The sequence below is a fragment of the Candidatus Nitrosopumilus koreensis AR1 genome (genome assembly GCF_000299365.1).
Classification (GTDB): domain Archaea; phylum Thermoproteota; class Nitrososphaeria; order Nitrososphaerales; family Nitrosopumilaceae; genus Nitrosopumilus; species Nitrosopumilus koreensis.
In genome coordinates, this window is sequence record NC_018655.1 from 396,955 (window position 1) to 454,257 (window position 57,303).

66 protein-coding genes, 2 tRNA genes and 1 pseudogene (1 of these 69 only partly in view) are annotated in these 57,303 nt (G+C 34.3%); 47 read left to right on the forward strand and 22 right to left on the reverse strand.

The annotated features are described in order from the left end of the window. From NKOR_RS02295 to NKOR_RS02305, 4 genes are all read left to right on the forward strand, one after another. A protein-coding gene (locus NKOR_RS02295; protein WP_014962747.1) for a polysaccharide deacetylase family protein crosses the window boundary here: on the forward strand, positions 1-22 show its end. It extends 2,405 nt beyond the left edge of the window; only the last 22 of its 2,427 coding nucleotides appear in the window; its start codon lies off the left edge, out of view; its stop codon occupies positions 20-22. Between the two features lie 362 nt (positions 23-384). Beyond that, a complete protein-coding gene (locus NKOR_RS10495; protein WP_255348573.1) occupies positions 385-507 on the forward strand; it encodes a hypothetical protein in 123 nt (40 codons plus the stop codon). Between the two features lie 73 nt (positions 508-580). Then, positions 581-1,393, forward strand: a complete 813-nt coding sequence (locus tag NKOR_RS02300) for a PEFG-CTERM sorting domain-containing protein (protein WP_232203028.1) — start codon at positions 581-583, stop codon at positions 1,391-1,393. 139 nt (positions 1,394-1,532) lie between these two features. Then, the gene (locus tag NKOR_RS02305; protein ID WP_014962749.1) at positions 1,533-2,336 is read left to right on the forward strand and encodes a CFI-box-CTERM domain-containing protein; all 804 of its coding nucleotides are present in this window, start codon (positions 1,533-1,535) and stop codon (positions 2,334-2,336) included. Positions 2,337-2,521: 185 nt separating this feature from the next. Here the strand turns inward: NKOR_RS02305 and NKOR_RS02310 are convergent, their stop codons facing one another. The 3 genes from NKOR_RS02310 to NKOR_RS02320 all read right to left on the reverse strand — a co-directional run bounded on the left by NKOR_RS02310 (position 2,522) and on the right by NKOR_RS02320 (position 5,866). Next, a complete protein-coding gene (locus NKOR_RS02310; RefSeq protein WP_014962750.1) occupies positions 2,522-2,908 on the reverse strand; it encodes a DUF302 domain-containing protein in 387 nt (128 codons plus the stop codon). Between the two features lie 153 nt (positions 2,909-3,061). After that, a complete protein-coding gene (locus NKOR_RS02315; RefSeq protein ID WP_014962751.1) occupies positions 3,062-4,600 on the reverse strand; it encodes a galactose oxidase-like domain-containing protein in 1,539 nt (512 codons plus the stop codon). An 18-nt stretch (positions 4,601-4,618) separates the two neighbouring features. Then, complete coding sequence (locus NKOR_RS02320) at positions 4,619-5,866, reverse strand: tyrosinase family protein (protein ID WP_014962752.1); 1,248 nt, start codon at positions 5,864-5,866, stop codon at positions 4,619-4,621. 224 nt (positions 5,867-6,090) lie between these two features. Here NKOR_RS02320 and NKOR_RS09880 point away from each other — a divergent pair, with 224 nt between their 5' ends. Continuing rightward, positions 6,091-6,264: a hypothetical protein gene (locus NKOR_RS09880; RefSeq protein WP_016939592.1), complete on the forward strand. Its 174-nt coding sequence runs from the start codon at positions 6,091-6,093 to the stop codon at positions 6,262-6,264. A gap of 98 nt (positions 6,265-6,362) precedes the next feature. Here NKOR_RS09880 and NKOR_RS09885 read toward each other — a convergent pair whose 3' ends face one another. The 3 genes from NKOR_RS09885 to NKOR_RS02330 form a co-directional block, all read right to left on the reverse strand. After that, the gene (locus NKOR_RS09885) at positions 6,363-6,518 is read right to left on the reverse strand and encodes a hypothetical protein (protein ID WP_014962753.1); all 156 of its coding nucleotides are present in this window, start codon (positions 6,516-6,518) and stop codon (positions 6,363-6,365) included. Between the two features lie 253 nt (positions 6,519-6,771). Further along, positions 6,772-7,086, reverse strand: coding sequence for an exonuclease/endonuclease/phosphatase family protein (locus NKOR_RS02325; protein ID WP_016939889.1), 315 nt, complete (start codon positions 7,084-7,086; stop codon positions 6,772-6,774). 230 nt (positions 7,087-7,316) lie between these two features. After that, positions 7,317-8,249 carry a hypothetical protein gene (locus tag NKOR_RS02330; protein WP_014962754.1) on the reverse strand — a complete coding sequence of 311 codons (933 nt, stop codon included), beginning with the start codon at positions 8,247-8,249 and terminating at the stop codon, positions 7,317-7,319. Between the two features lie 46 nt (positions 8,250-8,295). Between NKOR_RS02330 and NKOR_RS02335 the strand changes: the two genes are divergently transcribed. Together NKOR_RS02335 and NKOR_RS10500 are read left to right on the forward strand one after the other, a co-directional pair. Next, positions 8,296-9,414 (forward strand): hypothetical protein, encoded by a 1,119-nt coding sequence (locus NKOR_RS02335; protein WP_014962755.1) that lies wholly within the window; start codon positions 8,296-8,298, stop codon positions 9,412-9,414. Further along, on the forward strand, positions 9,411-9,533 hold the full coding sequence (locus NKOR_RS10500; protein WP_016939595.1) for a hypothetical protein: 123 nt from the start codon (positions 9,411-9,413) through the stop codon (positions 9,531-9,533). The genes NKOR_RS02335 and NKOR_RS10500 overlap by 4 nt, the downstream gene beginning before the upstream one ends. 699 nt (positions 9,534-10,232) lie before the next feature. Here the strand turns inward: NKOR_RS10500 and NKOR_RS02345 are convergent. From NKOR_RS02345 to NKOR_RS02355, 4 genes are all read right to left on the reverse strand, one after another. After that, positions 10,233-12,692, reverse strand: coding sequence for a CHAT domain-containing protein (locus tag NKOR_RS02345; RefSeq protein ID WP_014962757.1), 2,460 nt, complete (start codon positions 12,690-12,692; stop codon positions 10,233-10,235). Then, positions 12,689-13,576, reverse strand: a complete 888-nt coding sequence (locus NKOR_RS02350; RefSeq protein WP_014962758.1) for a hypothetical protein — start codon at positions 13,574-13,576, stop codon at positions 12,689-12,691. The genes NKOR_RS02345 and NKOR_RS02350 overlap by 4 nt, the downstream gene beginning before the upstream one ends. Before the next feature lie 199 nt (positions 13,577-13,775). Next, complete coding sequence (locus NKOR_RS09890) at positions 13,776-13,919, reverse strand: hypothetical protein (protein ID WP_187146199.1); 144 nt, start codon at positions 13,917-13,919, stop codon at positions 13,776-13,778. A gap of 53 nt (positions 13,920-13,972) precedes the next feature. After that, entirely contained in the window at positions 13,973-14,254 is a 282-nt protein-coding gene (locus tag NKOR_RS02355; protein WP_014962759.1) for a hypothetical protein, read from the reverse strand. 71 nt (positions 14,255-14,325) lie between these two features. Here NKOR_RS02355 and NKOR_RS02360 point away from each other — a divergent pair, with 71 nt between their 5' ends. The 5 genes from NKOR_RS02360 to NKOR_RS02380 all read left to right on the forward strand — a co-directional run bounded on the left by NKOR_RS02360 (position 14,326) and on the right by NKOR_RS02380 (position 21,026). Further along, the gene (locus NKOR_RS02360; protein ID WP_014962760.1) at positions 14,326-15,117 is read left to right on the forward strand and encodes a helix-turn-helix transcriptional regulator; all 792 of its coding nucleotides are present in this window, start codon (positions 14,326-14,328) and stop codon (positions 15,115-15,117) included. A 1-nt stretch (position 15,118) separates the two neighbouring features. Beyond that, positions 15,119-15,712 (forward strand): transcriptional regulator-like protein, encoded by a 594-nt coding sequence (locus NKOR_RS02365; RefSeq protein WP_232203029.1) that lies wholly within the window; start codon positions 15,119-15,121, stop codon positions 15,710-15,712. A gap of 177 nt (positions 15,713-15,889) precedes the next feature. Then, entirely contained in the window at positions 15,890-19,186 is a 3,297-nt protein-coding gene (locus NKOR_RS02370; protein ID WP_014962762.1) for an OmpA domain-containing protein, read from the forward strand. 211 nt (positions 19,187-19,397) lie between these two features. After that, the gene (locus tag NKOR_RS02375) at positions 19,398-19,538 is read left to right on the forward strand and encodes a hypothetical protein (protein ID WP_232203030.1); all 141 of its coding nucleotides are present in this window, start codon (positions 19,398-19,400) and stop codon (positions 19,536-19,538) included. Between the two features lie 75 nt (positions 19,539-19,613). Further along, positions 19,614-21,026, forward strand: coding sequence for a thrombospondin type 3 repeat-containing protein (locus tag NKOR_RS02380; protein WP_238535973.1), 1,413 nt, complete (start codon positions 19,614-19,616; stop codon positions 21,024-21,026). 290 nt (positions 21,027-21,316) lie between these two features. Here the strand turns inward: NKOR_RS02380 and NKOR_RS02385 are convergent, their stop codons facing one another. Continuing rightward, positions 21,317-21,643, reverse strand: a complete 327-nt coding sequence (locus NKOR_RS02385) for a hypothetical protein (protein ID WP_014962764.1) — start codon at positions 21,641-21,643, stop codon at positions 21,317-21,319. Between the two features lie 319 nt (positions 21,644-21,962). Between NKOR_RS02385 and NKOR_RS02390 the strand changes: the two genes are divergently transcribed. The 4 genes from NKOR_RS02390 (at position 21,963) to NKOR_RS09895 (ending at position 24,271) form a co-directional block, all read left to right on the forward strand. Next, positions 21,963-22,565 carry a hypothetical protein gene (locus NKOR_RS02390; RefSeq protein ID WP_014962765.1) on the forward strand — a complete coding sequence of 201 codons (603 nt, stop codon included), beginning with the start codon at positions 21,963-21,965 and terminating at the stop codon, positions 22,563-22,565. A 346-nt stretch (positions 22,566-22,911) separates the two neighbouring features. Continuing rightward, positions 22,912-23,505: a hypothetical protein gene (locus tag NKOR_RS02395; RefSeq protein WP_014962766.1), complete on the forward strand. Its 594-nt coding sequence runs from the start codon at positions 22,912-22,914 to the stop codon at positions 23,503-23,505. A 2-nt stretch (positions 23,506-23,507) separates the two neighbouring features. Next, positions 23,508-24,011, forward strand: coding sequence for a hypothetical protein (locus NKOR_RS02400; protein WP_014962767.1), 504 nt, complete (start codon positions 23,508-23,510; stop codon positions 24,009-24,011). Positions 24,012-24,103: 92 nt separating this feature from the next. Continuing rightward, on the forward strand, positions 24,104-24,271 hold the full coding sequence (locus NKOR_RS09895; RefSeq protein WP_016939891.1) for a hypothetical protein: 168 nt from the start codon (positions 24,104-24,106) through the stop codon (positions 24,269-24,271). A gap of 662 nt (positions 24,272-24,933) precedes the next feature. Here the strand turns inward: NKOR_RS09895 and NKOR_RS02405 are convergent. Together NKOR_RS02405 and NKOR_RS02410 are read right to left on the reverse strand one after the other, a co-directional pair. Next, positions 24,934-26,274, reverse strand: a complete 1,341-nt coding sequence (locus NKOR_RS02405) for a tyrosine-type recombinase/integrase (protein ID WP_014962768.1) — start codon at positions 26,272-26,274, stop codon at positions 24,934-24,936. Between the two features lie 44 nt (positions 26,275-26,318). Continuing rightward, positions 26,319-26,393, reverse strand: a tRNA-Glu gene (locus tag NKOR_RS02410). A 113-nt stretch (positions 26,394-26,506) separates the two neighbouring features. Here NKOR_RS02410 and NKOR_RS10275 point away from each other — a divergent pair. The 3 genes from NKOR_RS10275 to NKOR_RS09900 all read left to right on the forward strand — a co-directional run bounded on the left by NKOR_RS10275 (position 26,507) and on the right by NKOR_RS09900 (position 27,587). After that, entirely contained in the window at positions 26,507-27,022 is a 516-nt protein-coding gene (locus NKOR_RS10275) for a hypothetical protein (protein ID WP_014962769.1), read from the forward strand. Between the two features lie 67 nt (positions 27,023-27,089). After that, positions 27,090-27,392: a hypothetical protein gene (locus tag NKOR_RS10280; protein ID WP_014962770.1), complete on the forward strand. Its 303-nt coding sequence runs from the start codon at positions 27,090-27,092 to the stop codon at positions 27,390-27,392. 51 nt (positions 27,393-27,443) lie between these two features. Beyond that, positions 27,444-27,587 (forward strand): hypothetical protein, encoded by a 144-nt coding sequence (locus tag NKOR_RS09900; protein WP_014962771.1) that lies wholly within the window; start codon positions 27,444-27,446, stop codon positions 27,585-27,587. Positions 27,588-27,622: 35 nt separating this feature from the next. Here the strand turns inward: NKOR_RS09900 and NKOR_RS09905 are convergent, their stop codons facing one another. Then, entirely contained in the window at positions 27,623-27,790 is a 168-nt protein-coding gene (locus tag NKOR_RS09905) for a hypothetical protein (protein ID WP_016939603.1), read from the reverse strand. A gap of 126 nt (positions 27,791-27,916) precedes the next feature. Here NKOR_RS09905 and NKOR_RS02420 point away from each other — a divergent pair, with 126 nt between their 5' ends. After that, positions 27,917-29,353: a hypothetical protein gene (locus NKOR_RS02420; RefSeq protein ID WP_014962772.1), complete on the forward strand. Its 1,437-nt coding sequence runs from the start codon at positions 27,917-27,919 to the stop codon at positions 29,351-29,353. Positions 29,354-29,399: 46 nt separating this feature from the next. Then, positions 29,400-29,759 (forward strand): tetratricopeptide repeat protein, encoded by a 360-nt coding sequence (locus NKOR_RS02425; protein WP_014962773.1) that lies wholly within the window; start codon positions 29,400-29,402, stop codon positions 29,757-29,759. A gap of 1 nt (position 29,760) precedes the next feature. Here the strand turns inward: NKOR_RS02425 and NKOR_RS02430 are convergent, their stop codons facing one another. Next, positions 29,761-30,237 (reverse strand): hypothetical protein, encoded by a 477-nt coding sequence (locus NKOR_RS02430; RefSeq protein WP_014962774.1) that lies wholly within the window; start codon positions 30,235-30,237, stop codon positions 29,761-29,763. Between the two features lie 81 nt (positions 30,238-30,318). On the opposite strand from NKOR_RS02430, the gene NKOR_RS02435 reads away from it, so the two are divergent. Then, on the forward strand, positions 30,319-30,960 hold the full coding sequence (locus NKOR_RS02435) for a hypothetical protein (RefSeq protein WP_014962775.1): 642 nt from the start codon (positions 30,319-30,321) through the stop codon (positions 30,958-30,960). Positions 30,961-30,970: 10 nt separating this feature from the next. Here the strand turns inward: NKOR_RS02435 and NKOR_RS02440 are convergent. Further along, positions 30,971-33,234 (reverse strand): annotated as a pseudogene (locus NKOR_RS02440) (beta-propeller domain-containing protein). 119 nt (positions 33,235-33,353) lie between these two features. Here NKOR_RS02440 and NKOR_RS02445 point away from each other — a divergent pair. Further along, entirely contained in the window at positions 33,354-34,067 is a 714-nt protein-coding gene (locus tag NKOR_RS02445) for an ArsR/SmtB family transcription factor (RefSeq protein ID WP_014962778.1), read from the forward strand. Here the strand turns inward: NKOR_RS02445 and NKOR_RS02450 are convergent. Beyond that, a complete protein-coding gene (locus NKOR_RS02450; RefSeq protein WP_014962779.1) occupies positions 34,064-34,381 on the reverse strand; it encodes a nitroreductase/quinone reductase family protein in 318 nt (105 codons plus the stop codon). The genes NKOR_RS02445 and NKOR_RS02450 overlap by 4 nt on opposite strands. An 88-nt stretch (positions 34,382-34,469) precedes the next feature. Here NKOR_RS02450 and NKOR_RS02455 point away from each other — a divergent pair, with 88 nt between their 5' ends. The 8 genes from NKOR_RS02455 (at position 34,470) to NKOR_RS02490 (ending at position 41,961) form a co-directional block, all read left to right on the forward strand. Further along, positions 34,470-34,922, forward strand: a complete 453-nt coding sequence (locus NKOR_RS02455; protein WP_014962780.1) for a PRC-barrel domain-containing protein — start codon at positions 34,470-34,472, stop codon at positions 34,920-34,922. Between the two features lie 216 nt (positions 34,923-35,138). After that, on the forward strand, positions 35,139-36,137 hold the full coding sequence (locus tag NKOR_RS02460) for a daunorubicin resistance protein DrrA family ABC transporter ATP-binding protein (RefSeq protein ID WP_016939605.1): 999 nt from the start codon (positions 35,139-35,141) through the stop codon (positions 36,135-36,137). Beyond that, positions 36,134-36,919 carry an ABC transporter permease gene (locus NKOR_RS02465; RefSeq protein WP_014962782.1) on the forward strand — a complete coding sequence of 262 codons (786 nt, stop codon included), beginning with the start codon at positions 36,134-36,136 and terminating at the stop codon, positions 36,917-36,919. The genes NKOR_RS02460 and NKOR_RS02465 overlap by 4 nt, the downstream gene beginning before the upstream one ends. 212 nt (positions 36,920-37,131) lie before the next feature. Next, positions 37,132-38,763: a hypothetical protein gene (locus NKOR_RS02470; RefSeq protein WP_014962783.1), complete on the forward strand. Its 1,632-nt coding sequence runs from the start codon at positions 37,132-37,134 to the stop codon at positions 38,761-38,763. Positions 38,764-38,901: 138 nt separating this feature from the next. Further along, positions 38,902-39,531, forward strand: coding sequence for a DUF47 domain-containing protein (locus NKOR_RS02475; protein WP_014962784.1), 630 nt, complete (start codon positions 38,902-38,904; stop codon positions 39,529-39,531). Positions 39,532-39,539: 8 nt separating this feature from the next. Then, a complete protein-coding gene (locus NKOR_RS02480) occupies positions 39,540-40,532 on the forward strand; it encodes an inorganic phosphate transporter (RefSeq protein ID WP_014962785.1) in 993 nt (330 codons plus the stop codon). 44 nt (positions 40,533-40,576) lie between these two features. Then, positions 40,577-41,662, forward strand: coding sequence for a sodium-dependent bicarbonate transport family permease (locus tag NKOR_RS02485; RefSeq protein ID WP_026089947.1), 1,086 nt, complete (start codon positions 40,577-40,579; stop codon positions 41,660-41,662). Continuing rightward, on the forward strand, positions 41,659-41,961 hold the full coding sequence (locus tag NKOR_RS02490) for a P-II family nitrogen regulator (protein WP_014962787.1): 303 nt from the start codon (positions 41,659-41,661) through the stop codon (positions 41,959-41,961). Before NKOR_RS02485 ends, NKOR_RS02490 begins: the two co-directional genes overlap by 4 nt. Here NKOR_RS02490 and NKOR_RS02495 read toward each other — a convergent pair. Next, the gene (locus NKOR_RS02495) at positions 41,958-42,257 is read right to left on the reverse strand and encodes an ArsR/SmtB family transcription factor (RefSeq protein WP_014962788.1); all 300 of its coding nucleotides are present in this window, start codon (positions 42,255-42,257) and stop codon (positions 41,958-41,960) included. The two genes, NKOR_RS02490 and NKOR_RS02495, sit on opposite strands and share 4 nt — an antisense overlap. Before the next feature lie 40 nt (positions 42,258-42,297). Between NKOR_RS02495 and NKOR_RS02500 the strand changes: the two genes are divergently transcribed. From NKOR_RS02500 to NKOR_RS02555, 12 genes are all read left to right on the forward strand, one after another. After that, positions 42,298-42,696, forward strand: a complete 399-nt coding sequence (locus NKOR_RS02500; protein ID WP_014962789.1) for an arsenate reductase ArsC — start codon at positions 42,298-42,300, stop codon at positions 42,694-42,696. A 3-nt stretch (positions 42,697-42,699) separates the two neighbouring features. Then, entirely contained in the window at positions 42,700-43,383 is a 684-nt protein-coding gene (locus tag NKOR_RS02505) for an MIP/aquaporin family protein (RefSeq protein ID WP_016939606.1), read from the forward strand. A gap of 22 nt (positions 43,384-43,405) precedes the next feature. Then, positions 43,406-44,683: a glutamate-1-semialdehyde 2,1-aminomutase gene (gene hemL / locus NKOR_RS02510; protein ID WP_014962791.1), complete on the forward strand. Its 1,278-nt coding sequence runs from the start codon at positions 43,406-43,408 to the stop codon at positions 44,681-44,683. Next, positions 44,680-45,615: a hydroxymethylbilane synthase gene (hemC, locus tag NKOR_RS02515; protein WP_014962792.1), complete on the forward strand. Its 936-nt coding sequence runs from the start codon at positions 44,680-44,682 to the stop codon at positions 45,613-45,615. The genes hemL and hemC overlap by 4 nt, the downstream gene beginning before the upstream one ends. Then, positions 45,612-46,352, forward strand: coding sequence for a uroporphyrinogen-III C-methyltransferase (gene cobA / locus NKOR_RS02520; protein ID WP_014962793.1), 741 nt, complete (start codon positions 45,612-45,614; stop codon positions 46,350-46,352). The genes hemC and cobA overlap by 4 nt, the downstream gene beginning before the upstream one ends. Beyond that, on the forward strand, positions 46,352-47,155 hold the full coding sequence (locus tag NKOR_RS02525; RefSeq protein ID WP_016939607.1) for a uroporphyrinogen-III synthase: 804 nt from the start codon (positions 46,352-46,354) through the stop codon (positions 47,153-47,155). The genes cobA and NKOR_RS02525 overlap by 1 nt, the downstream gene beginning before the upstream one ends. A gap of 286 nt (positions 47,156-47,441) precedes the next feature. Continuing rightward, positions 47,442-48,842, forward strand: coding sequence for a Fe-S cluster assembly protein SufB (gene sufB / locus NKOR_RS02530; protein WP_014962795.1), 1,401 nt, complete (start codon positions 47,442-47,444; stop codon positions 48,840-48,842). Between the two features lie 25 nt (positions 48,843-48,867). Next, the gene (gene sufD / locus NKOR_RS02535) at positions 48,868-50,265 is read left to right on the forward strand and encodes a Fe-S cluster assembly protein SufD (RefSeq protein ID WP_014962796.1); all 1,398 of its coding nucleotides are present in this window, start codon (positions 48,868-48,870) and stop codon (positions 50,263-50,265) included. A 5-nt stretch (positions 50,266-50,270) separates the two neighbouring features. Next, positions 50,271-50,579, forward strand: a complete 309-nt coding sequence (locus NKOR_RS02540) for a Rieske (2Fe-2S) protein (protein ID WP_014962797.1) — start codon at positions 50,271-50,273, stop codon at positions 50,577-50,579. 3 nt (positions 50,580-50,582) lie between these two features. Beyond that, positions 50,583-51,827: a cysteine desulfurase gene (locus NKOR_RS02545; protein ID WP_014962798.1), complete on the forward strand. Its 1,245-nt coding sequence runs from the start codon at positions 50,583-50,585 to the stop codon at positions 51,825-51,827. After that, complete coding sequence (locus NKOR_RS02550; RefSeq protein ID WP_014962799.1) at positions 51,824-52,267, forward strand: iron-sulfur cluster assembly scaffold protein; 444 nt, start codon at positions 51,824-51,826, stop codon at positions 52,265-52,267. The genes NKOR_RS02545 and NKOR_RS02550 overlap by 4 nt, the downstream gene beginning before the upstream one ends. A gap of 1 nt (position 52,268) precedes the next feature. After that, a complete protein-coding gene (locus NKOR_RS02555) occupies positions 52,269-52,613 on the forward strand; it encodes a hypothetical protein (RefSeq protein ID WP_014962800.1) in 345 nt (114 codons plus the stop codon). On the opposite strand, the gene NKOR_RS02560 is transcribed toward NKOR_RS02555, so the two are convergent. Then, positions 52,606-53,832, reverse strand: a complete 1,227-nt coding sequence (locus tag NKOR_RS02560; protein WP_016939894.1) for a phosphoglycerate kinase — start codon at positions 53,830-53,832, stop codon at positions 52,606-52,608. The two genes, NKOR_RS02555 and NKOR_RS02560, sit on opposite strands and share 8 nt — an antisense overlap. Positions 53,833-53,949: 117 nt before the next feature. Here NKOR_RS02560 and NKOR_RS02565 point away from each other — a divergent pair, with 117 nt between their 5' ends. Beyond that, positions 53,950-54,618 carry a phosphatase PAP2 family protein gene (locus NKOR_RS02565; protein ID WP_014962802.1) on the forward strand — a complete coding sequence of 223 codons (669 nt, stop codon included), beginning with the start codon at positions 53,950-53,952 and terminating at the stop codon, positions 54,616-54,618. Here NKOR_RS02565 and NKOR_RS02570 read toward each other — a convergent pair. After that, a complete protein-coding gene (locus NKOR_RS02570; RefSeq protein WP_014962803.1) occupies positions 54,607-54,918 on the reverse strand; it encodes a hypothetical protein in 312 nt (103 codons plus the stop codon). The genes NKOR_RS02565 and NKOR_RS02570 overlap by 12 nt on opposite strands. A 137-nt stretch (positions 54,919-55,055) precedes the next feature. Between NKOR_RS02570 and NKOR_RS02575 the strand changes: the two genes are divergently transcribed. Both NKOR_RS02575 and NKOR_RS02580 read left to right on the forward strand, forming a co-directional pair. Continuing rightward, positions 55,056-55,910 (forward strand): coiled-coil domain-containing protein, encoded by an 855-nt coding sequence (locus NKOR_RS02575; protein WP_014962804.1) that lies wholly within the window; start codon positions 55,056-55,058, stop codon positions 55,908-55,910. A gap of 33 nt (positions 55,911-55,943) precedes the next feature. Next, positions 55,944-56,549 carry a hypothetical protein gene (locus NKOR_RS02580; RefSeq protein WP_014962805.1) on the forward strand — a complete coding sequence of 202 codons (606 nt, stop codon included), beginning with the start codon at positions 55,944-55,946 and terminating at the stop codon, positions 56,547-56,549. On the opposite strand, the gene NKOR_RS02585 is transcribed toward NKOR_RS02580, so the two are convergent. Continuing rightward, positions 56,543-56,857, reverse strand: a complete 315-nt coding sequence (locus NKOR_RS02585; RefSeq protein ID WP_014962806.1) for a single stranded DNA-binding domain-containing protein — start codon at positions 56,855-56,857, stop codon at positions 56,543-56,545. The two genes, NKOR_RS02580 and NKOR_RS02585, sit on opposite strands and share 7 nt — an antisense overlap. A gap of 121 nt (positions 56,858-56,978) precedes the next feature. On the opposite strand from NKOR_RS02585, the gene NKOR_RS02590 reads away from it, so the two are divergent. Then, positions 56,979-57,079, forward strand: a tRNA-Leu gene (locus NKOR_RS02590). Between the two features lie 16 nt (positions 57,080-57,095). Here NKOR_RS02590 and NKOR_RS10505 read toward each other — a convergent pair. Continuing rightward, entirely contained in the window at positions 57,096-57,218 is a 123-nt protein-coding gene (locus NKOR_RS10505) for a hypothetical protein (RefSeq protein ID WP_016939676.1), read from the reverse strand. Between the last annotated feature and the right edge of the window lie 85 nt (positions 57,219-57,303).

The following is a 57,303-nucleotide window of genomic DNA, read 5'->3' on the forward strand; positions in this document are numbered from 1 at the left end:
AAACGGTATTATTCAAATTTGATTGAATTTTTTCAAATAAAAAATTATGGTGTTACAGGTTTTATGAAAAACACTGTAACACTACCATCATTGATCTTTACTTTTGATTTTCCAAACATGGGGTGTTTTGAAAGTTTCATTTTATGCCTCCGCAATTTGGAATCTGCTTGATATTGAAGCATCTTCTTGACACATTTCTATTTTGAAACATATCATGCATGTTCTGAACCTCTCGTCGTATTCCCATTGATGGTTATGGTTGTATTTCATTACGTGCTTTACATAAAATGAATATTTATCATTCTTTGAAAAACTGCGGGGTACCTTCATGGCACCCCGCAATTAATCCTACAATCTATTATATCTTCATACGTAATAGATAACATGCAAGTCCTACAAACAAACAAACGAATTGCCCTGACATCAAATTCATCCTCGTCTCATTCATCTAAACTAACATGGAAGGATGTACAGGGACTTTCATGGATATTTGAAGATGATTGGTGATGCTTAATAATCACTTATCATAAAAATATTCTATGAATCAAAATTTTCTAATTTTATTTTGTGGTGATGTGAATTGAAAATCATCTTCTTATTTAGCATGTTGATTATTGGTAGCTTGATTGGTACTGCACATGCTCAAAACACCTATGACATTAACATTCCTACTGGTGCCTCAGATCCTACTGCCCCCTTTTTTTGGCAAAGTGAAAAGGGTGGGGGCACAACAGGTGTAATTGAGATAATTGTTGGTGATACTGTAGTCTGGAAGAATGCTGATACCGTTGCACATACTGTGACTTCTGGAACTCCTGAAACTGGTCCTGATAACATGTTTAACAGCGGCTTGTTTGCTCCTGGAAAATCTTATCCATTACAATTCAATGAAGTTGGTAATTTTCCATATTTTTGTACTGTTCATCCTTGGGCAGTTGGAGAGGTTATAGTTACAGAAGGATTATCTGTGTTGCCTGATGTGGGTAAAAAAATAACTAATGGAGATTCCTCTTTTGATCTTGAATACAAATTTAGTCGATTACTTGATAATCCTCAAATTAACGTTGACCAAAAATCAATCACTTTTGAATTGATAGGGCAATCACAATCCTCTGATCATGATCTCTTTTTGAAGTTGCCTTCTGCACTTTTAGATGGGCCTTATGTGATCTGGGCTGATGGTGAAAAACTTGTTGATTTTGAACATGAACAAGAAAATGGACTCAATACTTTGCTGATTCCATTAACAGAGAAATCAAAAACACTTACAATTGTAGGAACATATGTCATTCCAGAATTTGGAACCTATGTGATGATAGTTTTACTAACTGCCATTGCGTCTGTCATAATGGTATCTTTCAAATTAAAATCAAACCTTATTCTACGTGTTTGATTTTAAAATTAGTCAACTCGTAAACTGGAAATTTCACATGTGCGGTTTTGACAAACTTGTTTAATAGTATCATTTATCAACAAGAAAAATCAAAAATTTCCAATTGAAATACCTGGTAATATTTTCTATATTTCTTGTAATGGGAACTGCTTTTGCACAAACCCCGTTTCGTGATACTGCAGGTTTAACACAAAATGGTATTGAATGGTGTGAGGAGAACTACCAATTATACCAAATGATGGGTAATGATTTTTTTGAGCATCATCACCATTCAATAGAATCCAGACTATGTGGGAATCTTTACAATGATGGTTTGTGGTTTTATACGGGATATGACAGATATCAAAAATTAATTGAACAAAGTAGAATGTATTACAATTTAGAGATACAAGAAAGCTTTGTGGAATCTAAAGAAGGAAAATTAGACACAAAACCTGTAGTTGTTGAAGAGATTCCGCAAGTGATATCCCAGCAACAAAAAGAATTAGAAAACATGAATAATGAATCTGAATCAAATGTGGTGGAACCTTCTACTTCAATTGAGCCAACATTAGATCAAAACAACGATTCTGACGCGGGAGGATGTCTAATTGCAACTGCTACATATGGCTCTGAACTGGCTCCTCAGGTACAACAACTAAGAGAATTTAGGGACAACAAATTATTACAAACAGATGCGGGTTCATTGTTCATGACTTCTTTTAATGAGATATACTATTCATTCTCGCCTACTGTTGCAGATTATGAAAGGAAAAATCCGGTTTTCAAGGAAATAGTAAAGGTTGCAATCACTCCGATGATTTCTAGTTTGTCTATTTTGAATAATGTTGATATGGATTCAGAAACAAAAGTACTAGGATATGGAATTTCATTGATCCTTCTAAATCTTGGAATGTATGTTGGAATTCCATCTGCATTGATTGTTGGAATTAGAAGAATTTAGAATCAAAACAATATTTTACAAATCAATTGTTCATCTAGTTTAAATTATCCATCTCAAACGTTCACTTGCCGTCATAAGGTTTGTAGGCATAACCTAGTTGGTGTATTCCATACGGAATGAAAAACCTTCAATCTTTGTTATAGATTTTATATAAGTGAATTTTTGCTCTTACAGTGAAAAATCAATCATTTCACGACATTGATAATTTCAATCAACTTTGTTTCAATTTCTTTTCCCATTAATTCTAATTCTTTATTTGATGCAACAGAAAGCAATTCAGTTGGTCTTGCTAAACTAATGTGATTTTCTCCATCTTTTTCAAATACTGCAATAGTGCATGGGAGTAATAACCCAATATTGGGATCAGAATCTAACGCTTTTTTTGCAGCTTGAGGATTACACACCTCTAGTAGTTTGTATTGATGTGGATAATCGACTCCTTTTTTAGCAAATATTTCCTTAAAATCAAGAGTCCCTAAAACTCCAAATTTTATTTCTGAAAGCTTGGTAGTAATTTCTTGAATGATTACATCGATATCTTTTTGTGTTTTTACGGTATAGTTAAAGGTCAACTATGAGGATAGAACAAACTACTGCATATAGTTTTGTGATGACTAAATGAGAACCTATTGCATATGTCTCAAATACATGGTGCTCCCACCGAGTTTTGTCAAATCGGTTAAACACCCCCTACTTTTGTTTATAACGAAATTATATTTTTTAATTCAAGTTCCTATTCTGACAGGTTTTCCAACAGAAGGAATTCCGTTATTATCAATAACAAATAGCAAATAATACCCTGGAGGGGCCCAACTTCCATTTTTTGGACTTTGAATCTTTAGAGTTGCAGAATTCTCCACAATATTTAGAAACAGACAGCGCTGGTCCATGTTATTGTTATGTGTAGTAGATGACATTCGTATTAATGAAACTTTGGTAATGTTTGTTGAATCAGTTGCTATTTCATATTGAGTATCGTATTGCATAGAATTGGGAGAGTTGGTAATTTGTGGTCGAGTGTTACTTGCCATATATGGTGGTTCTATTATTTCAATTTCCTGTTCAAAGTGCTGATCAGGTCTGAATATTGCACGAGTAAAATCGTGCCCAGTGCTTCCCGCAGCCAAAACACTGCCGTCAGATAACAAAATTGCTGTACCATGATATAACCTGGGTTTTTCCAAAGGGTTTGCTAATTCTTGCCAAGTTTCAGTTTCAGGATCAAACAATTCAATTTTCATAACTGCAATCTGATTACTATCTGCAGTTCCTTTTTCTGCACCATTAGTTACCAAAATTTTTCCATCAGGAAGAAGAACAGAGTCGCATAGAAATCTCTTCAAATGATGAGGTTTTTCTTGCCACCCTGCAGAGTTAGTTGGGTCGTTCAGAGGTATGGTAAGCATTTCGGGAATACTTGTAGCGTCATCCTCTTTTCCAGGTTTCATAACAGTACTGCCGCCAATTACCATTATTTTTGCAACTTGATCATCATGGTTCAATGGCAGCATAACACAGGTTCCCATTCCAGGATATGTTCTAGTGCCTCCGGTTGAGGTTACAAATTCGCCAGACAAAAATTGTTTTTGAGAAATATCCCAAAACTTTGTCGTTTTATCAGAATGAACAAACAGGTGATTCCCTGGAAGTACATGTAAGTAAGGATACATGTGGATGTGTTCAAACCCAAAAGATTTTGGTTCGGAAAGTATGTTTGTAGTAGAATCAAAAATCTGGTAACTTTTGTTCATAAATCCGCCAAACAATGCATGATATCCATGAGACCACGTGCCTGAAACAATTAGTGCATTACCATCAGGTAACGTTACGCATGTTGGATACCATCTAGCTTTGGACATTCCCGGAGAATGTCGCGTCCATTGAAGATTTGGGTCAGATTCATCAGGATCAAATGTATGTATGTCATGATCAGCTGCTTCTTTTCCCAAAATCTTTAACACTAAAGGCAATACTCCAATAACAGTTCCAAAAATAACATGAGGATAGTTGAAGGTCGATTGTCCGCCTACAACCAACAATCGTCCATCTGGTAAAAAACAATGTCCAGAACAAAACAAATTGCGTTTTAGGTTGGAATTCTCATGATGATCAGGATTGTTGGGATTCCATATGTTTGCCTCACCTTTAGTCCAATCCCATAATTTTTTATGAGAACCTGAAAACAATAATGCCTTTCCGTTTTTGAGTAAACCCAGATGAACTGCGACAGTGTTTAATTTATGAAGATGACTGTGATGACTCATTTGAACACTGTCTCAATACTATGGCAATGGTATTTCCTGTGTTTTTGCTAAAGTACCTGTACTTGTTCCATTAACAAAAACTTCGATGTCATCTCCACCAAGCTGTACGCCTCTGGCAGAATTAACATGGTTGTCCGTATGGCTTATCTCTAATATTACATCCACAAAGTCATTATCGCTTTCCGTTCTTCCAATCCTGTCTTCATATCCAATGGTTGTCAAAATTTGATTTAAGATTCCATTATTTGCTGCAAATTTGTCAGGTACACTCCCAATTATTTTGTATCTAGAAAGAATTTCACCTGTTGTTTGGTTTCTTATCTGAAGTGTATTTGCTAAAAATTGCCGTACAGGTATAGGAATGGTAAGATTATTGTCCAGAACATGTCTAGGGGTAACAATATCATAATCAGAAAAGGTTGGGAGTAAACCTTGTAATGAAATTCCAGTTGCAGTGCCTGTTCTGGTGGTAGTTGTGTCTTCAGAACCGTCCCAAGGCCACATTCTATCATTTAGTCTGCTTCCATAACTTCCATCATTATTTGGATTGTAATTTTCGGGTCCAGGATGAAGCTCTTGCCATTTTGACCATAATCTGTCAATATTTGCATGGTGTAAAAAGAATATTGGATCATTTGGAGATGTCATAGATGTCATGTGTCCTCCAATCCACATGTGAATACTGCCATGAGGTCCTTCAAGTCCTGGTAAAAAGGAATCAAAATCATTATCTCCGTTTACTGCATCCATGGCCAATTCTCCATAACCTGAAACTTGTGATAACTTTGAAGAAGACAATAATGTGGAATCTCTAACAAGTACACTCCCATTGTTTCCTCCATCCAACTCCGAATGAACTTCCCAATTGTTTTCAACAAAATAACCACTTGTTATTTTATTTCCATTATTTGGATCTCCTGGAGGTCCCATAAAATCATCTGTGAATATTTCTGTAGTGTCTGTATCATCTCCTGAAGACCAATTCCAATAAGGGAGGGATAAAGTAGAATCTACTGTTCTAATTGCTTTTTCAAATCTGTTAAGGTATTCACGATGCCAAGCCAAAAATCCTGGTACAAAATGGGCCCCATCTCCAATAGGAATTCCGTTTCTAAGACGTCGTGTAACGCCATAATGGATGGCTACAAATTCATCATATTTGCTTAATGTGTGTCCTGGTTCAATTGTTTGTTTTAAAGTTAACAATGCATTGCAGTACCTCTGTCTTTCATCAGGTAAGAAATCTTTTGCATTTTTTCTTGTCAAATCTTTTCCTCCAGATCGATGTGTTTTTTCAGATCCACTCTGTTCATTATGTTAATACTTTATGAACCTAATAATTAAGCGTTTATGGATAGAATTAGGTAAATACAATTTACATATAAAATTAAACTGATATCTACGTGAAATCACTGTATTTAACAAATATGTGAATCTATGATTATCTTAAAATAAGAAAGAATTATTAAATATTCCTTCTTATAAGAAATATGTCTTTGGGAGCAATAAATGCAGTTCGTGATTTGCAAAATAGCATTACTAAGATGTGCTATGACTATAGACAAGTCAACAAACTCACTGGACTGGAAAATACCACATTAAAAGATCTTGACGCCTTCTTACAAGAATTAAAAGACAAACAAACAGAGCTTGAAGAGTCTTAATTAATCCCAATCATTTATTTTTTATATTTTCATCACATGTCAAAAAACTTTCTTTATTTTGATTTTAAGTTCATATTCAGATGAGAAATGTACAAAATCTATTCAATATTCAACTGAATCCACAAAGGTAAATGATCTGATATCTGGTATGTGAATTTCTCTTTTGTCATGGAAAATTCAGGAAATGGATACAATGCATGGTGATCACCTTGATAAAAGTCAACAGAACCCGCTTTTTCTATTTTTTTTGGCATATTTCTTATGGTAAAATATCTGATCATAACGCTTATCTCGCTTGAGATTTGTTCCTTTCTTCCCTAAAATGGCCGAATGTGTATGAAGATTGTTTTTTGTGATTGCATCAAATAAACTACTGTTCTCAGATGGAATGTTGAAATCTCCTAGAACGATCATGTCTTTTCCCTTGACATGTCTAAGTTTTCGTCTTTCTTCAATCCAGTCCGCAAGTTTGCTCAATGCCTCTTCTCGAGAGTTTTCATTATCCCATCAAATATGTACTGCAAGCATCACAAATTCGAATTGTCCAGCTTTAAATGACACAAGATAAGGGCTTCTCCACCATGTCAAGATGGGAATCCATTCATCAGTTTTATTTTCTGGCTCTAATCTTATTGGATCTGCTTCAGCTGCAAGTCCCGTAAACTCTATGATTCTACCGTCATATAGATAACCAATTCTTTCACCATTTCCCTTGACATCCATATTTGTATCAGAATAGATTACTTTCCAATATGGGCCCATGATTCTCATGATTTCTTCAAGATCGTCTGTGTTGACAGTAAGTTCAGTTATTGCAATCATGTTAAAGTTTGAGAGAATCTCTGCAATGTAATGTAATGATATTTGTTTTCTGTTTCCAGCAAGTTTTCTGATGTTCCATGTTGCAATCTTTATGTTCTTGTCAAGTATCGTATTGGGAATTTCTGCATTCCTAATTCGTTCTCGGAGAATTTTTTAATCCCTTTTTTGTGACATCGTCAATTTTACCATGATCCATAATACGCTATTCATAAAGTAATACAAAAAGATGTCTAGAATCTTCGATAAAACTTTTCAGTGTCTTCTCTACTTTTTTCTGATGATTTTAGAGGTGTCTTTTCATCCCATGGAATATACTCCCATTTCCAAAAGTCATGGTTGTTGTCGTGTGGCGCCAGTGCGTGGTTTGATGTGTTAATAAATACTACTGGGTGGTTCTTGTCTGAAAAGTAATACTTTATTGGAATTATTTTTTGGTTATGGGTTGAATCATCAAACAGAGTTTTATCATTACTGTAAATATTATCAAAATAAAACTGATCTTGTCTTATCTCAAATGTTTCAATATCAATTGTCCTTCGAAATTTTAGGAATCTGTACAGTTTGTAGAAAGGATCCACTAGGAAAAATTTTCGTAACACTTCGCCTTCAAACGCTAGAGTCACTTGGTAGTTTTGCCCGTTGGCAATTATGTTGATTTCCCGTAAAAAATTTTCCCATGCATCAACTCTGGGTTGATATACCACTGGAAGAATTTTGGAGTTGGTAGGAGAATAATTGGGAAAAATTATGTTGTCTTCATTTTTAGGATTGTTAATTTTTTCCACAATTATCTGATGCAAGGAAATGATCTCCTCCTTGTTTTTAGATGATATTCTAACATCTTTGAGATCCCTGTGGTGACGGTCTTGTGATTGCAATACTGTAAACTCCAAAACAGACTCTGAATCAGTATGATTGATGGTTACTTCAGTTATGGTAAATCCCATCATCAATTTTAGCCTGTATTCAGATTTTTTGAATTTTGATTTTCCTGATCTCTCCCGTCTTATAACAATATGAGCACCATCATTTAGTCCAAACACTGTGACAGAACATTCTTTGTAGTGCCAAGTCTTCTCTTTGTTTGTCCACTTTAGATATCGTCTTCCATGCTCATTGAATTCCTCATATTTTTCTTGAATATATGAAAAGTGAAATGCCATATGTAGTTATGAATATCTTAAAATAAGACTGTTACGGTAATAATCTGTGATTACAGAACGCTCAAAAGATTTTGTAAAAGCAGAAAAAGATTCTAGTGATCCAGACCATCCAAAGATCAAATACGTTATTGATAATGAACGGGTAAACAAAGTAGTGTTATCTGAGATAAACGAGTTTAAACAATTTCGGGACGAGTTAGAAAAAGAAGGAAAACAACATGAACTGATCTTTGATAAAATAATAAAAAAATGCAAAGAAAATGAGATAATGTTTGAGGCAAAAAGTAGACAAATAAAAGAAGAGCTTGACAAGAAAAAAGTTACTGCAAATATGAAAGAGGATGGAGAAAAGCAGGCAGAAAAGACAAAATTTTCTAGTTACATGAACTACATTGCAGGAACTACTCTTGTGGTGATTGGAATGCTTATGATACTTTCAATTGGATGCGTTGAATGGACACTATGCTCAGTTGAATCTAATCCATACCTTCAGATTCTAGAGTCAAACTTTCTCATGGTTCTTGTTGGAACTGTAGTAGGGCCAATGGTTTCAAAATATCTCAAAGAAAAATATGATATTCAGATAAAATCTGAACAACTTGTTATGATTACACAGGATGCCGTAAAAACAGTATCAATGTACAATAAGGTGGCTAATGAACTAAGAGATGATAAAGGCCAACTCTCAGATGAACAAATAGAAAAGCTTCAGAATGCAGCATTAAGCTCAATTAAAAACAACTTTGGTACGGACAAATACAAAGAATTGATAACGAGTCTGAGCGGTCAGGCATTCAAAAAGGCAATAGAGTATGCAGTAGCACAAAAAAAGATTGAGAGTTTCCCATTAGAACAAGAACAAGTTGAAAAAATTGTAAGACAAAGTCTTGATGCTGTACCATACGTAATTGATTGGCAAAACAAAAAACCAGAAGTAAAGGAGACCTTTATTCGAGGATATGTAAAAAACCTTTTGCAAAACACGGGTGCTGATGGATGGGCCTACAATGCACTTGAAGGCGTATTTGATGCAGAAGTAAACAAAAGATTAACGGCTGCTGCAGTTGCAGATGCTCGAGGCTTGATAAAAACAAATGAAACAGAACCCATGAAAAAATATTCCAGTGTCATAGTTGATGCGGTTTTAGAATCAGGTGTAAAATGACATTTGCTGTTGGGATTAATCTTCCATGGGTTGGAAGAGATTATGATCATGACTTTGGTAATAACATGACACGTAAACCAGATGTTACATATGACCTTAGACCAACAAGGAGCAACTGAAAAAATAAAAGTTGGCTCAAAATAGCAATAGTGTGGTAGGAGTACTGTGACCAATACTCGGTAAACAATATTTTGCATGCAAACCAATCACTAATTATCAGATATTTTTAACTCACAAATGATTGGTTTACTCTTGATCTATTACACTTCCACAATTTTGACACTTGAAGTAAAATGGTTTTCCATCAACTACCATTGTTGGTTGGAGTGTCTGATTACAATTTTCACAAGTTTTCGTTGACATATAATGTGGGATATTAAGATAGTATTTGAATATTATGTTAATAAAAGAAAATGATATTATCACTATCCATACCTTGTATGGAAATTACATGCGTATTGTTAAAAACTACTCTAGTATGCTTCAAATTGTTTGTCCATCTGCTTTAACCATGATTTGATTTTCTTACAAACTTCTGGATTCATAGAACGTGTCTTTCTTTTGTAATTCTATTGAAAAATCAAGGGCTTGTTCTGACATTGAAATCCCCCTGTATCTGCATTAATTGTAAATCCTTTAGTTGATTATGTTCTTCCATGAAATAATGTTGCATTGTTACTATCTGAGTAACATAATTCCGTGTTTTTTCTTCTTTTTGCTCCTTTACCTTTTGGTCTGTTAAATCTCTAATTATGGCATCTGGATCACGAGTTCTCACATATTTTGTATGTTACTATGATATTTTTCCGAGTTTGAGATTAATTACTAGTATGAGATTGCCCATCACCAATCAAAATAAAACTAGTCCATGTGCGAATTGGTAATTTATCCCGAATGAAAGCTTTACACGTTTTTTGGATAGCTCTTGAAACCCCTTCTACAAGAAGATGGGAATAATACTCTTCCATAAAATATCTTCCAATTTTATCTTCTAATGGCCAAATACTTCCAATAACATTTCTTACTCCTGAAATAAAAAATGCAGGTACAAGCCCATATGGTTCATCTCCGGGCCCACAACGATAAATTCCACCATTGCAAATACTTAGTATTACTAATCCTGCTGAATTAAGTTTTAATGTACGTATTTCATCAGCATTGAGATTGCCGTCATGAGTTTTAGATGGTGTAAGCATTATTCGATGAGAATCAATTATGTCCTCTTCTGGGAATTCGCCATGAGTTGCAAAGTGAATAATACTTTTTCCTGAGGATTGTTTACGTAAAATCGATTCTGTTGCTTTTTCTTTATTATAAATAAAAGACTCTAATTTATCTACGTATTCATTAATGGACTCTAATTCCTTTGCAGATTCTTTTAATGGAGGAAGTTTAAATTTTGATAAATCTGGATTACCTAATGCAAGAAAACTAGAAAATTCTGGTATCTGTTTTTTTCTTAACTCGTAAAAAATTGTTGAACTTGGTGCAAAAATTATTTCAACATGTTCTATGAGAAAACTACCATCCTTAGATTTCAAAGCAGCAAATGGTAAATAATGAAGAACACCATGTGGAACAATAATGCATCTTTTGAAATTTTGTAATTCAAATCCACTTTCTATTATGGGTAAAATTATTAGATCATAACATTCTTCAAGTTTTTTGATTGCTTTTTTCTCCGTCCCTTCTTGAATATCCACACGTAAACCTCCAATGAAATTCCCCAAAGGACTTACATCTAGTGGTTGTTGGCCATCTATGCTCATAATGCCAATCATTCCAGGATTTTTAAGCGAGTCTAGTGGAATTTGTAAAACTTTACTTTCCTTAGATGTTATGATGATGACCCAGAGCTCAATGCTTGGATGAGTTGGATGATTAGGCATAAAAAATTCTAATAATATTTCATCACCTTTTAATGATGTTTGTATTTTGCGCATAGTTGTAACATTACTTGTTTTTTCAAACCCTGCATTATGAAGACGATATAATTCCTCTATCTCTTCTTGTTGCAAATGTCTTTCAGATCTATCAAAAGCTGTTCCAATCGATAGTCTACTCATCAATTGCCCCTCAAATTGAATAATCTCAGGCACATTAGATTTACTAGTTGGGGAATTAAATCGAAGCAATTTTTTTTCTTTATCAAAAATTATTTCACTAATTTTTTTATCCTGAAATTCTTTTGGTTTTATTTGCATATAATCAAGTAAAGTTCTTGCCTTCAATCTCTCTATGATTTCAAAAATTTGTTCATCTTTTCTTTCTCTAAGAATGCTCTGAAGAATTTCAGATAATGAAGATTCTATAAACTGAGTACACCATAGGCGACCTGCTCTGGATTTGAAACTTTTACGAAAAGATTCCATCTTATCAAATATTGAATCCTGTAATTTTTTAAGTTCTTGTAAATTGTCATTGTATTCTTTTTCTATACTGTGCCATTTACTAATGATATCTAACCAAATTCCGTCATTTTTTGCAGTTAATGCAACTTCACTGGCTATTCTGAATCGTTCTGAACCAACTTTCATATCTCCATATCTGTATGACAAGTATGCAAGATTTGTAAGAGTTTGACAAGTTTTATTCAAATCACTTGGTATTTTTTGATATACAAAATTAGTTTCAACCTGTTTTTCTATCCCTTGAGTGATTTCTTCTAAAACTTCATCTTTGAATTTTTTTTCTTGTTCAAGTAGGAAGAAATTAGAATTAACTTTTGAAATAATCGTGGATACTAAACTAACATATTGCTCTATCCATACTCTCTCATTATTTCCTTCAATTGATTTTGTAGCGTTGCTTAGATCTTGTAATACTGTTAATAGTAAATCATCCTTATCTTTTGGAGTTTTTGTCTCTTCTGATGCCCAAAAAGCAGAATCTGCCATGACAAAATAAATTCTAAAAATCAGATATTCTGCTTTTACTTCAAGGCATTTTTCTAATAAACTAGAAATCTGTTCTCGTACTGCAAGATAATCTGAAGGCTGTTTACAAAGCATATATTGTATTTGCCAAAATTGAAAGTAGCAATACAATGCTTCTTTTCGATATCCAAGTAACAAGAAAATATTAGTTGCTCCACGATAAGCTGCAGTTGCATTTCCAAGTCTATTTGAAGATGCTTCGTGATCTGCAATCTTTTTGGCGCGTTCAGCTAATTCAAAAGACACTTGATTTTGATTTTGTTTAAGAAAATTCATCAAGTTTGCAGGATCAGAGATAGCTATATCAAAAATATCATTTAGAAGTTTTTCTTCTTGATTCATCTTGGAATCAGTTCAACTTCCTGTGTAATTTCATCAGTCAGAAGTGGAAGCTCTTCATGACTTAGTCTGTGCCATTCTTTTTTGTAAGGGATCACTCCCAATTTTACTTTCATTTGAACTGATTTTGCTTCTTGAGCTACTTTCAGAATCATAATTGATTTAAAATCATTTGTTCCATGAAGTTCTGATTCCATGTTATACTTCCAAAAAATTTCAGGATCATTTAATCCAGATACTTCTATTGAAGCTTTTTTGTATTCGTACTGGAATGGTCCTAAAATAAAATTCGATTTAAGATTGCCATCAACCTTAACATCAGCAAAAGGAATAGGTTGTCCAATTACTTCTGGTACTGAAAACTCTAAATCAGCATTAATTCCAAAAGAGCCTGAAACATTTGCCTCAAAATATTTTTTGTCTTTTCTTCCCGGAAATAATTGAGTGGGGAATGTTTTCCTATTGTCTTTAACTACATCATCGCTTAATTTTACATTTAATTGTGCAGTTTTTGGAAACAGACCTTTTTTCAACATTAAGCCAAAAAAGAATTCAATTAGATAGAAATCATATTTCATAGTTTCATGTTGTGTGATTATTTTTGGAGGTATTTTTTGTTCTGCATTTTTATACATTGGAATAAGTGGCGTTGAATCTATTTGGCTTGAAATTCGTATTCCATCTTCATATGTTTTGATAATTTCATCATCAAATTGTTTTTGAATATTTAATTCTGGTACTTGAATTTGTTCTGTTATCGTACCACGTTTAACAGTTCTAATTTTACCTGGTTGACTTGCATCTCTATCAAATTCTAGTTTGCGTTCAAGAGATCTAATTTGTGTTTTATCAAAAGATACTTTTTTTACAATGGGGTTGTTTGTCATAAACGTCTGAAGATATTATAATTAATAATATTTTACTAATTCAATTTACTGAAATAATTATGAATATATGATTATAATAAATATATAAATATATGATTATAATAAATATATAAATAAATTATTTTACTCAAAATCTGTTTTAGGGTCAAAATGTGGCTGAATCCAACCCAAAAATTCTAAATGACTATTAAAATCAAAATTATTTGATATTTTTTCTTAGGGTCTCATTAACCACACTGGAGAAACTTACCCTCTCTGATGATTCCCTGATTTGCTTTGCTTGTTTCTCTCGAAGTTTTTTGAAAACGTCTTCATCCATAACTATGGTGATGCGCTTTCCCATATGTCCAACTCTCTACGTGTAGTTATTATACCTCACGCATATTTTTTACGTGATTAATACCACAAGTCTGCATTGTTTTTCATGTTTCTGATAATCAGTGGATCTTCTAATGTTTTGACATCACATGAAAATGCTAATGAGATTATCTTATGATCTACGTATCTTTGGAAAAACAAATCCAGATCCCAGCATGGATAAAAGTAATGGAAATGAAGCACTCTGGGTATGTCGTAATGGTCTGCAAGACTGACTATTCTGTATGGCAATGACTCTATTCTTGATAAACATGTGTTACAAACTGGCATGTCATCATTTTCTTCATTTAGGACAATCATAGGGTGGGAACTTTGGTATATCATAAAACATTTAGTTAACAGGTATGTTTAGTACTCAACGGGGATTGTGTATGGTCAGTGGAGCTGAATTAATTTTGGAATTATCAAGTTCACAAAGAATGGACATACTTCAACTTCTTTCAGCTACTAATTTGAAAGCATCAGAGATTGCAAAAAAATTGAACACGTCAATTCAGGCAATATCCAGACATGTTGACAGATTACATGCTGCAAAACTAATTGAAAAAAATGAAGATGGAATTTACAAACTAACTGTAATTGGTAATGCTTTGTTGCATCAATACCCTTTTTTTGAGTTTCTTGGCAAGTATAGGGATTATTTTGAAACACATGATTTCTCAGGAGTGCCAGATCACCTGTTAGTTAGGATTGGCGACTTGTTAAACTGTGATCTAGAAACCAATACCATGAAAGCACTACAACGTTCACGAGACTGGGCAGCTAGTATGGAAAAATGGGTTAAAGGTGTGACATTTACAATACCCCTTGAGTACTATGAAACTGTATCTAAAAGCATGAGAAATGGAGCAACTCACAAGATTGTTTTTGGAAAAAACTCTGTTGTTCCTAACGGGTATTATGATCATCCTAGAAGAAAAGAATGGGAACAATATATTGAATCAGGACAGATACAAGAAAAAATTGTAGAAAGTGTACCACTTGTTGTTGGCTTGTCTGAAAAAGAGGCTCATCTTATCTTTGCAAATAAAAAACTAGGATATCCTGACATAAAAGGCATATTTTTTAGCAAAGATCCTAAGTTCAGAAAATGGTGTGAAGACTTGGTGGATTATTACTGGACGTTGCCAGAAATAAAAAATTTCAAATTAGTTGAAAAATAAAATGTTACAAAACACTTCTGAAAAAATTGACAATTTGATCTCAAAAAAAATTCAGGGGATTGATTTTTTGGCAAACAATGAACTGTATTTTTCTAGTCACAATTTTGGTGATGTGCCCGACTATCTTTTATCTCAGATAGAAGCATTTTCATCCTGCCGTGTGTTGAGTTCCGTCTGGTCTTCCCATTCATACTGCCAAAAAATTATCAGTGACTCTGAAAAGTTTGTTTATTGCATATTCACTCAGCCTCCGTTTCTTTTGGCAGATATCTTTTATCAGAAATTACAAAGTGGAACTCCATTGAAATTTCTTTTTGGAAAAAACAGTGATATCCCAGAATGCAACGATCTTGTAGACAAACTACAACTTGACAAACCAAAACTTGACACACAACTTAAAAAACGAATGTGTGATCATGTGGCAGCTAATCTCATAATGTCTGACAGTGGTGCGTGTTTGATGCTTCCAGACAATAACAATGCGACTGATATGGTTATGGGAATTGCAGGAAATGAAAAGCCGTTTCTTGATTGGTGTGTTTCTTTTTTTGAATACAAATGGAATACTGGAGAAATGTTTGCAAGGTTACGATAAATGTTGAGTAGTAAACAACACTTGGATGTTGATTTTTTAAAATTTTGTTTTAGATGTGGATAAAAACAAACTAAATGTTTAATGCTAAACGTCTTTGTTTAGTTTATCTTTAATAGTTTATTATAATCCTAAATTCTGAAATTGCGGAATTTTCTATATGTTATCATATTTTCGATCATGTTAGTCACACAACCTTTGATAATCTCTTCTTTTGCAGATTCTACATACAGTCAGAACGAGTCTATGGGCAATCTTGAAGTTGACTGGGGAGAAACAGTAACTATATCGTCTGGTACTACCATAACAATAACCACGCAAGGTACTGTGACAGTAAGTCAAGAAGGAGTATTGATAAACAATGGTCACCTCATACTGGAAGAATATTCTGAATTAACTAACAGTGGCACAATCAAAAACAACGGGATAATTACAGTTAACAGTGTATCTGAGTTACACAATCTGGATGGAGCTTCTATAATCAATAATGGAATTATTGATCTTAAACCTGCTCCTGATGGTGGTTTACTAGAAAACTTTGGAACCATAACCAATACATGTGAAGGTCAGGTCAACGTACCCTACCAAAACCAATTTTCTGGTAATCAGCCGATAAATGATTGTCAAGATACTGCACCAAAAGATGATGATCAAGACAACGATGGAATACCTGACAAATACGATGAATGCCCCGTAGATCCTAACAATTTATGCAAAGATTCCGACAATGACGGAACCCCTGATCCAAATGATCCATGTCCAGAAGATCCTGATGATTTGTGTTTAGATTCCGACAATGACGGAAAAATTGACAGGTATGATCCTTGTCCTAATGATCCTAATGATGGTTGTATAGATAGTGATGGTGATGGTATACCCGATTCTAGTGATCCTTGTAAATATGATCCAATCAATGGATGTGCAGATACTGGTGATTCCGATAATGATGGTTTGGATGATGGCATAGATGATTGCCCAAACCAACCTGAAACACAAAACGGTTATCAGGATTCTGATGGCTGTCCAGATACTGCACCAGAACAAAAATCAACAACTGGTACAAATGACTCTGACAATGACGGCATACCAGATGATAAAGATTATTGCATAAACGATCCTGAAACAGTGAATGGGTTTGAAGATTCTGATGGCTGTCCAGATTCTTTGCCTAAAGAAAGCTACCAAACGCCAACAACAAATAAAATTGAACCCAGATTATCTACAACATCTGATTCATCAGGAAACACTAACATCAGAATTGATTTTATTAACACAAATACTGGAAAACCACAAGAGCAAATTGATTATAGGCTTGAGATAACAGGTAATGGCAAAACAGTTTTTGGCCCTACTGGTCTTTCACATACCTCTTTTAGTTCTCTCTCATTTAATCTGAATCTCCCACCAGGAAATTATGAAGCAAAAATAACAATTGAAGGAGTGATGTTTGAATTATCATCTCCTAAAACAACTAACATTGGTTTTACAGTTGGACAGACATCTTTTATTCAATCATTTTCTGATCTTGCATTATCTGTAAAACATGATCCTTCAAATCAAGAACCAGTAATTGATGAATTTCCAATATTTTATGTCACTGTTACAAACTTGGGTCCAGAACCCACGTCTGACTTTTTCTTAAAATTTGAAACAGACCAATCAAGTCAGAGATTACACTATATGCCAGATGAATGTCAAGACATTTTGTGTGCAAAACCCATCTCTGATTTTACTCAATCATTACAGGATAAAGTGTTGCAACCTGGACAAAGCATAACTGCCAAGGTGGTATCTGGATTTAACACCCAAAACAAGGTCACAACAGGATACAAAATATGGGAAATAATACTAGATGTGCCAGAAGGAACAGATACAAACCGTGGAAACAACTTTGCCAAAATTCAATATTCTGTAGGCTCTCAAGTTTTGGATACTGATGAGGATGGCATTGCAGATTCTGTAGACAGATGTGTCAATCAGAAAGAAATTTTCAATAATTTTGATGATGCTGATGGATGTCCAGACAATGCAGATGATAAAGATGCAGATGGAGTGTTAGATGTGATTGATGAATGCCCTTCTGAAAAAGAAACTAGGAACGGTTATCAAGATTCTGACGGTTGTCCTGACAGAAAACCCCAACAAGAAATGCGTGTAATGCCTGATTATGTGGCAAGTACTGTGGGATACTGGACTGCAGGACAGGTATCTGATAATGAATTCAAAGATGCCTTAGGCTATATGATAAAAGAGAAAATTATCTATGTTAATCCTGTGCCTAATGTGTCATGTGGTGACACAGGAATTCCCTCTTGGATACGTGACTCTTCATCATTCTATGCTCAAGGATTAGTGTCATCTACAGAGTATCTTAATTCTATTGAATATATGGTAAATAATGGAATCATATCTTCTAATGGTGTGGGTTGTGAATCTGTGAAGAAAATCTCTCTTTCCTGTCCTTCACCATTCGAACAAGATGAATCTACATCTTCTAATATTCAAGTCAATTTTTATTTAGACACTTCATACCGAACCTTTGAAAAAGCTAGTGCAACAGTCACAGGAATGGACAGTGATAATGTTTTGCATCAAATATGTTCTCCTGAAGATTATATCAATTATGATTCCTGTGTGGAACAGGAACGAATTGTAGATGGAACATTGAGCGTTGCAAATTGTTTAGGTGCTGTTGCTGAATTTTCTGATTTTGATAGGCCCACTGGTGTGTGGCCTCTTGGCTATGTTCTTCCACTAAACGGTTTTGAAAATGGAAAATTGTTCTTAAAATACGAATACCAAACAGACAAAGGCAATTCTGGTACTGTTTATGATGACATTGAAGTTAGAAAATCTACTCCAAATCCATTATGGCACGATCATACAGACAACAATCATCTAGATCTGTTTTTGTCGCCTGCAAGTAGCAGTTATCCTATCCGTCCATCTCATTTGGATTGTTCTGGATGTCCTCAGGATATTTTAGATAATCCTTCAATATATCAAGAACAAATGTTAGAAAAAGAATTGACATTACGCCCTTCAGACAAATTTCAAATTTTTATCGATGATGAAAGATTAGATGATCCTTTAGCTCTTGATATTGCTTTAAAACTTTGGGGAGAAGTATTTGATAGAGGTGTAGATCTTGCCACTGGCGGATATTACTTCTGGGGAGGACGTGTTCTTGGTGTTACCAATGCGTTAGATATCACGGACTACCCCACATCTGTAGGTGATGCAATTAATGAACTGCATGAAGATCAAAAAAAGCATAAAATTTTCGTTATGTTATACAGTGAAAATAAAAAAGAACTATTTCCAGTAATTGCATTAGAACATGATGATGGGCAATTCATTACATATCCAATCGAAATAAGCCATGTGACTGATGAAGTTGGTGACAAAATAATAGTTTTTTACACCAATGGGTTTGATCGAACAGTTTCCTCTACAATTAATGTGGGATTGCATTAATCTTAATCCTCTCGATTTTTTGACAGATTTTTATGGCAACACAATATTCAATTCACTATTCTAGTGTCGGAACAATTTAGTTTTGGATTGTATGTGTGATGTTGATTACTAAACACATTTGTTTAGGAATATTTTAAAACCAATTTTTAATTCTTGATATAATTTAATGCATTTATCATATGTTATGATTATCATTACACTTTTTTCTACTATGATTCCTGCATTTGGACAAATTACTCATGATGATTGTGAACATCTGTCTAATGTCCTTGATGAATCTTTTTTGAAATGGTGTCTTGATTTTTTTGAATACAAATGGAATAGTGGCGAACAATTTGCAAGACTGCGATAGATGTTGAATAGTGAACAAGATTGTTTAGTTCTTCTTTAATACCTAACTGCTTTCAAACTGTTAATGAAATCTCTGTTGCTTCTAATTACTACAGTTATTTTATTTACTGTTTCAGGAAATGCATTTGCATTATCATTACCTGTAACTAATTACAGTTTTGAAGATCCTGTATTGGAGGATGGTGAAAGTATTTCTCCCATACCTGGATGGACAAATGATGGTGTTACTTCATTTATACTAAATCCAGTTGGAGAAAGTCCTCTTGATGGCAATAATTATGCGCTGATTAAGGAAGGTGGTTCATTTCTGAAACAAACGGTTTCCACTGTTGAACCAAATAAACAATATGTTTTAACTGCAGACGTATCTGATCAAAGCTCTTCTATTACAGATTATCCTTTTGTTCAATTAAGAATTTCAAATGGAGTTGATGCTGTCACTGTGGGGTATGTGATAACAACTAGTGTTTTTCAAACCATTACTGCAACATGGAATAGCTCTACCTCTGGCTCATCAATAGGCAATCCTATTGAGATTTCTATTGGTTCTGTCAGTGGAGGTGATTTTGCATTAGATAATGTACGGTTTGATGTTTTTGATATTGATGTAGATACTGACAATGATGGCATAGGTGACTCTGTTGATAATTGTCCAACAGTATCTAATCCAGACCAATCAGATTCTGATGGTGATGGGATAGGAGATTTGTGCGATGAACCAATTGATAATATTGGAAATACTTCAGTAACTGCAACACTATTGCCTAATGGCGATATTGATGTTGTGTATGGTGATCCTGATGGAATTTCAAATGTAAAATTCCTCACAGGCCGTGCTGTTAGTACTACTTTTGGTTTTTGTGACACTTTACTCGATGATTATTGGGGATCATTGTCTGATTCCGTTGTTTTAACTATCGAAGATTGTGTTGATGGTGTAGATCCGGTAAGAACTGATGGAGGAATAAGTGGTGATATAACAAAGTGGCAAGTTGATCTTGATGGAACTGTAACATGTCTTGAAGGTTCTTGTTTGCCTGAACAGCCAGGACCTCCATCTACTCCTGGTAATGGTAATGGAAACAGCAATCCTCCAGCAAATCCCGGAATACCTGAAGAAATACCTGGCAAAGGAAACTCGCCATTCTTAGTTCAAACCTATCACATAATATTGGATGAACCAATAACTTGTACAAGTATTAGTGGAGATGTATTCATTACAGATTTTAATGCAGATTTTAGACAAACAGGATTTGATGACCTAGCAATTGATCTTACTCTGGATGCAGAAATCTTTAGACTGTCTGGTTTTTTGGATCCAACAGAGTACTCGTTTACAACAACTTATGATTCTAAACGTGGACTTATTTCCATGCTTGGTACAATAAATGAGGGTGTTTCAGGCGCTGTTAATATGGATATTTTTGTTAATAGCTTGAATGCAGTCTGTACTGGAGACTCATCGTTTACAGGACTAGAAGTCCCTTAACTTTTTCATTTGAATATTTACTTTAGACTGCAAGAGTATGACGTCCTTAAGGGGAATTTCCTAATTGGTTTGAAACTCTGTTTGAAACTAATCTATTAAGATTCAAATCTGCCTCAAGATCTTTATACGTAATATTGGGCATAAATAATAGACATAAAGAATCTTTTTGTGCATAAATAATTTTAGGAAAAAATTTCAGAAAGAAATATTGTAAACATTATTTCGAATAAACATTCGGAATAAACAAACTTGTTTACAAATGATCTCTCTTTAACTCCTTAATCTGTGTATTATTTTCTTAAAACATATTTCCAACTTTTTTCTTCTTTAATTCGGTTGAGCAATTTCTGTTTTAGTGTCAAATCCACTGATAATGCTTTAGAAATTGATGGATTGGGATAATGATATCCCTCCCTTTTTAATTCTGTTACGATTTCATTCAAAGCCTTTGGATAATTAAAAAAACCATTTCCGATTAACAATCTTAGACCTCCTCTTAATCCTGTATGTTTGGTCTCTTTTTTGTACTTTTTTTCTTGAAAAACCTCTTTTTCCAATTTACTGACTCTTCTCTCTAATTCTTCGAATCTGTCTTCATTCATGTATGATCTAGGCATATCTAGTAAATTAATGTTATTCATATTATGTTTACCCAACAAACTTTTGATAAAATAATGTGACTAAGAATTTGATATTTTTAGAAAGTAACTGCTATCTTTTCTAATTTGATAATTTTTACCTTTATTACTTTATATAGTAAATATTTTTTATTAGAAATGATTTCTATGCTAAGTTTTTTTTATAGGCGTTTTGTAATGTCAATTATTTGTAAGGTACATAACATATGAATAAAAATAATTTCCTCTTCTAAATATAGGCGTAAAAAAGAATATTACTAATAACAACGTTTTTAAAGTAACAATATGAATCACTAATATGGCTAACGGGCTAAAGGTGGAACTTGACGTAGATGTAAAAAAAATTAGAGAGTTAATTGACTATGCAAAAAAATCAGTTGAAAATGAAGATGATGAACTAATCAAAAATGAATCATACAAAATCATTCTAAAATTATTACTTGATAGATATTTATCTTCAGAATCCATCCCACAAGGAGCACCAAAAATTGGTAGTAATTTAACAAAAAAACAAAATGAATTAGCTAACTTATGTTCAATTACAATCTCTGAATTGTATGATGTTTTTAAGTTTCAAGACAGCTCTGTGAATTTGGTTGCTGCTATTCAAGGAAGTGACTCTTTCAAACATCTTGTGGGTACACAATGTTATCTTGCTGCATTGGAAGTTGTATATGAAAAAGATTGGGTAAGTTCTAACGATGTTACTGAATGTATGAGATCTATGGGTGTCAAAGATTTATCTAATCTTGCTACAAACCTCAAAAAACATTCGGACATTTTTAGAATTAGTGGCACACGTGGTCATAACAAATACAAATTGACTAGCGGTATGGGTAGAAAATCTGCTTTTGATTTTATTCATAAATTAGGTAAAGGTGAAAGTTTACATGAAAATTAGAATCCAACTAATTGATGATGCTGGTGTGGAACATTCAGGTGAAATTGAATTAAAATCAACTACTGTTTACTAAAAAAAAATCCAAAAAAAACAATCATTTAATGATTATTCTGGATTAAAAGGTGGAATTAATTTTCTCATAGATCATAATTTCTTTGATCAATTAAAATCCTCTAAAGATGTTAACGAAGAATTGAAAAAGGAAAATTATTTTCATACTATTCAATCTGTTGATAAAAGATTGAGGTTTTTGGTATCCTCTAAAATACTTACGCGGATCAGGGATGAAGGTAAATGGAAGTATGCTTTAAGAAAATAATAATAAATGATGGTGTGAAAAATTAACATGGACAAAATTGATGAAATTAAACAGAATATTGCAATTGCTATAGAATCCACTCAATCTATTGAGGATGAGAAATATCGTATAGAGGCTTTTAAGATAATTTTGAATAATCTGTCAAATACCACCTTGAAAACAGGCTCAGGAACAGGCTCAGGAACAGGCTCAGGAACAGGCTCAGGAACAGGCTCAGGAACAGGCTCAGGAACAGGCTATGATGATGACCTTTTGAGTATATTATCTGAAAAAAGTGGATTGGACAAAGAATCTTTATTGAATGTTTTAACATTTGAAAAAAATCAATTAATTTTACTTAGAGTAAAAGGTGATTCTATAGCTGACCAATACTTCTATTGTTCATTAATGATTCTTGCATTTTGGAAAATTTGTAAAAATATGGACTATGTTTCAAATGTGAAACTTGGCTTTCCAATGTCTAGATATGGAATCAATACAAGGAATTTGTCTACTACATTACAAAAAAAGAAGTATCATGAGTTCATTATTTCAAAAGGAAAAGGAAAATCAAAAGAGTATCGTATTACGACTAAAGGAATCCAAAAAGCTTTTGAAACTCTTTCTGAACTTTCACAATAGAAATGACTCTCGATTCAAAAATAATTGTATCACAATTAAATAAATTAGGCGTAAGTAAAAGTCTTCTCAACAATTGGTTGGATGAATACAAAAAAATTAAAAATGAATTTCTAAAACAACAATGGAATACTTGTATTTCAAACTGTGGTCTTTTCTCTGAGTATACTGTCGCAATATTGAAAGAACTATATGAACAATCTCCGATAAATCAAAATAATATTCATTTTGATAATTTTTATAAAGATTGTATACAAAAATCTAAACCTAATCCTGAAGATGAAATATTGTTATTAGCTGTTCCACATGCGGCAAAAACAATTTACACAATTCGTAATAAAAAAAAAGGTGCACACGTGAAAGCTATTGATCCTGATTATGTTGATAGTTTATTTGTAACTTCTCTTTCAGATTATATTCTTTCCCAATTTGTCTTGTTAAAATGTAAAGGTACTCAAAATGATGTTGCAAATTTAATTCAAAATATTATAGAAAAAAAATTCCTTTAGTTGAAGAATTTGAAGATGGAACAATAATCATTCATAGAAAATTAAAAAATCCTGATCAAATTTTGATAACTCTCTATGTAAAAGGTAAACGTATGACTAAAAATGAATTAATTTCTACACTTCAAATGAGTTATGAGCAATTAGCCACTTCTGCCTTGAGAAGTTTAAAACAAAAAAATTTTGTACATGAAAGTGATTCAGGTTATGTAATAACACGTTCAGGAATAGATAAAGTTGAAAAAATTGTTCAAAACATATGATCTGCTTTAAACAACATCTTTCTATAATCCACGTTTTTGTATATCACTATACTGAACTTTAACCTGGGATCTTCTTTTTCAACCGTTATAAGCACTCAGACGGTCGGATTAGTTTTGATAATAGTCTGAATCTCTCATATAGATTACAATGTTAATTCAAATTTCTTCAAAAAAGAGTCATCGATATCCATCTTTTATCATCTAGATGGTATCATCGATGGTATTTTCATCATCTTTGATAGAATTAGCCTTGATTTTACCGATGGTATTTTCTTAATCAATGATAACAAAAGATACTATCTTCTTACATTTTTTTATCATCTTTTTTGCATCTATAGGTACGATGAAAAAAATTCACGCCTAACAATTTTTCCATCCTTCTAAAAGATGGCAAAAGATAGAAAAATTATTTATAAAAAATTCAAAATAATTTATAAATTATTTTTTTGATTCAAAACATGAAATTTTGTTTATATTCATCATTTCATAGGTGGTCTAATCTTGATTCATCTTTTGCTTATCTATGCCCAAAAGATACTATTTTCATCTCATCGATACCATCCCATCGATGAAATCCGTCTTTTTTGTATCTTTTTTTATCGATACCATTGATGAAAAAGATGTCCATCGATAACGTATCGATGGAATAATGCCTTGATTTTTTATAAATTAATTTTTGCGAGTTTCTTTGAAAATACTTTTCTAAAGAAATCTTCTCCAAGATCTTCAAAGTATTGTATGACCATTTTATCCAAGTCTGGCTTGATTGCTTCATACTCTTTTTGACTATTCTCTAGTTTCACCTGTTTTTCCTCTAGAATCTTGATCTTTTCTTCAAGTTGCTTTTTCTCAATTTGTTCTTGTTCTTCTTTCTCTATTGCAGTCTTCAAACTTAGAGGCTTTCCACATTTAGAACAAAGTTTGGCATCATAGGAGTTTGGCACATCACAAATTTTGCAGATTCTTGGCTTGTTGACCAAATCCACTCCTTTGGAACTTGACATGCCATAGTGCTTGAACATGGCCTCTTCTACATCTGAATTCATCATGTGCTCGTATCTTCCAGGCATTTTTGAGCCTGATGACCATCCGTATCTCTTCTTTTGAAGTGATTCTGTGAGAAACATTCCAGTTCTAGTAGCTCCTGTATGACGAAATAGATTTGGCCAAACTCTTTTGTGGATTTGCGCAACATCGCAAATTCTCTGTAATCTTTTTCTCATTGCAGCATACGACCATGCCTCTCCATACTTTTTGTCATCCATTGCAATCCATAATGGTGCTTCAGGATCAGAGTTGTTTGGATGTTTGTCAAAATATGATGCCAAGTCTGGCACACACTCTATCACTCTTACTGGTCTTGGACCTGTCTTTCCATCAACTACAATGATTGCACCTCTATCATCAAACTTTACGTGTTTTATTTGGCGACTCAAGATTTCCCCTGGTCTGCAAGCCAAGTCTGAAAACGTATGAACAAACGCTCTGTCTCTAAGATTCTCTCCACATGCTTTCAGTAACGAATTCTTTTCAGATTCTGTGATTAGCATATCTGCAGTCAGGTTCTCTCTTGGTTTTCTGACACGAATCCATGAAGTCTCTGTAGGATCTCCAACTTGTTTTTGGTCTCTTGAACCACGTTTTATCCATCTGTAGAAATTCTTTAGAATTTTTTTGTGGTCTGCAGTTGTGTTTGTCTCTTGTCCGCCTTTGCTGAATTTTTTGTTAAAATTGTAAACAAGCTCTTCCATGTCTTCTTTGCTTGCATCAATCCAATCTTTGTTTAGCATTCTTGAGAGACTAAGTATTGTTCCAAGAACCTTTGAGCGTCTTGCATCTGATAGTGATTCGTTTACCAAGACCCGGTCAAATTTCTTGATTAATTCTACGTTGTTTTGACTCAGGTCTTTTTCCATCAATGCAAAGGTTCTGGTGATAATCTTGTCATAATTGTATAATCTGATCGAGCAATGCTTTGGGCTTGAAATGTGCTGTTTTGACATTCTAGTATATGATATACTGGCAGAGTATTAAACCAGAATGACAATGCTCCCACCGGGATTTGAACCCGGGTCACAGCCTTGAGAGGGCTGTATGCTTAACCGGACTACACTATAGGAGCTTAATCGGAAACAACTCTCATCTCAATTTAAAGGAAAGGTTTTGACTTTACATGAATTTGTTAAACTTTGTAAGTTTGGCCATTTATAGAAAATCTCGTAATATCATTTTAACATGGATTTGAAAAAACTTGCTGAAAGACTAGAGTTATCTGATTTTCCTGCAGGTTTAGGGGGGTGTAGAATTTCTGAGAACTTTTTTGATTCATGTGGATACGATGTTATAGTTTTTGATGAACAATCGATTCCTGATCAAATCGTGCAAATTGATGATGACTATATTGTACTTCATCATGGGACATTTTCTGAAACAAATTCAAAAAAACTCTTGCAATATGATGATCTGAAAATCATTCAAGATGACTCTTGGGAACTTCGTATGTTTTTATCAAAAATTAAAGAAAAACGATCCTCTTTGTTTGCTGACTTCGCTAAAAACTCCTTGATAGAATCGATGTTTTGTTGCCAAAAGACCAAAGAAGCAATTGATAATTCCAATGAATTTTCTCCATGCTGGCAAAAATGTGCGTCATTTTATTTGGCTGATGCAATTGCATCATTGAATAATCAACGACTAGGACCTACACACATGCTTAACTCTCTGAGAAGACTTAAAAAAAACTCCTGTTAATGAGCACATCTCTGTTGTAACTCAGACAGTTGGTATAGAAAGGGCCACGCTTGTTCTGCTGGAACGTATGGTAAAATCCACTATTGGATTTAATGATATGGTTAATCAAAACGACTCTTCCCAAATTATTCAAAGAAAGTATGACTATTTTGTAAAAAATTCAATGATCTCTGATTGCTATTTTTACCTAGGTTACATCAACAAGGATAACTTCATAAAAATCAAAGATACGCTAACCCGGAACCCTGATCTAATCCATGTATTAAAAACTGCATTTGATATTGAGGCTGACTCTAATGTCTTGCTACAACAGGCTGATCTTATTCAAAATTCTTGTAATGTCTTGCTTGCCGCAGGCTTGAAACAATAACTTCTATCCTTTTGTACTAACCTTTTAAAATAAGTAAGATTATGATTTGTCATGACAGATCAAGCATGTGGATGCGAAGCTGATAGCGGCGATCCTGATTATGCATGTGATTGTGCAATGCAAGGTCATTGCATCTGTAGTGCAGATTGCAAATGTAACACTGACGTTTGTAAAGAAGCTACTAAAGACATGTAATTGGATTTTTCCAATTTTTTCTTTTATTTTTAAAATTATTCTTCGTCTTCCTCAAAACCCCACGATTTCACCAATTCTTTTTGGAACTTGTCGTTTTGTTTTGAATCTAGTGCAAATCCGCAATTTTTGTGGGTTGGGACAACAGTCATTCCATCTAACTTGAATTCAACTTCATACAAGTGAACTTTTGGGCATTCACACATGTCTAGTCACCCTCTAAATTTTCCTCTATATTTGCTTATTTGAACTAGGCTGAATAACGTTTAACTATCCGTTTTGCCCATTTTTTTTCAGATTTGAAAACAATATTTCTAATATTTCCAATAATTATGGGACTTCTTTTAGGTACTGCATTGTTGCCATCTGCATCTGCACAATTCAATTCTGCAGGTGGTGTTGACAAAGAAGGAACATGGTACGTTGGTGAAGGTCTCAAAAAAGGAGATTATTTTTCATATAAAATGTGTCATGTAGATTACAAGGAATGTGCCCAATTTGAATTGGATATGTGGATCAAAGGAGACAGACAAGTTGGCAGTGAAACAAAATGGCTAGCTGAAGTTGTTGTTTATGATGGCAACAAGGTAATTGTTGGTGAAATGGAATTGGGAAAAATTGCCCCTGAACCAACTGGTGGCAGTGAGTCATTAGGAGTCTATCGTGGTGCATTCAAGTCTTCAATAGCATGGCTATCTGCGTTTGCCACTGCTGATGGAAGTGCCGGTGGCAAAGGTCCAAAAGCATTCAGTGCTGCCTCTTGGGGAAAAATTGGAAACATTGGTGGTGAACAAGTACTTCCACTTGCACTTGAAACAGTCACTGTTCCATCTGGAACTTGGGATACTGTTTTAATTGGATGGAAGACTGGTGGTTATTCTAGTAAAGTTTGGATTGTAGATGAATTTCCATTTCCTGTAAAGGCTCTTACTTTGACTCATGTTTCAGAAGGAATTCCTCCAACTGAATATAAATTTGAATTATTGGACTATAAAGAAAACGTGACCAGCAGTCCTTTTGAAGGAATAGTTTCAACTGCTGATATTTTTCAAGCACAAGGATGTGAAACTGATTTTGAAAGAACGTCTAGTGTGAAAAAACCCACAAAGAACTTCTCTTACCAAGTACGTGCATTTTACGGTCCTGAAGATCCTGTTCAAGGATGTGAAATGCAATGGCTGATAGAATTCATCAGCAAATATGATGACACTGAATATCTCAATCAGGTTCAGTTTGATGTCTTAGTTGTAGATGATAATTTGACTCCTTTGAGATCTCTTGCACAAGAAGAAGGTCGGCAGTACCTCTACTCCCCATCTGGTCAACATCTTATTGATATGATAGTTGAAGAAGAGCCTGGAACTGTAAATTATGTTATTTGGATTTATGGTCTCGCACCTGAAGGAATTGCCCCCTCGACCGCTACTGATTATTTGAAAATCCCACTAACTGTGTATCCTGCTGATGGGAGTGTTATTCCGGACGTACAACCCACAACAGCAATTCCTGCATGGATAAAGAACAATGCTGGTTGGTGGGCAGATGGTGCAATTGACGATAACTCGTTTGTTCAAGGAATCCAATTCTTAATTAAAGAAGGAATTATGAAGATTCCACCAACTGCACAAGGAACTGGCTCTTCTAATGAAATCCCTTCTTGGATTAAACAAAACGCTGCATGGTGGGCAGATGGTGCAATTGACGATAACTCGTTTGTTCAAGGAATCCAATTCTTAATTAAAGAAGGAATTATGAAAATTTCTTCTTAATTGTCTACATTCAAATTGTGATCCTCTGAAAAATCTTTGAAGAATAATGGTCGGTCTTTTCAAACACCCTAAACGTCAGATAAAGAAATTACTAAAAGATGGTGAATACGGGGAAGCGATTAAACTTGGAAAAAGTTTAGAATCTCAATATTCTAATGATCATGATTTTATGTTCATTATGGGCAGTGTCTACTTTATAGTAGATGATGCAAAAAAAGCACTGCCTTATTTTGAAAAGGCATTCCAACTAGATCCAAATGACGTTGAGACACTTACTCTCAAAACCAATGTACATTTGGCTTTGGAGCAAAAAAACGAAGCAATAGATTGCTGCAAGCAAATTCTAAAAGTAGACGCAAAAAATTCTGAAGCCCAAGACTTGCTTGAGGAACTAGAAAGCCTGTAGATTATTTCTTTTTCATCTGATATGCGTTTTCCATCAGCCAATCACAAAACGCTGTGACCTTTTCATCAAATTCTGTCCATATGTGAACTGAGTGCGGCAAAATATCTATCTTCCAATTTTCTCCAAAAACTCTGACCCCTTCTTTGTTCTCATACATGTATGCATCTTCGGTCTTAACATCTCCTAGAAACTCTAATGCTTTTTGCTTGATTTGTTGACGGTCTATTGGGAATCTCTTTCTCTCATAGTCTACAATCAAACTCAAATCTCTTTTCCCATACATCTCAAATTCTTCAATTCTTCCCTCTTTTGGAAAATTTACCACAAGTTTGATGTTGTATTTTTTGCCTACCTCTTTTCCAATATCTACAATTCTAGTATATCCCATTGCCGGATTTTTTTTTAAGAGGAATCTTATCTGTGCCAAGTCTTTTTTCAATGCATCTTGAAGATCTGAAATCAATTCTGAAAATATCATGGTTATTTTAAAAAGAAATTCCTATTATAACCATTAATTTTTCCCAGATTGGTTTTTTTATGACTTTGAATGGCTTAGATCATGGCAATGCCCACTGGTGATTCTATGAGAACTGGCGATGAGTCTGAGAGAACAACTGATGTGAATTCCTACCAGAGAACCTGTATGGACTTTATCGAAGACATCTCCCACGACTACGAGGCTTGGGTTGATTATTACAAACTGCCTGAGGATGAGGACAAAATACGAAGAAGTGGAATTCGTGCAACTATCACTAAAACAAATACTTGGATTGCCAAGGTTGCACAATCAATCCCTGCAGTTGATGTTGTGATGAATGACGGCATTCAAAAGATGGCCGAATCCACTGCTGGAAAACCACTCCAAATTGGAGTGTTTGTAAACAAAACTGCAAGCTATACTGAAGCAAAACCTGGCATAATTGATGTCAATGTAAAGGCTAGTGGAAGAGAGGGACGAAAGGTAAAACTTGGCTATCATTTCAAAGATGACCGATTCCGTGTAGAGTCTACCTGTGGGGCATACATTGATGAATCCAATCTACCTACTGAAGAGTTTGACTTGATGGATATTCATCTAAAACTACGTGCAGAAAATGCAAAACAACGAGACGTTATTTCCTTTACAGTTACAGTTTATGAGATGGAGAACGGCGTTGAAACTGAAAAAAGAGGCCTAAGCACAATAGTACACATTGTTTGATTTGGAAATTTTATCTAACAGGCTGCATCTCTGATTCCATTGCTGGCTCTTCTAGATAATCAATAAACTTGCCAGTGTTTTCTAGTTTTATTGAATTGATTTCATTCAAATCCTCAAAGGAATTCATCTTCAAAAATCCTTGTGATGCTGTATACAACACATCATCGATGTAAAACGTCCTTGCATCATTCATTCCATAGTATCTCCAGTCATTGTCTGAATGGGTGATTGTTCCTTTTGCATCGAATCCGTTTGTCTTATCCAAATCAAAACGTAAAATCCACTCCATCTGTTATAGTCTGGTGCAAACATTTTGGAGCTTGTAATGTCGTCTAGGCTTTTAACATCTGCACTTATTGGAATGGATAAAACATTTCTTGTTTTATCAAAAAAGAATGCCTTGTGGTTGTGCAATGCTTCTGATTGAGTGGAACTGTCTCCAATTATGTAGTCATCTACAACTTTGGGGTTACTTACATCTGCCACGTTGAATAATGCGATTTTGACACCCAATTGCTGAACTCTTCCATTGTCTGTTTCTTTAGTATCTCTTCCTATTCCTATGACATGTTCTTCATCATATGGGTGAAGATAGTTTGAAAATCCTGGAATCTTTAATTCTCCTAGTATTTTTGGTGTGTCTGTTGATAAATCAATTACAAAGAATGGGTCAATTTGCTGAAATGTTACCAAATAGAGCCTGTCTCCCATGAATCTTGATGAAAATATGCTCTCATCAGGTGCAATGTCTTCAAGTTCTCCTACTATGTTTAACTGCTCATCTAAGACATATACTGCATTTGATCTGACTGTTCCTTCATGTTGAATGTAGTATTCTGTGGTGGTTGCAACTCTGAATCTATCTCCTGACTCATCCATTGAGAATTGATTTAGCAATCTTCCTGGGACTGTTCCCTTTGCAACATACTCTATTTTGTCTTCGTCAATTGAAATCTTATGAATAATTGTCTTTCTTGTATCTTCTTGAATTTTTGCATCGTACTCGTTTAATGCCTCTCTTATTTTCTCAAACAACTCTTCTCTTTCTTGTTTGTCCATCTTGTTGTAAGAGTCCTGCATCATTTCAGAAATCTTTGCCCATTGTTCTGATGTATTCAATGAAGAATTATTTTGGATTGATTTAATCTGATCTTGAATGCTGTTTGGTAGCAATGGTACGATTACATCGTAGAATCTATCTCGTGATGAATTTTCATAAAATCCAAATGGCATATTTTGTTGATATGTTAAATAGAAATTATTCTCTGAAACATAAAATGAGCCAGTATATCCCATCAAGAAAGTTTCAGAATTTACTGTATCTCCAAATATATCAATTGCAGTAAGTGTGTTAAAGTTTGAAAATTCTTCTACATTGTCAAAGTAAAATGCATCTGGGGTCATGATTCTTACAGAATCTTCCATTATTACTGGTAGTCTTGGATATTGGTGATTGACATAGCTGTTTGTAACAAAATATGCGTAATCTCCAATCATTCTGGCATCACTGAAATGACCATCAATGGAGTAATCTTTGAGAATGATTGGATTTTCCTTGTCTGATACATCTACGATTAATGCATGAGTGACTGGATTGTAAGAAGGTCTTGGAATAAAGTCAAACTGTGGTATTATTTCCTCATCGCTTTGTCCATTGTAAAATATCACCAATCTGTCACCATTGAGGAACATGTTGTGAATGTATTGCGATTCGATATCTAGAGCGATTTTGAGAATTAATTTTGCGTCTTCTGCAGGATATGCATCAATTATTGAAAGTGTGTTTCTTGAAACAATGTACACGTACTTTGAGTCGTTTTTGAGATAATCTGGCTCATCAACATTTTGCACTTGGACGTTTGTAGTGGAGTAGTCGGTTCCTCCCATTTTAGAAACTCCGTCTCCTACACTTGGTTCTGCTGTTGGAACTGGTGCCTCTGTATTTTCTGCTGATTCAAACATTACCATATCCTCATCCATTGCCATGTTTCTAACAACTCTGGTATCGTAGAATATTTCTCCTCCAAACATTGATGATGCTTCAAGTATGGATGCCAATTCTTCTTGTGATGCTATTTTCTTTATCTCGTTTGTTCCATCAAAAAACTCTGAAATTGATTTATCTACATAGATAACTTCTGGTTCTAAGGTCTCTGTAACTATTCTAATTTGGGGTTCTTGGTCAAAAGGTATAGCATACATGACTCCTGCTGTTACTATTACCGAAACGATTACTGCAATTGGAATTATTATTTTTGAGCTCATTTTCATCATCTTTTTTCATTCATTTGTTTTAGTGGTTACTATTCTTTGGTAGTTGAAGATAAAAGGATTAGTGAAATTGAAATTTCACCAAACAACTTACATATTCGGGATTCTAATCATTCATCTTAATGTCTGCTGAAAACCCTGATGATGGATTGACCGAAAAAATCAAAATTTTGGCTACGGATGATGAAAAAATAAAGTCATTTGGAGAGCTCTTTACAAATGATTCTAGCCGTGAAATATTACAATTACTGTTTAATGAAGAATTAACTGCAAATCAGATTGCACAAAAAACTGACATCTCACTACAATTGGTAAAATACCATCTGAATAAACTACAAGATTTGGGTGTCGTAAAGATTACAAAGATTGAAAAAAACTCCAAATCTCAGGACATGAAAGTTTACTCTGCTACAAAATTTAGTATTGTGATTGTTCCTCCAAAACTTTCTGAAAAAACTAAAGAAAGTAAATTACTTGTTCGCTCTTTTAGACACATCTACAAAGTAGCAGGATTTGCTATTGCAACTGGCGTTTCTGGATTGTTGTCTTTGTCTCAATTGCAAACAAAACCAATACCGGTAAGTGACACAAGACAATTTACTGCCCCTGAAGAATTATCCAAACGATTAGAGTCTGCTGATGAATCAGCCAGTTCTATGATTGCTTCAGCGCCTGTAGCAGAATCTGAACCACAAGATTTTGCACAAGGCGGTTTAGACATTACAGAAACTACACTTGATTCTGGCATTGATCTGTTTATTCCATTTGTAATCATTACAATGATTCTTGGTGGATTGACCGCTTACTATGTGTGGAAGTACAAAAAATCTAATTAATCTAGAGTTACTTCTATTGTAACTCTTTTTTCTTTTGCTCTTTCCTCCCCGGGGTATTTTAATTCAGAAATTTTTTTACTCAACTCTTCATCTGTAACTAGTTTTGCTTGTCCAAAAAACATTGAATCCTTGTATTGAATTTTGACTCGAGGGTTTGTTACTGCGTTTTGAAACCAGTCTCCGTCTGGCATGTGTCTGGAAAAATAGATTTTGCCATTATAATTCACTGCTCTTAACATTACTGCGTGCTCTTTTCCTGTTTTTCTTCCCTTTGTGATTAGAACTGGCCTGAACAGGTCTTCTGTAATCTTCATGCGTGATTTTCTTCTGTCAAGTAATTTAACCCCATTGCTAGAAATTTCTGATATTTGGTATGATAAGCAAATCTGAACATTTCAAGTCATGTCAGTAAAACTAGAAGGAATGCCATCAAATCTGGCAACCGCAGATACTTTTACTGGAAAAAAAGTCATAGACAGAGAAGGAATAGAGTACGGCAAGGTCAAACATATTCACATCAACCAAGATACGCTTGTCGTATCCGGAGTTACAATCCATCAGGGATTTAACAAAGACTATTTTCTCTCTGAAGATTACATTGACAAATTTGCTGAGGAGACACTACTTCTTAGCAGACCTCCTATCCGAACAGGAATTCCAGTAACTGATATTGACCGCCATAAGATTGGCAAAGTAAAGAGATTGCATAGACATCCTGATACAAATGAATTAGAATCAATCGAAGTGTCTGATGGATTGATGCATTCTAAAATTCTGTCCAAATCGGAAATTTGGGGAATTGGCGAAAAAATCATTTTAAGAATGACTAAAGAAGAATTCAAGACTCTTGAATGATTTTTTAATTTCTTTTTTTCAAATACCGCTATTCTGTCTTCTTGGCGCAGTTTTCACAAACAGGAATTCCCTCTTGTACTGTTACCTCGACATTTGATGAGTGACATTTCTGACATAATCCTTTCATAAAAAAACTCTGAAATTACTCTTTAAATTTTTTTGTTGATTGTTGGTTGAATAATTAGCAATTTATAATTGAAAAATGCGATCTATGTATTGTATTCAGTTGAGACAAAATCTCTAACAAAATCATTTGGTGATGTAACTGCTGTAGATGATATCTCTTTTACTGTTGAAACTGGCGAGATCTTTGGATTTCTTGGACCTAATGGTGCAGGAAAAAGCACTACTATGATGATTCTGACAACTCTTCTAAAACCAACGTCTGGTCAAGCTTTGATTTCTGGGTGTGATGTTGTGGCTGATGCAAAAAAGGTTAGAGAAAACATTGGATATGTACAACAAGAAACCACTGTAGATGAATATCTTACTGGACGTGAAAATCTTTTGTTGCAAGCAAAACTTAATCACATTCCAAAAAATGAGATTAATTCAAGAATAGATGAAGTTTTAGACTTGATTGAATTGTCTGACAAACAGAATGAGTCGGTTGTAACTTATTCTGGTGGAATGAGAAAGAGATTGGATATTGCAGGTGGGTTGTTACACCGGCCAAAAGTTTTGTTTCTAGATGAGCCTACTGTGGGACTTGATATCCAAACTAGGAGAAAAATCTGGGAATACATCAAAAAAATTCATGATGAGTTTGATATGACAATATTTCTTTCAACACATTACATGGAGGAAGCTGATCAACTATGTGATAGAATTGGAATTATTGATGATGGTAAAATTCAGGTTATTGATTCCCCTGAAAACATGAAAAATGCTATGGGCAATGAAGTCATTTCAATTATGATTGACAACGATGAAAATCGAGATTCATTCTTGTCTGAATTGCACGAAATAGAATCTGTTAACAAAATTACTGAAGATGGGTCTAAACTTACCCTCTTTGTATCAAATGGAACTGAAGTAATTCCTAAAATATTTTCAATTTCTTCAGAGATTGGAATTAAAATTACTTCTATCTCATTAACTCAACCAACACTTGATGATGTTTTCATATCTTATACTGGTCATGAAATAAGAGATGATGATTCTACATTTAATCGAAAACGAGAACATGCAAAAATGAAGAGGTTACGCGCATGAATACTTTGATGTATGATACTTATACAATTTTTTGGAGGGAACTAAAGAGATACAAAAAATCCCGTAGTGGTGTTTTGATTAGACTAATACAACCCGCAATTTGGATTATCGTTATTGGAAACACATTCTCAGGTACTCAACCATTAATTCAATCAGTTGGATTTGAAGGTGAATATATTGAGTTTATGGCACCTGGTGTCATTATTCTTACTGCAATTTTTACAAGCATTTTTGGTGGTGTCAATACTTTGTGGGATCGGCGTTATGGTTTTATGAACAAAGCTCTAACATCTCCGATTTCTCGTTCTGCTGTTGCACTTGGGAAGATGTCTGCAATATCTTTGATTGCAGCACTGCAGGCAAGTTTGATTTTAGGAATTGCATTGGCAATAGGTGTTACATTTCCAAATCCAATAATGATTGCGCCAATAATGGCAATTGTAATTTTATTTTCTCTAGGATTTTCAGGAATATCTGTGATTGTTGCAGCTACAGCAAAGTCACAAGAAACTTTCTGGGGTGTGATTAATTTTCTTGGTATGCCATTATTCATGCTGAGTCCTGCATTATTCCCATTAGAGCTCCTTCCTGACTGGCTTGCAACTATCGCAAAACTAAACCCTGTAACCTACACTGTTTTGCTTGTAAGGGAGATGATGACAGGTGTGTCTGAAGGAGGGGTGTCTGTACTACTCAGCCTTGGAATTATAGTTGTCTTTGTATTGGTGATGGTTGGGCTTGCAAGCTATGTGTTTACACGTGAAGTCAACAAACCATTTTGAGATAAAGAGGTTCTGATGTAATTGATGGCAGTTCTGATAGTGCTAACTGTTATGATTCACTAGAAAACGTCATTTAGTTATAATGAATATTTTTCTCTTAATCTTTATTCTATTAATTTAGAATTTTTTTGTGATCTTTTCTATATAGAACCATGTTTTATTGGTAGAGAATGAGGATGTGATTTATAATGATTTTTTTTTTCTGAAAGTTAATGACTATTAAAAACGTACAACGCATTGCAGTGTTTAGCATTCTTGCAACGATTGCTTTTGCTACCTTTGCAAATTCTAACGTATTTGCTGAGGAAAGTGAAGGATACGATATGGTTGGAGATATCACTCCTGTACTGACTTTTACCTTCAGAGATGGAGTTGAAGTACATTCATTTCCTGTCTTTAACATGGGCGAAAATTTTGTAGATGACTCTGGGGTTTCTTTCTCTGTTGAAGGAATTGTTTCCAAATCCCCATTACTGCACAAAGCAATGGATGAGGCTTACAAATATCGATTTTCAAATAATGCATTTGATTATCAAATGAAATACTTTGATGTTGATGCTGATTTTGTTAGAGATGGCGAATCTGTAATATCATTGGACTATAACACTTGTAGAGTAGATAACTATCAGGTTGAAACACTTGATTCTAATGACTATGAAAGTTATTTCCAAGAAGTTGGATTCGCAGTTGTAGATAAGATAGATTTTGTATGTAGTGGTGTAAATTCCAATAATGACTTTGTAAAGCCAACTAACTCTCTCACTGATTTTGGTGATTCTGGATTTACTTTTGCAAAGAACACTAAAACTTCTGTAACCTTCATGTATGATAATGGTGCAGAAAAAATAGAGTTTCCTGTGTTTAATCTAGTTTCAGCATATGAGGAATCTCAAGAGAATGTTGTTGCAGAATTTGAAGTGGAGGGTGTTTTAGAATACTATCCATTGCTGTACAAGGCAATTACTAATTCAAGAGCAATTTCTGGAACTTCTTATGCATCAAATGAGGATTTTGATGTTAAAGTAGAATTTGTCAATGGTGAGAATATTCTTCGAGGATTTAATTTCCGAGAATGTATTGTAAGTGACGCTAAGATTGTCACAAAGGCTGACAAAGAAGAGGGCTTTACTGGAAAGAGTGGATTTGTTATTGCTCATCAGTTAGGGTTCACATGTTCTGGACTTAAACCAGTAAACATGAACTATGATGAACTTCGAGGTGATACTCCTACTTGGAAAGTATCTCAACTTTCAAATGTCTATGTAGAATCTCTGCAAAACACTGCTCAAGGATTAGATGTGTTTACAACATTTACTTTTGCAAATGGTATTGAGACAATTGAGTTCTCAATGTTTAAGCAAAGTGAGGTGTTGACTTCAACTGAAAATGTTGATAATGAAAATGGTGACAAAGATGTTGCTGCACAAAAGTTTACAAGAAAAACTGTTGCACCTACAGTGGAATTGAGAGGAATTGTCGGTGACTATCCGATGTTGTATAAGCATGTAGATGACAACCGTAAAATCCAAAATGTAGCCGGAACTGCACTAAAAGATCTTGTAGATATTGACGTGGAAATTGTATCTGATGGTGAAGTAATTCGTGGATTCAATTATTCCAACTGTAGAGTGACTGACTATACTGTTGAAACAGATCCAAACAATGAAGAGAGTTACACCAAAAACAAGTTTGTATTAGAAAACATCTTTGACTTTGAATGCCAAGGATACACTCCAAACAATCCAATCTATGATGCAATGTTCAAAACAGAATCTGCAAAAAATACAAGTTCTAAAGATCTCAGAAATACTCAAAACTGGGGTATAGGTTTCTACAAACAGTAGATTCTTTTTTCTTTTATTTTTCATTTTAGAATTTTTATAATTGCGATCAGCTTGTTTTCTACTAACTATTGTGTTTCTATATAGAACAATAGTTTGTATGTTGACTACCCTTAACACTAATTCAATATTCCATGTATCATGGGACAATGGCTGTCTTGGGTAAAATCCAATGAAAATGAAATTCTAAAAATTCTAGATGATTTGGCGTCAAAAGCAGTTGAAACTTCTGAAGCACTGGTTGAATATCTAAATGATTTAGGGAATTTAGAAAAAATGGAAAAAATTCGTCGACTAGAAAGCGAAGGCGATGAATACACTCGTGAGATCTTTGCTGAACTAAACAAAACCTTCATCACTCCTTTAGATCGTGAAGACATGCAAAGAATAGCATCAAAAATTGATGATGTTATTGATTTTATTGATGGAATTGCTGCTAGATTATACAGCTACAAAATTGAAACTCCTCCTGCATTTACTAAAGACATGATTGAAGAACTCTCTAAGGCTACAAAAGAAGTTCAATACATGGTATCAAAACTAAGACGTATGAAAAACCCTCAAGACATGATCAACCACTGTAGAAATACAAGCGATATTGAACACAAGGTTGATGATCTCTATAGAGATGCAATAAGAGAGTTGTTTGAAAGCAATGATGCAATCCATATCATAAAGCTAAAAGATATCTATGAATCCATAGAAACTGCTTCTGATAGATGTGTTGATGTAGCAGATGTGGTTGAAGATATTGTTCTGAAATACACATAGGTGTTGGAATGTTAGAGATAGCAATAGGTGCAATAATCGTTGCCTTAATCTTTGATTTTGTTAACGGATTCAACGATTCTGCTAACTCTGTTGCAACAGTAATTGGAACTCGTGTTCTCAAACCTATTCAGGCAGTCACATTATCTGCTGTCGCAAATTTTGTTGGACCTTTTATTTTTGGTGTTGCCGTAGCATCTACTATTGCAAAAGGAATTGTCAGTATGGATGACATTACAATCTACATGATAATCGGTGGACTTGCAGGTGCAATTACTTGGAGTACACTCTGTACTTACTTTGGATTGCCAATATCAAACAGTCACTCACTTGTTGGTGGGATAATGGGTGCAGGAATTGCAGGATTGGGTTTTGAAAAACTAGTTTATGGTGGGTTGACCAAAATTTTTGCAGGAATTGTTATTGCACCGATAGGTGGCATTATTTTTGGTTTATTACTTACTGGATTGATAATTACAATCTTTGCAAGCAGGCGGCCTGCAATTGTTAACAAAACTTTTGGTAAATTACAAATAATTTCTTCAGGTTGGTTTGCTTTGACACATGGTGCAAATGATGGACAAAAAACCATGGGAATCATTGTCTTGATTTTAGTCTCAACAGGATATCTAGATGGATTTGAAATGCCTATTTGGGTGATTCTTGCTGCTGCCTCTGCAATGGGATTGGGAACTTTCTTTGGAGGTTACAAAGTAATCAAGACACTTGGTGTTAAAGTTGCAAGATTAAGACCTTACCAAGGATTTTGTGCTGAAACTGGTGGTGGTCTAATGCTTGCAATATTTGCTTATTTTGGAATTCCTGCAAGTACTACTCATGCAATTACTGGAACTATCATGGGCTCAGCAGCTGCAAGAAGAAAACGTGCTGTAAGATGGAAGGTAGGTAAACAAATCATTTATGCATGGATTATCACAATACCTGGTGCAGCGGCATTTGGAATTGGATTCACTTACTTGATTCATCTTTTCATATCTGTCTAATTCTTTTAATTTTTATTCAAGCAAAAATTGGCTGAAATATTCAAATGGATATACTGCAACTAATTCAATCTAATCTTCTTACTCCGATAATCCTCTTCTTCTTGTTTGGAATTATTGCAGCACGAATAAAATCTGATTTGAAAATTCCTGAGGCAATTTCTGAATTCTTACCACTCTATCTTCTTGCAGCAATTGGTCTTCATGGTGGAATAGAGATGAGAAATACTGGATTTGAAAACATGTTAATTCCAATGTTTGTTGCAATTGGACTTTCATTATTGTTTACATTAAATCACTATCAAATTCTAAAAAGACTGGGAAAATTCAACCTCTTTGATTCTTATGCACTTGCATCAACTTATGGTGCAGTTGGTGCAGTACACTTTTCTGTTGGGTTATCATTTTTGAAAAATCATGGGGTGACTTCTGAAGGATATATTGCAGCAATTCTTGCAGTGTTGGAGCCTCTTGCATTCATTTTGGCAATATTTATGACAAATATGGCAGTATCAAAACAGATCAAAGCAAAAAAACAATCGTTTGCAAGTGATGATTCTGTAGAAATTGATGTTGGGTTAAATCAAACAAAGACAAAACTCTCTAAAGTACTGCATGAATCTATTACTGGAAAAGCAATTGTAATTCTTCTTGGCAGTATCGTGATTGGATACATCATAGGCGAAGAAGGATTTGAGTCAATCAAGATTGTATTTGATGATATGTTTACTGGGGCAATAGTGATTTTCATGATTGAAATGGGAATCATAGCTGGTCAAAGACTCGATGATATTAAAAAAGTAGGCATTTTCCTTACTGCATTTGCCATAGTCATACCGTTATTCAATGGAACAATTGGTGTTCTGGTTTCAACTGCACTGGGATTAAGTGTAGGCGGGGCAGTAATGTTTGGATTGTTGATGGCAAGTGCATCATTTATTGCGGCCCCAGCAGTTTTGCGTCATGCAATTCCGCAAGCAAAACCAAGTTTGTATATTACATCCGCATTAGGAATAACGTTTCCATTCAATATCATTGTCACATTACCCATCCTGTTTGCCATATCTACTATGGTTCATACTGGGGAAGGGGCGATAGACTTATTCCATTATGTCTCTGAGGTATTTTCATGAAACTATACGATGTTAAACTGCTTACAATCACTTGTGAGATTTTAGCACAAGAAAATATTATTGAAATTCTCAAAAAACATGAAATCACTGGATATACAACATATGAAGTTGATGGAAATGGCACTCGTGGTTTACGTGGACAGGGATTAAAAAATGAAAAGAATGTTAAAGTCGAAGTGATTATGAGGGAAGAAAAACTACAAGATGTTGTAGAAGAAATATCTAGAACTCTTTTTGCAAATTTTGCTATAGTGCTTTATGTTAGTGATGTTGGCGTACTAAGACCTGAGAAATTTTAACAACAAGAATCATCTGAACATAAAACTGGAATCTTTTTGCTTGCACTTGTAACATTTGATATGAGTTCTGATAGTTGATTGCTTGAAATTGCATACATTGCCTTTTTTCCTTCATCTCTTGACTTTACAATTCCACACTTTTTGAGTGTCTTGAGATGGTGTGACACTAGTGGTTGATCTTTTTCTAACTTTTCAACAAAATCATTTACGCATAGTTCCTTATTTTTTTGCAATAATTCTAAAATCTCAAATCTAGTCTCGTCACAGATACATTTTAAGAGATTGACTCCATTCATATCAATCTAAATTTATATAAACTAATATTTATGTGATAGTATGGAAAATGTACTGTTTGTCTGCGTAGAAAATGCTGGTAGGAGTCAAATGGCTGAAGCCTTTTTTAGAAAATATGCTCCTGCAAAATTCAATGTAATTAGTGCAGGCACTGTTCCTTCCTCTCAACTGAATCCTATGGTTGTTCAAGTAATGAAAGAAGTTGGAATTGACATGACACAACAATCCCCAAAATCATTATCAAACGAAATGATTGAAAACTCTTCAAAAACAATCAACATGGGTTGTATGGATAAGGAATCATGTCCTGCGTTATTTGTAGATGATGTTCTTGATTGGAATATATCTGATCCTAAAGAAAAGTCCATTGATGATGTTAGAGAAATCCGCGATCAAATTTTAAAAAAAGTTTTACAATTAATCCAATCCCTTGAGAAATAAACAATGTCTTATTCTAATTTACAAATTTTTATTGTGGAGTTAATTGGAACTTTTATTCTTGTTGTGTTTGCAACAGGTTCTATTGTTTTTGATGCTGAATTCTTTGACGGGGAATTGGGAATTCCATTTGCCGCAATAGCACCATTTGTTGCATTGCTAATTGGTGTGTATTCTTTTGGTAAAATCTCTCTAGCCCATTTTAATCCTGCAGTAACAATTGGATATTATATCACAGGACACATTACAAAAGTTCAAGTTGTTTATTATTTTGCAGCAGAAATTATTGGTGCATTATTAGGTGCTCTATTTGTTTTGAACGTCATTGGAGACAAAGCAAATCTTGGTGCCAATGCTCCAAACTACGATTTTTCATTATCATTAATTTTCCCAGTTGAGGTTTTAGCATCTGCTATGCTTATGGGTGTAATCTTCTATGTAGTGTATACCAAAGGACTAAGAGGATTTAGTGGTGTTGCAATTGGTGGCATAGTTGGATTGGATATTTTGTTTTTAGCATTTATTTCGGGCGCATCAATGAATCCTGCAAGATCTTTGGCACCTGCTCTGCTTTCTGGTGTACTGGATGATTTATGGCTATATTGGACTGCTCCTTTTGTTGGAACCGCAATTGTGGCATTTTTGTTTCGTGGAAAATTTCACGCCCAAAGAACATCAAATTACGAATAATAATGACCAAAATTATTGCTAAATGTTGAAAAATTCTAAGTTATTCTCAGATGCAAAAAAAGTAACCCCTTCAGGTGTTAATAGTCCTGTTAGATATTTTGAACCATATCCGTTCTTCACAAAAAAAGCAAATGGTGCATACATTTGGGATGCTGATAATCGAAAATTAATTGATTTTTGTAATGGCTATGGTGCGTTGCTTTTAGGGCACAGAAGAAAAGAGATCATTGATTCTGTTTCAAAGCAACTTGCAAAAGGTACTCTTTATTGTACTCCGACAGAAGCTGAAACTGAACTAGCAAAATTAATCATTGGTAATTTTCCATCAATTGACAAAGTCAGATTAATGAATACTGGCGGTGAAGCCACAATGACTGCAATCAGATTGGCGCGTGGATTTACAAAAAAGAAAAAAATTATCAAATTTGAAGGATGTTATCATGGTGCTCATGATTCTGTTTTGGTAAAAGCTGGATCAGGATCTGCACATAACGGTATTTCAGTTTCTGATGGTGGATTAGATGAAGTATCAAAGAATACTTTGGTGGTTCAATACAATAACATTGAAGATTTACAAAAAACAATTCAAAAAAACAAAGACGTTGCAGGTGTGATTGTTGAACCTATACTAGCTAACATGGGATTGATTCTTCCTGAAAAAAATTTTCTGTCTGACTTAAGAAAAATCACAAAAGAAAACAACATTCCGTTAATCTTTGATGAAGTGGTTACAGGGTTCAGGGTTGCTCCTGGTGGTGCACAAGAATACTTTGGAATAAAACCTGATCTTACTACCTTAGCAAAAGCACTAAGCAATGGGTTTACTATTTCTGCAGTAGGTGGCAAAAAAGAGATAATGGACTTGCTTTCTCCTGGAGGAAAAGTCTATCAGGCAAGCACATTTGCTGGAAATCCTATCTCTGTTAACGCTGCTATTTCTTCAATTAAGACCATAAACAAACTTAAAAACAAACTCTATTCTAAACTTGAGAGATTCAATCTTCTGTTCTCTACTGCTCTAGATGATGTGGCAACTGACATGAAAATTCCACACCAAATCAATTTTGCAGCCTCAATGTTCCAGATTTTCTTTACAAACAAACCTGTCACAAATTATGAGACCTCAAAGAAAGCAAACGCAAAAAAATTCCAAAAGTTGTTTAGAATCTTGCTTAAAAAAGGAATATTCATAGCTCCTTCCCAATTTGAAGTTGTTTTTTTGTCAGATGCTCACACTGAAAACGATCTAAACAAAACACTTGACGCATATCATTCTGCACTAAAATCGGTGAAAAATTGAAGTATGTTGTAGGAGCTAGAGGAAGTCAACTATCAGTTGCTCAAACAAATTGGGTTATTGCTGAATTAAAAAAAACAAATCCTGATACAGAGTATGAAATTAAAACAATTACAACAAAAGGTGATACTGACAGTAGACCCTTATTTACAATAGATCAGAAAGGAATTTTTGAAAAAGAGATTGATAGAGCAGTGGCTCAAAAAGAAGTTGATTTTGCAGTTCATAGTCTAAAGGATGTTCCATCTGAATTAGATGAAAACTTGATTCTAGCTTGTATTCCAAAACGTGAAGTGGTAAATGATGTGTTTATTTCTCCAGATGGAACTACTCTTGATTCAATAAAATCTGGTGCAGTGATTGGAACAAGTTCACTCAGACGAGCAGTCCAAGTATCTAGAAAAAGATCTGATGTAACAGTAAAACCAATTAGAGGCAACATTGAGACTAGAATTAAAAAAATATCTGGGGAAAGTTATGATGCGATTGTTCTTGCAAAGGCAGGAATCTCTAGACTTGGAATTGATGTAAAGTACACTGAATTGTCTACTGATGAATTTTCTCCCTCTCCAGGGCAAGGTGCAATTGCAATAGTTGCAAGAGCCGATGACTCTAAAACAATTCAAATGCTCAAAACAATTGAAGATTCTGATTCTCGTTTAGAGATTGAGGCAGAACGCGCATTATCTGACTATGTTGATTCTGGATGTAGATTCCCTGTTGGTGCATACGCAAAATCTAGTGGGGATAAGATAACTCTAATTGTTACTGCATTTTCTGTTGATGGGAAAAAAGCTCTACATGTAACCAAAACAGGTGATAAAAATAATCCAAAATCTATTGGCCATAGTGCTGGAGAAGAACTTCGCAAGAAAGGAGTAAATGATCTTGCATTAAATTGGAGGGAAAAAGTGGAGGAATGGAATAAGACATGACAGGAAAAGTGTATCTTGTTGGAGCTGGACCCGGAGACAGTAAATTAATTACACTCAGAGCAGTTGAATTACTCAAAAAAGCAGATGTTGTTTTGTATGATAGACTGGTTAGCAAAAAAATAATCTCAATGATTCCAAAAAAAGTAGAAAAGGTCTACGTAGGTCGTGCAGTGGGTGATGACACAACTCATCAAAACACAACAAATGACTTGATGGTAAAATATGCAAAATCAAAAAAGAATGTGATTAGACTAAAGGGAGGTGATCCTATAATTTTTGGACGCGGTGGGGAAGAAGCAGAATTTCTCAAAGAAAACAAAGTAAAATATGAAATTGTTCCTGGAATTACATCTGGAATTGGCTCTGCCACTTATGCTGGAATTCCTCTTACTCATCGAAAACATGCATCATCAGTAGTATTTGTGACTGGTCATGAAGATCCTGAAAAGAAACAGGAGATTGTGAAATGGAAAAGACTTGCAAAGTCTGTTGATACTATAGTTATCATGATGGGGTTATCTAGAATTGATATTATTTGTAAGCAACTCATTGCAGGTGGAATGGATAAAAAAACACCTGTTGCAGTAATTCAAAATGGAACTACTCCTAAACAAAAAATGATCAAAGGAACTGTTACTAATATTGCAAAAAAAGTCAAAGAAAATAAAATAACTCCTCCTTCTAACATTATTATCGGTAATGTTGTTGATTTGTCGGAAACTATTGGGTGGAAATAATGCTTGATGGAAAAACTATTGCAATCACTCGTTCACGAGACGATTCTGCTGAATTCATTTCACTTGCTGAGCAAAACAATGCAACTCCCATACCATTACCTACCATTGAACTTGTAAGCAAAGGTGAAAAAATTGTTGATGAATTTCTAGACTCTGTTAAAACTTACAATCCTGATTATTCTGTTTTTATGAGTTCTAAAGCAGTGAAATTACTATTTGATACTGCAAAAGAGTTAGGAAAACTAGAAACACTACAATTGGCAATTGCAAACACAATTGTTATTTCAGTTGGTCCAAAAACTACCATTGCTCTTGAAGCACAAGGAATTAAAGTCAATCATCATCCTTCAGAAACATTTTCCTCTGTAGGTGTTGGAGAATTATTTACACAACTCAACGCAGTTGGCAAAAAAGTCATTGTTCCAAGAAGTGGTGCATCTACTCCATTTCTAAAGGAGTTGCTCAACAAAATTGGAATTGATGTTTTTGAAATTCATTTGTACGATGTTTGTGCATTTAGAGATACTTCTCAATGGAACGAATTCAGAGAATTATTCTCCCAAAACAAGATTGATGGTGTTGTGTTTACCAGTGCCTCTTCAGTTAGAGGATTTTTTGAAATAATGACTAAAGATTATGATAAAAATACTCTATTGGATAATCTTGAAAAACTTTCTGTAGTTTCTATTGGGCCATTCACTTCAGATGAATTAAAAAAATTCAAAGTCAAAAATACTGTGGCTGAAGTTCATACTGTTGCAGGTGCATTTGATGCAATGAAAAACACTCTAACTGTTGCATAATTAATGATCAAATTCTAATACTTTGAAATATTTTTCATAACCTGGAATATGAAATTAAAAAGAATATCCATATCACATGTCCTCATTGTGAAAAATCAACTGTGACTGAAATTGAACTTGAGCTAGAAATAGAAGAAAAGAAAAAGAATGACAAAAAGAAAGAAAAGAAAAAAGACAAAAAACAAAAGAAACTACTAAAAAATATTAACAACAAACTTTAGCTCTGCCTATTTAGCTCTGCCTATTTTTCCTCATGTATTTATAATATAACGGGGTTATTTTGCTCATGGCAACTGAAAACCTTGACATGGATTATTCAAAATATGATTTTAAGGACTCTACAGAAATGTATGTCCACCTTAGCAAGAAAGGCCTGACTAAGGAAACAGTAATTGGCATCAGCAAAATGAAAGATGAACCACAATGGATGCTTGATTTTAGATTACGTTCTTATGAAATTTTTATGAAAAAACCAATGCCAACTTGGGGTGGAGATCTCAGTGTCATTGATTTTCAAAATATCTATTATTATGCAAAAGCATCTGAGAAAACAGAAAAGAACTGGGATGATGTTCCAGCAGATGTCAAAAACACTTTTGACAAATTAGGAATTCCAGAAGCTGAAAAGAAATTCTTGGCAGGTGTTGGGGCACAATACGAATCTGAAGTTGTATATCACAATCTAAGAGAAGACTTGCAAAAACAAGGTGTTCTCTTTTTGGATACTGATTCTGCTCTAAAAGAACATCCCGAAATTTTCAAAAAATATTTTGGAAAAATCATTCCTCCCGAGGATAACAAATTTGCAGCACTAAACAGTGCAGTTTGGAGTGGCGGTTCATTCATCTATGTGCCACCTGGTGTCAAAGTTGACATGCCCCTACAAGCATACTTTAGAATTAATGCCGAAAACATTGGTCAATTTGAAAGAACATTGATCATTGTGGATGAAGGTGCAGATGTACACTATATTGAAGGATGTACTGCTCCTGTTTACTCTTCAGAGTCATTACACTCTGCAGTTGTTGAACTAGTTGCACACAAAGATGCACATCTAAGATATACAACAATTCAGAACTGGAGTAACGATGTTTACAATCTTGTAACAAAACGAGCTTATGCATATGAAGGTGCAACTGTTGAATGGATTGATGGAAACATTGGAAGCAAACTTACAATGAAATATCCTGGTGTCTATCTTATGGGCGAACGTGCACATGGTGAAACATTATCCATTGCATTTGCAGGCAAAGGTCAACACCAAGATACAGGTGCAAAAATGGTTCATTTGGCACCAAATACAACCTCTAAAATTACCTCCAAATCTGTAAGTAGATTGGATGGACGTTCCACTTACAGAGGATTGCTTAATGTAGCAAAAGGAGCTACTAATGTAAAATCTACTGTAAGATGTGATGCACTACTATTAGACGATACATCAAAAACTGATACATATCCATACATGGAAATTAATCAGGAAGATGCTACAATCACTCATGAAGCAACAGTTGGAAAAATTGGTGATGAACAAATCTTCTATCTTATGAGCAGAGGATTTTCTGAGGAAGAAGCATTGTCCTTAATCGTTAATGGTTTCATGGAACCATTTACCAAAGAACTTCCAATGGAATATGCGGTAGAACTAAACAGACTCATCAAACTAGAGATGGACGACTCTGTGGGATAAACTCCAATTTTCATTTTGATTAAACATGTCTCAAACACTTTCCAAATTAGATACAAGTCACATTGATGAAATTTCTTCATCATATAATGAACCTGATTGGCTAAAAAATTACAGGAAAGACTCTTTGTCTGTTTATGACAGTCTTCCAATTGAACTATCTCCTCTTTACAATAAGTATACTGATGCAAAAAAAATGGATCCTGAAAAAGTTTCATTGTCTGCATCAACTGCACAAACCACACCTTCTTTTCTTCAAAAAAGATTGGGCGAACTTGAAAACGAAATTTGCATTATCCAAATTGGCACACACATAACTAAAATCAACCTACCTGAAGATCTAAAATCAAAAGGATTGGTAATCTCTTCTATTTCTGATGCAATTGCAAACAATTCCGAACTAGTCAAAAAAGCACTAGAATCATCAAAATCTCAAGATGATAAATTCACTGCCTTAAACAATGCAGCCTTTAACTCAGGTATATTCATCCACATTCCACGTAATTTGATTCTAGAAAAACCAATTCATTTCTTATCTTGCTTGTCTGATGATGGGCTCTCAGTAATATCTAGGAACATCATTTTTGCTGATGAAAGCAGCAAAGCAACAGTTGTCCAAGAACTATATTCTCCAAAATCTGATTCTCAACAAGCATATCTGGAATTACTCAACACCAATGTTGCAGCAAATGCGCAACTTGATGTTACCACATTACAAATGATTGATCAACATGCAGTTAACTTTTCTACACGAAGAACTGATCTTGCACAAGATGCAAAAATAAACTGGTATTCTGGACTCTTTGGTTCAATGCTGTCCAGATACAAAATTGACTATTTCCTAAATGGAACAGGTGCATCATCAAATGATTCAGAAGTTGTATTTGGAAATAATGAACAGTCATTTGACATTCAAACAAATGTGAATCATGAGAGTCCTGCAACTGAGGGGCGTGTAGTTGAAAAATCAATCCTTAGAAACAAATCAAAATCTTTGTTCAAAGGTATGATTCGAATTAAAGAAAAGGCTGTCAAATCAAACTCTTTTTTGTCTGGCCGTTCAATTCTGTTGGATAAAGATGCAAAATCTGATGCAATTCCTGGACTTGAAATTTTCACAAATGATGTTAAAGCAACACACTCTGCATCAGTAGCTCAAATTGATGAAGAACAAGTATTCTACTTGAAAACAAGATGTCTAAGCCATGAAGAAGCTGAAAGAACTATTGTTGAAGGATTTTTGGAACCACTTTCAAGAAAGATGTCTTACCAAGTCAGGGCATGGATTGCTTATCTTATTGAATCTAAATGGGAAAACCGTGAACTTACTGTCAATACTGATGAAGAACTAACCAAATTTGTTGAAGTAGAAGAAACACGTTACAACGAAGATGCTGAAATAGAACAACACTACAAGTATAGGTGATTTTTTTGTCTGAATGGATAAAGGTCTGTAATATAGATCAAGTAAAAGAAGGACAACTTTTTGGATTTACGCATGATGAAAAAAAAATTCTTTTAGCAAATTTAAAGGGAAAAATCCATGCAACAGATCTAATTTGTACTCATGCTGATGCTGATCTTTCAACTGGATTTCTAAGTGATGAAGGTGTACGATGTCCATTACATCTCTCTGTTTTCAACTTAGAGAGTGGTGAACCTCAAAACCTTCCTGCTGAAACACCTCTAAAAGTATACAATGTTAAAATAGACGACAGCGAAATTTACGTGGAGGTTTAAGATATGCAAAGTGTAGAATCAACTTTTGAAAATTTAAGAAAAGATTTCCCTATACTTACAAGAACTGTTAGAGATAACAAACACTTAGTTTATCTTGATAATGCATCTACTACACAAAAACCAAATCAAGTAATTGATGCTATTACTGATTATTATCAAAACCATAATGCAAATATCCATAGAGCAGTTTATGCTCTAGCTGAAGAAGCAACAGAAGCTTATGAAGAAGCTAGAGATAAGATTGCAAATTTTGTTAACATTAAAGATCGACAGGAGATAATCTTTGTTAGAGGAACAACTGAAGCAATTAATCTAGTTGCATATGCATGGGGAAGGACTCACATCAATGAAGGGGATATTATTGTCACTACTGAATATGAACACCATAGCAATATCGTTCCATGGCAACTTCTTACACAAGAAAAACGTGCAAAATTAGAATATATTGGAATGGATGATAATGGTGAACTGATTTTGGATGATCTTGACAAACTTTTGGCAACAGGCAAAGTAAAACTTGTAACATTTAGTTTGATGTCAAATGTACTTGGTACAATCACTGATGCTCCAAAAATTATTGAAAAATGTAAAGCAGCAGGTGTTCTTACATTAATTGATGGAGCTCAAGCAGTACCTCACATGAAAGTTGACCTTGAACAATTAGGATGTGACTTTTTTGCATTTTCTGGCCATAAAATGTTAGGTCCGACTGGAATTGGTGTATTATGGGTTAGAAAATCTGTGCTTAATACTATGAGTCCATTTCATGGTGGTGGTGATATGATTCGTGAGGTCCACAAATATGAAACAACTTGGAATGATTTGCCTTACAAATTTGAGGCAGGAACTCCAAACATTGCTGATGTTGTAGGTCTTGGAGCCGCAATTGACTATCTCACAAAAATTGGAATGGATAATATCCGTGAACATGAAATCGAACTAACAAAATATGCTATTGAGAAATTATCTCAAGTTAAGGGACTTCACATCTATGGCACTAAAGATATTTCAAAACGTGGTGGTGTAATCTCATTTAATTTTGCAGATGTGCATCCACATGATGTGGCCCAAATTATTGATGAAGAGGGAATTGCAGTACGATCTGGCCATCATTGTGCGCAAGTGTTAATGGAGAGACTAAATGTTGCAGCTACATCCAGAGCAAGTTTTTACATTTACAACACTAAAGAAGATATTGATGTACTTGTTAATTCATTAAATACGGTGGCAAAGGTGTTCAAGTTATGAGTAGTAATGCTGACATTTACCATGAAATGATTGTGGATTATTCAAGAAATCCAATTAACTATGGAAAAATTGAGAATCACGATGTTACTTTTCATGATTCAAACCCCTTATGCGGTGATAGTATTGACATTGATATGAAAATTGATGACAACAAGGTTACTGATATCAAATTTCATGGTAAGGGATGTGCAATTTGCATGGCATGTTCTTCTGTTCTGACTGAAATTACCAAAGGAAAAAGTATTGAGGATGTAAGAAAAATTGAAAAAAATGATGTCTTAAGTGAATTGGGTCTTGAACATCTTCAGGCGGTCCGAATAAAATGTGCCTTATTGTCTCTTAAGGTGCTTAAATCTGCTCTTTATACCTACATTGGAAAACATCTTGAAAACTCAGAAGATGTGGACAAACTAAAAGAAGAGGCAGCAAATCTGTACTAGTATGAGTTTTACTCCTAATGTTCCAGTTGAACTTCAAATAAGAAAGATAATTTTTGAAAAATTTAATGAAGTTGACACAATTTTTACAAACGATTCCATTTTTGAGATTCTTAAAACAAATGGTGACATTAATCCTTCTTGGATAATTGATGATATTGAATCTTTTATCAATGAACTTTGTGCGTCTGGTCTTGCAAGAAACGTTGCACAAAATTTCACAACAATTCATCTAAAACTATTTGATACTGTTGAAAAACTTCACTGCAATGCTTGTGGCCAAGATGTCTTTCTTGGAAAATCTGAAGACCGAATTTGCCCAAACTCTTCGTGTAAATCTACTATTTAGATTGGTATTTTATTCTGGCATCTTCAAGTGCTTTTATCATTGGTAATTTTTCTCCTGTAAGATAAAGTACTAATGCTCCACCTGCCGTACTGATATGATTGATTTTGTCTGCCAAGCCTTGTTGTTTTAATGCAGTTGTCAGGTGACCTCCACTAACAATTGTAGTTGCCATTGAATTTGCAACTGCAGTCAGTAGTGCCTTTGTACCATAGCTGAAATTCTCTTTCTCAAAAAATCCTGCTGGGCCGCTGATAAATACAGTTCCGGCACCTGCAATTAATTTTGAATAATATTCGACAGTTTTTGGACCTAAATCAAAAATCTTATCTCCTTTGCCCATCTCTCTTACATCCATCTCTACTCTTTCACCATCTTTGTCAATTGCAATATCTACTGGTGTTGCAAACACATCTGGATATTCACCTATCAATGTGTGAGCTTTTGCAACCACTTCTTCTTCTCTTTTTATTCCAAGCGGAGATTTTACTCTGGCTTGTGCACGCATGAACACATTTCCTATCAATCCTGTTAACAAGACATGATCTGCACGTCCATTTTGAATGAGTAATTTGATTGCCTCAAGTCTGTCTGGTACTTTAGATCCTCCAAGAACTATCACATGAGGCGCTTTAGCTACAGTCATGATTTCATCTAGGTTTCGAACCTCTCTTTCAACAATTCTTCCTGCACATGCAGGTAATACTTGTGGAAAACCAACAATTGATGGGTGTGATCTGTGAGCACTAGGAAATGAATCTAATACACAAAGATCAAATAGTTTGGCCAAGCGTGTCACCATTATTGTTTTTGCTGCATTCTCTGGTGTAAACTCGTAGTTTTCTTCTGCACATAATCTGAGATTATCTAAAAGTAGAATGTCTCCATTTTCTAAATTCTTAATTGCATTTTGTGCAGCTTCTCCAATTACATCTTCGACATATTTTATTTTACGATTCATCAATTTTTCAAGAACTTTTGCATGTTTGTCCATACCGGTATAATCATTATTTCCAACTCTTCCTTGGTGTGATGCAACTACTACTTTGGATTCCTTTAGTGATTGTAATGTTTCAATAGCTTCTTCAATTCTTTTAGTGCCTGAAATCTCCATTGTTTCTGGATCAATTGGACAATTCATGTCGACCCTCAAAAAAACAGTTTTACCTTTTAAGTCAAAATCGTCTAGTGTGAGTACCTTCACGCCTTTTCTATTATCCACTTGGTTAAATTCTTTGAGCCGATCAGAATTATTTTATCAATTCCTTTTCAACAACAATGATTTCCAAAACTTATCTATTGACAAAAATTAAAAGATGCATACATGGAGTTTGATTGATTGCAAAACTGGCTTTTTGATATTAGGTCTCGCTCATTTGTATTACTGACAATTTTATTTTTAATTCTAACTGGATTTGTCTATTCGGGAATCACAGACAGCTTTGATCAAAGTGTTGTTTTATTTTTCTCTCAAAATATTGGAAATCCAACTCTTGACATTGTAATGCAGTATGTTACAGAAAGTGGTGATGTCTTTAACATGCTAATGTTTGGAATTCTGATGTTAATTATTCCTAAAACTCGAAGAATTGGAATTACCTTAATGATTCTAATTGTGTTGTCTACTCTTCTAACTGGCTACATAAAATGTGGAGTTGACCGTGACAGGCCTGATTTTGATTATGAGGGTGTAGAATTTCCTGTAGAAATCAGCCGCGATACTTTTGCCCTGTTCTGTGAAGGAGGATTTGATGCATCTTATCCATCTGGACATGCTGCTAGGTCTATGATATTTGGAATAATTTTAGGCTATGCATTATCTGAGAGATTCCCACGTGGGGCATATTTGATGTTCTTGTATCCTGTAATGATCTCTGTGAGCAGAATCTATGTTTTACAACATTATCCTATGGATGTGATAGGAGGGGCTGTCATTGGAATAATGCTTGCAGGTGTAATGGCAAATAGAACTAAACTCTATAAAATTTTTGAAAAATCAAAAACCTAATTCTGTCAATGCTGAATTACTGATCAAAACTATTGCATAGTGGTCATCATCATGATGATATGTCCAATACCTGACATCTCGGATTTCATTTTTTTGTCTTAATCCATGAGTTACCCCTGTTGTAACAGTGTATCCAATTCTTTTTGCTAATTTTGATTCTTTTGGCATCAAAACTCTGAATCCTTCCTTTTTATCTTGGAATCCGATTCTCACCATGTCTTCCACAGCATTTGATGCTTCTTTTTCATCTTTTAGATCATATGTTTTAGAAATTGGCAAGTCTTTTGGATGAAAATCCATGATTATTATCAAATTCATTGACTAATATTTTTTAAAAAAATGATTTTGGCGATCAATATTAGTTAATTTTCTTAACTGGTAAGTCAAATCCTGATTATATTAACAACTTAATCGACTCTTTTGATTTGTTTGAATCATTGGAATCCTTAGAAAAAACAGTTCTACAGCTGCGTAAAAAACAACAAGAAGCAACCAGACTAAGAAAAAAAGCAGAAAAACAACTCAAAGAAGTTCTTTCTGCTCAAAGACGATCTTCTTCAGGTCTTAATTCTATCGATAAAAAAATTGAATCTGAGAAAGAAGATGCTTCTGATGTTTCTGATGTTCTTAACCAAAAAAACTCCCAATTGGCAAGTATTGAAAGGCTAATTCAGGCTGCTGAGGAAAGATTGACTAGAGAAAAAGAGGCAATTGAACAGACTGAGCAAGAAATTGAATTTTCTGAAAATCCTGAAGAAAAACAATATGCTGAATCCAGATTACGTTCACTCCGAGATCATGTTGAGGAATTAATTTCTGAAATTAAAAACAGGCAAAAAACTGCCAAAAAAATTGCTGATGATGTTGCCAAATTTGATACAATAAAATCAAAGATTTCTACTAAAATTCAAAAACAATCTCAAGCAAAACCTTCCTTACGTGAGACAATGATGTCTAGTAAGAAAGATGCCGAGAAATTTGTAAAAGAATTAGAAAGACGAAAAAAATCTGAATCATCTGTTAAAAAGGCATTAGAGAAGGCATCATCAAAACTAAGGGAATTTTTAGATAAACAAAGAAAAACTGCAGCTAAAAAGAAAGCAACCAAAAAGAAAGCAACCAAAAAGAAACCCGCAAGAAAAACTGCAGCTAAAAAGAAAGCAACCCAACCAAAAAGAAAGCAACCAAAAAGAAAGCAACCAAAAAGAAAGCAACCAAAAAGAAAGCAACCAAAAAGAAAGCAACCAAAAAGAAACCCGCAAGAAAAAAACGTTAAACTATTTTTTCTATAACCTTAAAGTAGGTTTTACCTAAGTGTCTTTATAATGAAAAAACGTGGACCTATTATTTCTATTTCAGGAATTATTTTGGTGATGATTTCTCTTTCTATTGCCGTATCTGCAGTTCCAACCAATGCTACTAGCCCTGGTGATTTCTCTGTCTCTTCATTGTTTGAAGGTATGTTTGATGAAATATCTAATGAAGCTGAAATTATGCCTGGTGATTCAGCCTATTTTTCCTACACGACTTATTCGTCAAACATTCCTCTATTGTGGGGTGTTCAAATTCTTAACTATCAGGCCGGAGATGAATTATCTATAACAATTTCAAATATTTTTGGTGATAGTTATGGAACATTTGTTCAAGATGAACCTATTCTTTTTGAAGTGTTGCAAATATCCCAATCTGATACGTTAAATCTTGAAATTCAAAACCTTGGCACTAGAAGCGTTACTATAGTTGCTATGTTTTCTGAAGATCCAGAAAATTCTGAATCTTTGACAAATCCTAATTCTCCTGTTATGAGTATGGTTTTACCATTGATGATTTCTGGATTTTTACTTATTTTGGGAATAATTGTGTCTATAATTGGTGCTGTCATAATACTAGTAGATCTGAAAAATAATCAAGACAATAAAAGAAATTATTGAGGATTTACTTCCATCTGACCAAATTTACCTTTTGTTAAGGACACTTCACCTTTGAATTCATTGGTATATCCATTTGTGATTACAACAACATCTCCAACATTTACTGCTTTGATATCGTCTCCCCACAATGTCAATTTCATTTGGTCATCTTCCGTTTCACCATCAGCTATTACTGCATCACAGACATCAACTGTTCCTCCATTTTTTAGATTAACAGTTCTTGGGTCCCCTTTGCTTTTCACTTCTGCTTTAGCATTTATTCCACTTCGCATTTTTTTTACTTGTGAAATTGGTATGAATTCTGCCATGTATTTTTGAATCCATTGAGCACGATTATAAGCTTTGTTAAAATTTCTTCAAAACAATAGATCATTTTTTGGATTTTTCCAAATAGTAATCGAAAAATACTGCTCTTGGCCCATTCTCATTGCAGAGATATCGAAGCCCGGTCAACCGAGAGGGACTCAAGATCATCCAAATAGGAAATCCCTTCTTTTAGGAGTTCGTGGGTTCAAATCCCACTCTCTGCACTAATTTAATTCAAAATTAAGCAACAAGTGCTTTTACTTTACTTACAGAATGCTCTGAAATCTGTTTGTGCATTTCTGCTACATTTTCGTCCTTGAAAGATAGATTGCATCTAAAACACTTCCAAATCATCTCGGACATGCATGACTATAGGTGTAATTTGCTTATAAAGATATTGCATGATTGATCCAATTTTTTACAATACATGATCATTGTTATGAAAAAT

Coding starts and splice junctions, on each gene's coding strand:
- cobA (WP_014962793.1), top strand. CDS start 45,612: ATGACAGGAAAAGTGTATCTTGTTGGAGCTGGACCCGGAGACAGTAAA.
- NKOR_RS02330 (WP_014962754.1), bottom strand. CDS start 8,249: ATGGCATTTCACTTTTCATATATTCAAGAAAAATATGAGGAATTCAAT.
- NKOR_RS10275 (WP_014962769.1), top strand. CDS start 26,507: ATGGATTTGAAAAAACTTGCTGAAAGACTAGAGTTATCTGATTTTCCT.
- NKOR_RS02445 (WP_014962778.1), top strand. CDS start 33,354: ATGTCTGCTGAAAACCCTGATGATGGATTGACCGAAAAAATCAAAATT.
- NKOR_RS02370 (WP_014962762.1), top strand. CDS start 15,890: ATGTTAGTCACACAACCTTTGATAATCTCTTCTTTTGCAGATTCTACA.
- NKOR_RS02550 (WP_014962799.1), top strand. CDS start 51,824: ATGAGTAGTAATGCTGACATTTACCATGAAATGATTGTGGATTATTCA.
- NKOR_RS02425 (WP_014962773.1), top strand. CDS start 29,400: ATGGTCGGTCTTTTCAAACACCCTAAACGTCAGATAAAGAAATTACTA.
- NKOR_RS02585 (WP_014962806.1), bottom strand. CDS start 56,857: ATGGCAGAATTCATACCAATTTCACAAGTAAAAAAAATGCGAAGTGGA.
- NKOR_RS02365 (WP_232203029.1), top strand. CDS start 15,119: ATGTTACAAAACACTTCTGAAAAAATTGACAATTTGATCTCAAAAAAA.
- NKOR_RS02375 (WP_232203030.1), top strand. CDS start 19,398: ATGATTCCTGCATTTGGACAAATTACTCATGATGATTGTGAACATCTG.
- NKOR_RS02545 (WP_014962798.1), top strand. CDS start 50,583: ATGCAAAGTGTAGAATCAACTTTTGAAAATTTAAGAAAAGATTTCCCT.
- NKOR_RS02400 (WP_014962767.1), top strand. CDS start 23,508: ATGACTCTCGATTCAAAAATAATTGTATCACAATTAAATAAATTAGGC.
- NKOR_RS02495 (WP_014962788.1), bottom strand. CDS start 42,257: ATGAATGGAGTCAATCTCTTAAAATGTATCTGTGACGAGACTAGATTT.
- NKOR_RS02350 (WP_014962758.1), bottom strand. CDS start 13,576: ATGACAAACAACCCCATTGTAAAAAAAGTATCTTTTGATAAAACACAA.
- NKOR_RS02345 (WP_014962757.1), bottom strand. CDS start 12,692: ATGAATCAAGAAGAAAAACTTCTAAATGATATTTTTGATATAGCTATC.
- NKOR_RS02490 (WP_014962787.1), top strand. CDS start 41,659: ATGAAACTATACGATGTTAAACTGCTTACAATCACTTGTGAGATTTTA.
- NKOR_RS09890 (WP_187146199.1), bottom strand. CDS start 13,919: ATGGGAAAGCGCATCACCATAGTTATGGATGAAGACGTTTTCAAAAAA.
- NKOR_RS09900 (WP_014962771.1), top strand. CDS start 27,444: ATGACAGATCAAGCATGTGGATGCGAAGCTGATAGCGGCGATCCTGAT.
- NKOR_RS02525 (WP_016939607.1), top strand. CDS start 46,352: ATGCTTGATGGAAAAACTATTGCAATCACTCGTTCACGAGACGATTCT.
- NKOR_RS09880 (WP_016939592.1), top strand. CDS start 6,091: ATGTCTTTGGGAGCAATAAATGCAGTTCGTGATTTGCAAAATAGCATT.
- NKOR_RS10505 (WP_016939676.1), bottom strand. CDS start 57,218: ATGTCCGAGATGATTTGGAAGTGTTTTAGATGCAATCTATCTTTCAAG.
- NKOR_RS02430 (WP_014962774.1), bottom strand. CDS start 30,237: ATGATATTTTCAGAATTGATTTCAGATCTTCAAGATGCATTGAAAAAA.
- NKOR_RS02555 (WP_014962800.1), top strand. CDS start 52,269: ATGAGTTTTACTCCTAATGTTCCAGTTGAACTTCAAATAAGAAAGATA.
- NKOR_RS02500 (WP_014962789.1), top strand. CDS start 42,298: ATGGAAAATGTACTGTTTGTCTGCGTAGAAAATGCTGGTAGGAGTCAA.
- NKOR_RS02480 (WP_014962785.1), top strand. CDS start 39,540: ATGTTAGAGATAGCAATAGGTGCAATAATCGTTGCCTTAATCTTTGAT.
- NKOR_RS02360 (WP_014962760.1), top strand. CDS start 14,326: ATGGTCAGTGGAGCTGAATTAATTTTGGAATTATCAAGTTCACAAAGA.
- NKOR_RS02475 (WP_014962784.1), top strand. CDS start 38,902: ATGGGACAATGGCTGTCTTGGGTAAAATCCAATGAAAATGAAATTCTA.
- NKOR_RS02405 (WP_014962768.1), bottom strand. CDS start 26,274: ATGTCAAAACAGCACATTTCAAGCCCAAAGCATTGCTCGATCAGATTA.
- NKOR_RS10500 (WP_016939595.1), top strand. CDS start 9,411: ATGACATTTGCTGTTGGGATTAATCTTCCATGGGTTGGAAGAGATTAT.
- NKOR_RS02325 (WP_016939889.1), bottom strand. CDS start 7,086: ATGATTGCAATAACTGAACTTACTGTCAACACAGACGATCTTGAAGAA.
- NKOR_RS09905 (WP_016939603.1), bottom strand. CDS start 27,790: ATGTGTGAATGCCCAAAAGTTCACTTGTATGAAGTTGAATTCAAGTTA.
- NKOR_RS02570 (WP_014962803.1), bottom strand. CDS start 54,918: ATGGATTTTCATCCAAAAGACTTGCCAATTTCTAAAACATATGATCTA.
- NKOR_RS02450 (WP_014962779.1), bottom strand. CDS start 34,381: ATGAAGATTACAGAAGACCTGTTCAGGCCAGTTCTAATCACAAAGGGA.
- NKOR_RS02385 (WP_014962764.1), bottom strand. CDS start 21,643: ATGCCTAGATCATACATGAATGAAGACAGATTCGAAGAATTAGAGAGA.
- NKOR_RS02455 (WP_014962780.1), top strand. CDS start 34,470: ATGTCAGTAAAACTAGAAGGAATGCCATCAAATCTGGCAACCGCAGAT.
- NKOR_RS02505 (WP_016939606.1), top strand. CDS start 42,700: ATGTCTTATTCTAATTTACAAATTTTTATTGTGGAGTTAATTGGAACT.
- sufD (WP_014962796.1), top strand. CDS start 48,868: ATGTCTCAAACACTTTCCAAATTAGATACAAGTCACATTGATGAAATT.
- NKOR_RS02355 (WP_014962759.1), bottom strand. CDS start 14,254: ATGATTGTCCTAAATGAAGAAAATGATGACATGCCAGTTTGTAACACA.
- NKOR_RS02305 (WP_014962749.1), top strand. CDS start 1,533: ATGGGAACTGCTTTTGCACAAACCCCGTTTCGTGATACTGCAGGTTTA.
- NKOR_RS02390 (WP_014962765.1), top strand. CDS start 21,963: ATGGCTAACGGGCTAAAGGTGGAACTTGACGTAGATGTAAAAAAAATT.
- NKOR_RS02470 (WP_014962783.1), top strand. CDS start 37,132: ATGACTATTAAAAACGTACAACGCATTGCAGTGTTTAGCATTCTTGCA.
- NKOR_RS02420 (WP_014962772.1), top strand. CDS start 27,917: ATGGGACTTCTTTTAGGTACTGCATTGTTGCCATCTGCATCTGCACAA.
- NKOR_RS02465 (WP_014962782.1), top strand. CDS start 36,134: ATGAATACTTTGATGTATGATACTTATACAATTTTTTGGAGGGAACTA.
- NKOR_RS02580 (WP_014962805.1), top strand. CDS start 55,944: ATGAAAAAACGTGGACCTATTATTTCTATTTCAGGAATTATTTTGGTG.
- NKOR_RS10495 (WP_255348573.1), top strand. CDS start 385: ATGCAAGTCCTACAAACAAACAAACGAATTGCCCTGACATCAAATTCA.
- NKOR_RS02435 (WP_014962775.1), top strand. CDS start 30,319: ATGGCAATGCCCACTGGTGATTCTATGAGAACTGGCGATGAGTCTGAG.
- NKOR_RS10280 (WP_014962770.1), top strand. CDS start 27,090: ATGGTAAAATCCACTATTGGATTTAATGATATGGTTAATCAAAACGAC.
- NKOR_RS09885 (WP_014962753.1), bottom strand. CDS start 6,518: ATGCCAAAAAAAATAGAAAAAGCGGGTTCTGTTGACTTTTATCAAGGT.
- NKOR_RS02485 (WP_026089947.1), top strand. CDS start 40,577: ATGGATATACTGCAACTAATTCAATCTAATCTTCTTACTCCGATAATC.
- hemL (WP_014962791.1), top strand. CDS start 43,406: ATGTTGAAAAATTCTAAGTTATTCTCAGATGCAAAAAAAGTAACCCCT.
- sufB (WP_014962795.1), top strand. CDS start 47,442: ATGGCAACTGAAAACCTTGACATGGATTATTCAAAATATGATTTTAAG.
- NKOR_RS09895 (WP_016939891.1), top strand. CDS start 24,104: ATGACTAAAAATGAATTAATTTCTACACTTCAAATGAGTTATGAGCAA.
- NKOR_RS02395 (WP_014962766.1), top strand. CDS start 22,912: ATGGACAAAATTGATGAAATTAAACAGAATATTGCAATTGCTATAGAA.
- NKOR_RS02315 (WP_014962751.1), bottom strand. CDS start 4,600: ATGAGTCATCACAGTCATCTTCATAAATTAAACACTGTCGCAGTTCAT.